57 protein-coding genes and 2 tRNA genes (2 of these 59 cut by a window edge) are annotated in these 57671 nt (G+C 46.6%); 41 read left to right on the top strand and 18 right to left on the bottom strand.

All coding sequences use genetic code 11. The annotated features are described in order from the left end of the window. Window positions 1-23, bottom strand: the beginning of a protein-coding gene (locus tag AC1RJL_RS06375; protein ID WP_492912066.1) for an RDD family protein. 454 nt of this gene lie to the left of the window's left edge; 23 of the gene's 477 nt are visible here — the first part of the coding sequence; the start codon lies at window positions 21-23; its stop codon lies beyond the left edge, outside the window. Window positions 24-34: 11 nt separating this feature from the next. Continuing rightward, window positions 35-931 (bottom strand): adenylate/guanylate cyclase domain-containing protein, encoded by an 897-nt coding sequence (locus AC1RJL_RS06370; protein ID WP_492912064.1) that lies wholly within the window; start codon window positions 929-931, stop codon window positions 35-37. Between the two features lie 254 nt (window positions 932-1185). Between AC1RJL_RS06370 and recA the strand changes: the two genes are divergently transcribed. The 14 genes from recA (at window position 1186) to rpoS (ending at window position 14333) form a co-directional block, all read left to right on the top strand. Further along, window positions 1186-2232, top strand: a complete 1047-nt coding sequence (gene recA, locus AC1RJL_RS06365) for a recombinase RecA (RefSeq protein ID WP_492912062.1) — start codon at window positions 1186-1188, stop codon at window positions 2230-2232. Between the two features lie 213 nt (window positions 2233-2445). After that, entirely contained in the window at window positions 2446-3021 is a 576-nt protein-coding gene (locus tag AC1RJL_RS06360) for a DUF4136 domain-containing protein (protein ID WP_492912060.1), read from the top strand. Between the two features lie 19 nt (window positions 3022-3040). Beyond that, a complete protein-coding gene (locus AC1RJL_RS06355) occupies window positions 3041-3550 on the top strand; it encodes a regulatory protein RecX (RefSeq protein ID WP_492912058.1) in 510 nt (169 codons plus the stop codon). A 224-nt stretch (window positions 3551-3774) separates the two neighbouring features. Further along, window positions 3775-5394, top strand: coding sequence for a CTP synthase (gene pyrG / locus AC1RJL_RS06350; RefSeq protein ID WP_492912056.1), 1620 nt, complete (start codon window positions 3775-3777; stop codon window positions 5392-5394). A gap of 76 nt (window positions 5395-5470) precedes the next feature. Further along, window positions 5471-6322 carry a 3-deoxy-8-phosphooctulonate synthase gene (gene kdsA, locus AC1RJL_RS06345; RefSeq protein WP_492912054.1) on the top strand — a complete coding sequence of 284 codons (852 nt, stop codon included), beginning with the start codon at window positions 5471-5473 and terminating at the stop codon, window positions 6320-6322. A 57-nt stretch (window positions 6323-6379) separates the two neighbouring features. After that, complete coding sequence (gene eno / locus AC1RJL_RS06340) at window positions 6380-7669, top strand: phosphopyruvate hydratase (RefSeq protein WP_492912052.1); 1290 nt, start codon at window positions 6380-6382, stop codon at window positions 7667-7669. 90 nt (window positions 7670-7759) lie between these two features. After that, window positions 7760-8038 (top strand): septum formation initiator family protein, encoded by a 279-nt coding sequence (locus AC1RJL_RS06335; RefSeq protein ID WP_435782472.1) that lies wholly within the window; start codon window positions 7760-7762, stop codon window positions 8036-8038. A gap of 47 nt (window positions 8039-8085) precedes the next feature. Further along, window positions 8086-8799, top strand: coding sequence for a 2-C-methyl-D-erythritol 4-phosphate cytidylyltransferase (ispD, locus tag AC1RJL_RS06330; RefSeq protein WP_492912049.1), 714 nt, complete (start codon window positions 8086-8088; stop codon window positions 8797-8799). A gap of 56 nt (window positions 8800-8855) precedes the next feature. Next, on the top strand, window positions 8856-9329 hold the full coding sequence (ispF, locus tag AC1RJL_RS06325) for a 2-C-methyl-D-erythritol 2,4-cyclodiphosphate synthase (RefSeq protein ID WP_492913440.1): 474 nt from the start codon (window positions 8856-8858) through the stop codon (window positions 9327-9329). Between the two features lie 64 nt (window positions 9330-9393). Further along, the gene (locus AC1RJL_RS06320; RefSeq protein ID WP_492912047.1) at window positions 9394-10335 is read left to right on the top strand and encodes a YheT family hydrolase; all 942 of its coding nucleotides are present in this window, start codon (window positions 9394-9396) and stop codon (window positions 10333-10335) included. A 13-nt stretch (window positions 10336-10348) separates the two neighbouring features. After that, a complete protein-coding gene (truD, locus tag AC1RJL_RS06315; RefSeq protein ID WP_492912045.1) occupies window positions 10349-11335 on the top strand; it encodes a tRNA pseudouridine(13) synthase TruD in 987 nt (328 codons plus the stop codon). 110 nt (window positions 11336-11445) lie between these two features. After that, on the top strand, window positions 11446-12120 hold the full coding sequence (locus AC1RJL_RS06310; RefSeq protein ID WP_492912043.1) for a protein-L-isoaspartate(D-aspartate) O-methyltransferase: 675 nt from the start codon (window positions 11446-11448) through the stop codon (window positions 12118-12120). A gap of 236 nt (window positions 12121-12356) precedes the next feature. Further along, window positions 12357-13178, top strand: a complete 822-nt coding sequence (locus tag AC1RJL_RS06305; RefSeq protein ID WP_492912041.1) for a peptidoglycan DD-metalloendopeptidase family protein — start codon at window positions 12357-12359, stop codon at window positions 13176-13178. A 150-nt stretch (window positions 13179-13328) separates the two neighbouring features. Beyond that, on the top strand, window positions 13329-14333 hold the full coding sequence (gene rpoS, locus AC1RJL_RS06300; protein WP_492912039.1) for an RNA polymerase sigma factor RpoS: 1005 nt from the start codon (window positions 13329-13331) through the stop codon (window positions 14331-14333). 102 nt (window positions 14334-14435) lie between these two features. Here the strand turns inward: rpoS and AC1RJL_RS06295 are convergent, their stop codons facing one another. Together AC1RJL_RS06295 and ygfZ are read right to left on the bottom strand one after the other, a co-directional pair. Further along, the gene (locus tag AC1RJL_RS06295) at window positions 14436-15272 is read right to left on the bottom strand and encodes an HDOD domain-containing protein (RefSeq protein WP_492912037.1); all 837 of its coding nucleotides are present in this window, start codon (window positions 15270-15272) and stop codon (window positions 14436-14438) included. A gap of 19 nt (window positions 15273-15291) precedes the next feature. Next, on the bottom strand, window positions 15292-16257 hold the full coding sequence (gene ygfZ, locus AC1RJL_RS06290; protein WP_492912035.1) for a CAF17-like 4Fe-4S cluster assembly/insertion protein YgfZ: 966 nt from the start codon (window positions 16255-16257) through the stop codon (window positions 15292-15294). Window positions 16258-16639: 382 nt separating this feature from the next. On the opposite strand from ygfZ, the gene AC1RJL_RS06285 reads away from it, so the two are divergent. The 3 genes from AC1RJL_RS06285 (at window position 16640) to AC1RJL_RS06275 (ending at window position 18682) form a co-directional block, all read left to right on the top strand. Continuing rightward, a complete protein-coding gene (locus AC1RJL_RS06285; RefSeq protein WP_492912033.1) occupies window positions 16640-17875 on the top strand; it encodes a GGDEF domain-containing protein in 1236 nt (411 codons plus the stop codon). A 65-nt stretch (window positions 17876-17940) separates the two neighbouring features. After that, entirely contained in the window at window positions 17941-18192 is a 252-nt protein-coding gene (locus AC1RJL_RS06280; protein WP_492912031.1) for an FAD assembly factor SdhE, read from the top strand. Then, window positions 18161-18682: a protein YgfX gene (locus AC1RJL_RS06275; protein ID WP_492912029.1), complete on the top strand. Its 522-nt coding sequence runs from the start codon at window positions 18161-18163 to the stop codon at window positions 18680-18682. The genes AC1RJL_RS06280 and AC1RJL_RS06275 overlap by 32 nt, the downstream gene beginning before the upstream one ends. A 12-nt stretch (window positions 18683-18694) precedes the next feature. On the opposite strand, the gene nadB is transcribed toward AC1RJL_RS06275, so the two are convergent. Further along, window positions 18695-20320 carry an L-aspartate oxidase gene (gene nadB, locus AC1RJL_RS06270; protein ID WP_492912027.1) on the bottom strand — a complete coding sequence of 542 codons (1626 nt, stop codon included), beginning with the start codon at window positions 20318-20320 and terminating at the stop codon, window positions 18695-18697. 334 nt (window positions 20321-20654) lie between these two features. Here nadB and rpoE point away from each other — a divergent pair, with 334 nt between their 5' ends. The 5 genes from rpoE (at window position 20655) to arfB (ending at window position 24194) form a co-directional block, all read left to right on the top strand. Beyond that, entirely contained in the window at window positions 20655-21245 is a 591-nt protein-coding gene (gene rpoE / locus AC1RJL_RS06265; protein ID WP_492912025.1) for an RNA polymerase sigma factor RpoE, read from the top strand. 194 nt (window positions 21246-21439) lie between these two features. After that, a complete protein-coding gene (locus AC1RJL_RS06260) occupies window positions 21440-22168 on the top strand; it encodes a sigma-E factor negative regulatory protein (protein ID WP_492912023.1) in 729 nt (242 codons plus the stop codon). Window positions 22169-22241: 73 nt separating this feature from the next. After that, window positions 22242-23252, top strand: coding sequence for a MucB/RseB C-terminal domain-containing protein (locus AC1RJL_RS06255; RefSeq protein WP_492912021.1), 1011 nt, complete (start codon window positions 22242-22244; stop codon window positions 23250-23252). 50 nt (window positions 23253-23302) lie between these two features. Continuing rightward, window positions 23303-23776, top strand: a complete 474-nt coding sequence (locus tag AC1RJL_RS06250) for a SoxR reducing system RseC family protein (protein WP_492912019.1) — start codon at window positions 23303-23305, stop codon at window positions 23774-23776. Window position 23777: 1 nt separating this feature from the next. Continuing rightward, window positions 23778-24194: an alternative ribosome rescue aminoacyl-tRNA hydrolase ArfB gene (arfB, locus tag AC1RJL_RS06245; RefSeq protein WP_492912017.1), complete on the top strand. Its 417-nt coding sequence runs from the start codon at window positions 23778-23780 to the stop codon at window positions 24192-24194. Between the two features lie 34 nt (window positions 24195-24228). On the opposite strand, the gene AC1RJL_RS06240 is transcribed toward arfB, so the two are convergent. After that, a complete protein-coding gene (locus AC1RJL_RS06240) occupies window positions 24229-25302 on the bottom strand; it encodes an MJ1255/VC2487 family glycosyltransferase (protein ID WP_492912015.1) in 1074 nt (357 codons plus the stop codon). 49 nt (window positions 25303-25351) lie between these two features. Further along, window positions 25352-25894 carry a phosphatase PAP2 family protein gene (locus tag AC1RJL_RS06235; protein WP_492912013.1) on the bottom strand — a complete coding sequence of 181 codons (543 nt, stop codon included), beginning with the start codon at window positions 25892-25894 and terminating at the stop codon, window positions 25352-25354. A gap of 144 nt (window positions 25895-26038) precedes the next feature. Between AC1RJL_RS06235 and AC1RJL_RS06230 the strand changes: the two genes are divergently transcribed. The 3 genes from AC1RJL_RS06230 to galK all read left to right on the top strand — a co-directional run bounded on the left by AC1RJL_RS06230 (window position 26039) and on the right by galK (window position 28800). Beyond that, window positions 26039-26410 (top strand): diacylglycerol kinase, encoded by a 372-nt coding sequence (locus AC1RJL_RS06230; RefSeq protein WP_492912011.1) that lies wholly within the window; start codon window positions 26039-26041, stop codon window positions 26408-26410. A 187-nt stretch (window positions 26411-26597) separates the two neighbouring features. Next, entirely contained in the window at window positions 26598-27641 is a 1044-nt protein-coding gene (locus tag AC1RJL_RS06225) for a UDP-glucose--hexose-1-phosphate uridylyltransferase (protein ID WP_492912009.1), read from the top strand. A gap of 7 nt (window positions 27642-27648) precedes the next feature. Next, window positions 27649-28800: a galactokinase gene (gene galK, locus AC1RJL_RS06220; protein ID WP_492912007.1), complete on the top strand. Its 1152-nt coding sequence runs from the start codon at window positions 27649-27651 to the stop codon at window positions 28798-28800. Between the two features lie 173 nt (window positions 28801-28973). Here the strand turns inward: galK and AC1RJL_RS06215 are convergent, their stop codons facing one another. Beyond that, window positions 28974-29177, bottom strand: a complete 204-nt coding sequence (locus tag AC1RJL_RS06215; RefSeq protein ID WP_492912005.1) for a hypothetical protein — start codon at window positions 29175-29177, stop codon at window positions 28974-28976. Window positions 29178-29375: 198 nt separating this feature from the next. Here AC1RJL_RS06215 and AC1RJL_RS06210 point away from each other — a divergent pair, with 198 nt between their 5' ends. The 3 genes from AC1RJL_RS06210 (at window position 29376) to AC1RJL_RS06200 (ending at window position 31293) form a co-directional block, all read left to right on the top strand. Beyond that, on the top strand, window positions 29376-29732 hold the full coding sequence (locus AC1RJL_RS06210; RefSeq protein WP_492912003.1) for a BolA family protein: 357 nt from the start codon (window positions 29376-29378) through the stop codon (window positions 29730-29732). Window positions 29733-29837: 105 nt separating this feature from the next. Then, entirely contained in the window at window positions 29838-30845 is a 1008-nt protein-coding gene (gene trhO / locus AC1RJL_RS06205) for an oxygen-dependent tRNA uridine(34) hydroxylase TrhO (protein ID WP_492912001.1), read from the top strand. A 109-nt stretch (window positions 30846-30954) separates the two neighbouring features. After that, on the top strand, window positions 30955-31293 hold the full coding sequence (locus AC1RJL_RS06200) for a hypothetical protein (RefSeq protein ID WP_492911999.1): 339 nt from the start codon (window positions 30955-30957) through the stop codon (window positions 31291-31293). Window positions 31294-31410: 117 nt separating this feature from the next. Here AC1RJL_RS06200 and AC1RJL_RS06195 read toward each other — a convergent pair whose 3' ends face one another. From AC1RJL_RS06195 to fnr, 3 genes are read right to left on the bottom strand one after another with little or no spacing between them, the layout of a single operon-like run. Further along, window positions 31411-31788, bottom strand: coding sequence for a SirB2 family protein (locus tag AC1RJL_RS06195; RefSeq protein ID WP_492911997.1), 378 nt, complete (start codon window positions 31786-31788; stop codon window positions 31411-31413). A gap of 53 nt (window positions 31789-31841) precedes the next feature. Continuing rightward, complete coding sequence (locus tag AC1RJL_RS06190) at window positions 31842-32435, bottom strand: DUF4202 domain-containing protein (protein WP_492911995.1); 594 nt, start codon at window positions 32433-32435, stop codon at window positions 31842-31844. A 19-nt stretch (window positions 32436-32454) separates the two neighbouring features. After that, window positions 32455-33213 carry a fumarate/nitrate reduction transcriptional regulator Fnr gene (gene fnr, locus AC1RJL_RS06185; protein ID WP_492911993.1) on the bottom strand — a complete coding sequence of 253 codons (759 nt, stop codon included), beginning with the start codon at window positions 33211-33213 and terminating at the stop codon, window positions 32455-32457. Between the two features lie 589 nt (window positions 33214-33802). Between fnr and AC1RJL_RS06180 the strand changes: the two genes are divergently transcribed. The 5 genes from AC1RJL_RS06180 (at window position 33803) to AC1RJL_RS06160 (ending at window position 37678) form a co-directional block, all read left to right on the top strand. After that, window positions 33803-34009 (top strand): cold-shock protein, encoded by a 207-nt coding sequence (locus AC1RJL_RS06180; RefSeq protein ID WP_039913407.1) that lies wholly within the window; start codon window positions 33803-33805, stop codon window positions 34007-34009. Between the two features lie 331 nt (window positions 34010-34340). Then, window positions 34341-35810, top strand: a complete 1470-nt coding sequence (locus tag AC1RJL_RS06175) for an inorganic phosphate transporter (protein ID WP_492911991.1) — start codon at window positions 34341-34343, stop codon at window positions 35808-35810. 247 nt (window positions 35811-36057) lie between these two features. Continuing rightward, window positions 36058-36534: a DJ-1/PfpI family protein gene (locus AC1RJL_RS06170; protein ID WP_492911989.1), complete on the top strand. Its 477-nt coding sequence runs from the start codon at window positions 36058-36060 to the stop codon at window positions 36532-36534. A gap of 201 nt (window positions 36535-36735) precedes the next feature. Next, complete coding sequence (locus tag AC1RJL_RS06165; protein WP_492911987.1) at window positions 36736-37182, top strand: DUF3592 domain-containing protein; 447 nt, start codon at window positions 36736-36738, stop codon at window positions 37180-37182. Between the two features lie 31 nt (window positions 37183-37213). Then, window positions 37214-37678, top strand: coding sequence for a hypothetical protein (locus AC1RJL_RS06160; protein WP_492911985.1), 465 nt, complete (start codon window positions 37214-37216; stop codon window positions 37676-37678). 81 nt (window positions 37679-37759) lie between these two features. On the opposite strand, the gene AC1RJL_RS06155 is transcribed toward AC1RJL_RS06160, so the two are convergent. Continuing rightward, on the bottom strand, window positions 37760-41314 hold the full coding sequence (locus AC1RJL_RS06155; protein ID WP_492911983.1) for a UvrD-helicase domain-containing protein: 3555 nt from the start codon (window positions 41312-41314) through the stop codon (window positions 37760-37762). A gap of 3 nt (window positions 41315-41317) precedes the next feature. Beyond that, on the bottom strand, window positions 41318-44050 hold the full coding sequence (locus AC1RJL_RS06150) for a PD-(D/E)XK nuclease family protein (RefSeq protein ID WP_492911981.1): 2733 nt from the start codon (window positions 44048-44050) through the stop codon (window positions 41318-41320). A 456-nt stretch (window positions 44051-44506) separates the two neighbouring features. Between AC1RJL_RS06150 and AC1RJL_RS06145 the strand changes: the two genes are divergently transcribed. Then, window positions 44507-45871, top strand: coding sequence for an MFS transporter (locus AC1RJL_RS06145; protein ID WP_492911979.1), 1365 nt, complete (start codon window positions 44507-44509; stop codon window positions 45869-45871). Window positions 45872-45934: 63 nt separating this feature from the next. Here AC1RJL_RS06145 and murI read toward each other — a convergent pair whose 3' ends face one another. Next, on the bottom strand, window positions 45935-46762 hold the full coding sequence (gene murI, locus AC1RJL_RS06140; protein WP_492911977.1) for a glutamate racemase: 828 nt from the start codon (window positions 46760-46762) through the stop codon (window positions 45935-45937). A 112-nt stretch (window positions 46763-46874) separates the two neighbouring features. Between murI and AC1RJL_RS06135 the strand changes: the two genes are divergently transcribed. Together AC1RJL_RS06135 and AC1RJL_RS06130 are read left to right on the top strand one after the other, a co-directional pair. Continuing rightward, on the top strand, window positions 46875-48389 hold the full coding sequence (locus AC1RJL_RS06135) for a DNA recombination protein RmuC (RefSeq protein ID WP_492911975.1): 1515 nt from the start codon (window positions 46875-46877) through the stop codon (window positions 48387-48389). Further along, a complete protein-coding gene (locus AC1RJL_RS06130) occupies window positions 48386-48913 on the top strand; it encodes a GNAT family N-acetyltransferase (protein ID WP_492911973.1) in 528 nt (175 codons plus the stop codon). The genes AC1RJL_RS06135 and AC1RJL_RS06130 overlap by 4 nt, the downstream gene beginning before the upstream one ends. 12 nt (window positions 48914-48925) lie before the next feature. On the opposite strand, the gene trmA is transcribed toward AC1RJL_RS06130, so the two are convergent. The 3 genes from trmA to AC1RJL_RS06115 are packed head-to-tail and all read right to left on the bottom strand — an operon-like array spanning window position 48926 to window position 52248. Then, entirely contained in the window at window positions 48926-50014 is a 1089-nt protein-coding gene (gene trmA, locus AC1RJL_RS06125; RefSeq protein WP_492913438.1) for a tRNA (uridine(54)-C5)-methyltransferase TrmA, read from the bottom strand. Between the two features lie 57 nt (window positions 50015-50071). Continuing rightward, window positions 50072-50803 carry a hypothetical protein gene (locus AC1RJL_RS06120; protein WP_492911971.1) on the bottom strand — a complete coding sequence of 244 codons (732 nt, stop codon included), beginning with the start codon at window positions 50801-50803 and terminating at the stop codon, window positions 50072-50074. A 41-nt stretch (window positions 50804-50844) separates the two neighbouring features. Further along, a complete protein-coding gene (locus AC1RJL_RS06115) occupies window positions 50845-52248 on the bottom strand; it encodes a two-component system sensor histidine kinase NtrB (RefSeq protein WP_492911969.1) in 1404 nt (467 codons plus the stop codon). Between the two features lie 228 nt (window positions 52249-52476). On the opposite strand from AC1RJL_RS06115, the gene AC1RJL_RS06110 reads away from it, so the two are divergent. From AC1RJL_RS06110 to AC1RJL_RS06090, 5 genes are all read left to right on the top strand, one after another. Then, a tRNA-Val gene (locus AC1RJL_RS06110) sits at window positions 52477-52552 on the top strand. Window positions 52553-52612: 60 nt separating this feature from the next. Then, window positions 52613-52689, top strand: a tRNA-Asp gene (locus AC1RJL_RS06105). 600 nt (window positions 52690-53289) lie between these two features. Then, on the top strand, window positions 53290-54660 hold the full coding sequence (locus AC1RJL_RS06100; protein ID WP_492911967.1) for a hypothetical protein: 1371 nt from the start codon (window positions 53290-53292) through the stop codon (window positions 54658-54660). Between the two features lie 54 nt (window positions 54661-54714). Beyond that, window positions 54715-55656 carry a 1-aminocyclopropane-1-carboxylate deaminase/D-cysteine desulfhydrase gene (locus AC1RJL_RS06095; RefSeq protein WP_492913436.1) on the top strand — a complete coding sequence of 314 codons (942 nt, stop codon included), beginning with the start codon at window positions 54715-54717 and terminating at the stop codon, window positions 55654-55656. Window positions 55657-55717: 61 nt separating this feature from the next. After that, window positions 55718-56872, top strand: a complete 1155-nt coding sequence (locus AC1RJL_RS06090) for a cyclic nucleotide-binding domain-containing protein (protein WP_492911965.1) — start codon at window positions 55718-55720, stop codon at window positions 56870-56872. Here the strand turns inward: AC1RJL_RS06090 and AC1RJL_RS06085 are convergent. After that, window positions 56823-57671, bottom strand: partial view of a DUF1853 family protein gene (locus tag AC1RJL_RS06085; protein WP_492911963.1) — the 3' portion only. It continues 153 nt past the right edge of the window; only the last 849 of its 1002 coding nucleotides appear in the window; its start codon lies off the right edge, out of view; it ends in the stop codon at window positions 56823-56825. The genes AC1RJL_RS06090 and AC1RJL_RS06085 overlap by 50 nt on opposite strands.

The raw sequence follows: 57671 nt of genomic DNA, 5'->3' as shown, positions 1-57671 counted from the left end.
TATTCGATTGTTGTTGTATCCATGACGGGTAATTTCACACTCTGAAATGCAGCGCCCAAGGCGTAGTGGCGGTAACGATTTGACCAAGGCCAATGAATCCCTGGCCTTGTAAAGGCAATTCTTCCCGGCGCAAATAAATCGGCGCCTGCTCATCAACATATACGTAGGTGCCATTGGTTGAATGATCGACCAATACATATTTGCCGCGACGAAATTCAATGTGGCAGTGTTCACGCGAGGCAAACTCAGTTTCGATCAGCAGTTGTGATTTGTGCGGGTCGCGCCCGATCTGAAAAGGGGTTTGTTCCGGTAACAAGCCGATGGTGCGGTCATTCAACACCAATTCTAATTGAAATTTATCAACGAAACGGGTGACATCGTGAATGGGCATTACCATCGTAGCGCGGTTGTCTTTCCCCGAGTGCTCCCACTCCAGGCGATAGATCAACGTCTTCTCGGTTTCGCCTTTAATGTTGATGCGATCAAACATTTGGCAATCGTGGCGCAAGGTGCTTCCAAGCACATCTACAACGGATTGTGTGAGTACAATCTGATTGGCGCGGGCAATGCGCGCAACACACGCGGCATCGTTAACCCTATCGCCAAAAACATCATTGGTGGTAATTAGTACCTCGCCATAAGCGATTCCGATGCGTATCCCTAAATCCTTGAGGCGAGGTTCTTTAATGCTGCGTTGTTGAATGGCAATGGCGGTTTCGCAGGCCTGATTGACCTCCGTAAAACGCGCCATAATTTCATCGCCGATTGTTTTAACCAGCGTTCCTTCGTGAACAATGGTCAGTGCTGTCATAAAATGCACAGCTTCATCAATAATCGCTTTGGCTTCTTCGTTGCCCACCCGCTTATACAGCGCCGAACTTCCGGAGACGTCGGCAAACATAATGGCTTGGTGTTGGCTGTGTTGGCTCATGTTATCCGATGACGTTCAGGCGGCTTAATGGGGGCACATGATAAGCGCTTTAGCTAAACGTTGAAACATTACTTTTCAGGCTATAGGCACGAGGAATAAGCAACTACTGTATAAATTGCTAGTACTGTTTGCGCATACAGTTTTTTCGTGTATGCTATCACCAACAAAGTGTGGAGTTAGCCTTACCGCATGGCAAAAATAGATAGTTAAAAGATTTCATAAACTGTTTTCATTATTTTATGTTGAGGTGTCAGATGGATGCGAATAAAGAGAAAGCGCTGCAGGCCGCATTAAGCCAAATCGAACGTCAATTTGGTAAGGGTACTGTGATGCGTATGGGCGACAAAGAACAAGTCGCCATTCCTGCAATTTCTACTGGTTCTCTTGGCCTTGATGTCGCTTTGGGAATTGGCGGTCTGCCTAAAGGCCGTATCATCGAAATTTATGGCCCTGAATCTTCCGGTAAAACAACCCTCACTTTGCAAGTGATCGCAGAAGCCCAGCGCGCTGGCGGCACTTGTGCATTTATTGATGCTGAACATGCGCTTGATCCTATTTACGCTTCTAAATTGGGTGTTAATGTTGAAGATTTGATTATTTCCCAGCCGGATACAGGCGAGCAAGCATTGGAGGTAACCGATATGTTGGTGCGCTCCGGTGCTGTTGATGTATTGGTTGTAGATTCGGTGGCGGCTTTGACTCCGCGCGCGGAAATCGAAGGTGAGATGGGGGATCACCACGTAGGTTTGCAGGCTCGTCTGATGTCGCAAGCGTTACGTAAAATTACCGGTAATATCAAAAATGCCAACTGTTTGGTGATCTTCATCAACCAAATTCGGATGAAGATTGGCGTGATGTTTGGTAACCCCGAAACAACAACTGGTGGTAATGCACTTAAATTCTATGCCTCGGTGCGCTTGGATATCCGTCGCATCGGCGCTGTAAAAGAAGGTGAAGAGGTTATCGGTTCTGAAACCCGTGTGAAAGTGGTAAAAAACAAGGTTGCACCTCCTTTCAAGCAAGCTGAGTTCCAAATTCTTTATGGTTCAGGTATTAACCGTATGGGGGAGATTGTCGATTACGGTGTGAAGCTGGGGCTTATTGATAAGGCGGGTGCCTGGTATAGCTACCAAGGGAACAAAATTGGTCAAGGTAAAAACAATGTAATGAAGTTTTTGCAAGAGAATCCGGTTATCTCCAAAGAGTTAGAGCACAAAGTAAGAACGGAACTCCTTGCAACTCCAGCACTCTCACTTAGTCCAGGCGGCAATAATGAAGTGACTGAAGATGCAGAAATCTAGTTACCTTTAAAAGATAAAAAAAGCCTTCGTTATCCTATTGGTAGCGGAGGCTTTTATGGTTAAGCGCAATTGCTTGCATCCGCTAACGCCGCTCACTATGCTGTATGTATTAATGTGAAATGCAGTTTGAATTTCACATAAAATCAAGGGGATGGTAATTAAGTTAAAGTAGTGTCCCTTTAATCAAATTAATGTGAATTGGTGGGGTGGATAATGAAACGGTTTGGTTGGTTTTTGGTTGTGATGAGTGCATTGATATTCTCTGGTTGCACCACCCAGCCGCAGGTAGAGACAGATCATCAGGCAAATTTTGATTTTTCATCGTTGAAGACATTTCAGGTTGCTGAAACAAAGCAGGATGCTAAGGAAAATATTCTGATATCGCCTTTCACATTAAGCCATATTCATTCTGCTTTGGAAGGTGAGCTAACTAAGCGTTATCAGAATGCAGCATCAGGTGCGAAACCAGACTTCATCGTGAACTACCATGTCGTAATTGAAGAAAAAATTGACCCTCGCAGTTATAACGATATCTATGGTTACGGATATTTTGGACGTGCTTATCGCTATCCCTATCCCTCGCCATTCTTTTACGGGCCTGGTGCTGGTTTGCGCGTATACAATCAAGGTAGCCTGATCATTGATATCGTTGATGCTAAAACCGAAAAACCAATTTGGCGTGGCGTTTCCGAAAAACGACTGAGTCGCGGTATGGCTCCCCAACAACAGCGTCAGGTGTTAAGCCAAGCGGTGAGCGAAGTTATCGCCCAATTTCCTCCGGTTAAGTAAGATTGAGATATGATTTTAAATGGCCGCTGATGCGGCCATTTTTATTGGAGTTCAGTTCATGCAGCAAGAGCAGCCCAAACTATCTGATATTCGCTTCAGCGCTATGAGTTTATTGGCCATGCGTGAGCATTCTGCAAAGGAGTTAAAAAATAAGCTGGAGCGCAAATTTGAGAATCCTGAACTCGTTGAAAGCGCAATCGTCGGGCTAATTGAGCAGAATCTACAATCAGATGAACGATTTACCCAAGCGTTTGTAACCATGAGACGGCGGCAGGGTAAAGGACCGCTAGTCATTAAGATGGAATTGCGCGAAAAAGGGGTGCCGGCGGAGTTGATTGCGCAATTTATCGACGATTCGGATGAGCGTTGGTGCGAGCTGGCATATGAGGTCAGGGATAAAAAGTTTCGTGGCTCGGCTCCCTCTGATCAGCGCGAACGAGCGAAACAGATACGCTTTTTACAATCTCGCGGTTTTTCCAGTCATCATATCCAAGCTGTATTTAAGCCCATAACCAATGAAGATTGGTAAAGATAAGCTCCATTTCGTCACCAACTTCCAATTTTTCCCGGTGAGGGTATTCCCGCTTGAGATCTTGCGCCCTAAGGTGGACGAGCTTTTCATTGAGCCGAAAAGGCCTTTCTGTTACTCTGGCGCCCCGTCCTGAACGATAAATCCCCCTGCCTCGCAACGAGTGCTGCTGTTGGCATTTATCTCCAATCCGCTCCGCATTTTTCACAGTAATCAGGTTTTACATGACGCGCTATATATTCGTAACTGGTGGTGTTGTTTCCTCATTGGGCAAAGGCATCGCCTCGGCTTCCCTGGCGGCTATCCTCGAGGCTCGCGGCCTCAAAGTCACCATTATGAAGCTCGACCCCTATATCAACGTAGATCCGGGTACTATGAGCCCCTTCCAGCATGGTGAGGTGTTTGTTACGGAAGATGGCGCCGAGACAGACCTGGATTTAGGGCACTACGAGCGTTTTATCCGTACCAAAATGACTCGGCGCAACAACTTCACTACCGGTCGTGTTTACGAGACTGTATTGCGCAAAGAGCGCCGCGGTGATTATTTGGGCGGTACCGTACAGGTTATTCCGCATATCACCGATGAAATCAAACGCCGCATTCTTGAAGGTGGTCGCGACGTAGATGTTGCGCTGGTAGAAATTGGCGGCACGGTAGGTGATATCGAATCCCAACCGTTCCTCGAAGCTGTGCGCCAATTGAAAGTAGAAATGGGTTCGCGTGCGTTGCTAATGCATTTGACATTGGTGCCTTACATCGCCACTGCTGGCGAAACCAAAACCAAACCTACCCAGCATTCGGTAAAAGAGTTGCGCTCAATTGGTTTGCAACCTGACATTTTACTGTGTCGCTCAGAGCGACTGGTTGACGAAGATTCCCGTCGCAAGATTTCATTATTTACCAACGTGGCAGAACGCGCCGTTGTGCCGCTTCCTGATGCGGACACTATTTATTCAATCCCACGCTTGTTACAAAGTTACGGCCTTGATCAAATCGTTGTCGAGTTGTTGGGGCTGCAATGTCCTGTCGCTGATTTGAGTGAATGGGATAAAGTTGTAGAAGGAAAACTGAATCCGGTTAACGCAATCACTATTTCCATGGTCGGTAAATACATGGAGTTGCTGGATGCTTACAAATCATTGATTGAAGCCTTGACCCACGCCGGAATCCATACACATACCAAAGTAAACATTAACTATATTGATGCCGAGCGTGTGGAAAACGAAGGTGTAGGAATTCTAAAAGATGCCGATGCGATTTTGGTTCCAGGCGGTTTTGGCGAGCGCGGTGTAGAAGGCAAGTTAATGGCAGTGCAATATGCACGTGAAAATAAAGTACCTTATCTCGGAATTTGTTTGGGCATGCAATCCGTTGTTATCGAGTTTGCCCGCAACGTCCTGGGATTGAAGGGTGCCAATTCTACTGAATTTGATCGCAACTCTCCGCATCCGGTAATTGGTTTGATTACTGAATGGATCACATCTGACGGTGAGGTGGAGAAGCGCGATGAATCTTCTGATCTCGGTGGCACTATGCGTTTGGGTGCACAAGAGTGCCGGTTGGTTTCAGGCTCAAATGTACGTAAAGTCTATGGTGCTGATGTCATTGTTGAACGTCATCGCCATCGCTATGAAGTTAACAACAATTATGTTGATCAATTGCAAAAAGCAGGTTTGAAAATCGGTGGTTGGTCTGCTGATGATACCTTAGTTGAAATGGTAGAAATTCCTGATCATCCGTGGTTTGTAGCCTGTCAATTCCACCCGGAATTTACGTCTACACCGCGTGATGGGCATCCTTTGTTCACCGCATTCGTGAAGGCTGCGCTGGCAAATAAAAAGTAGTGTAGGGGCGCAATTGATTGCGCCCTTTTCACGTAGGCTGGTTACTGATTCTAAAATTATTCTGAAAGGAATACATGTGTCTCAACAAATAGTAAAAATTGGCAATCTCACTGTGGGAAATTCATTGCCGTTTGTATTGTTCGGCGGTATGAATGTGCTTGAGTCGCGCGATATGGCAATGCAAGTTGCAGAGGCCTATGTGCAAGTAACCCAAAAATTAGGTATTCCCTACGTTTTTAAAGCCTCTTTTGATAAGGCTAATCGTTCTTCCATTCACTCCTATCGCGGTCCGGGCATGGAAGAAGGGTTAAAGATTTTTCAGGAAATCAAACAAACATTTAATATTCCTGTCATCACTGATGTACATGAAATTGACCAATGCCAGCCTGTAGCTGAAATTTGCGATGTTATCCAGTTGCCCGCATTTCTCGCTCGTCAAACAGATTTGGTGGTTGCCATGGCCAAAACTGGCGCAGTGATTAATATCAAAAAGCCCCAGTTTTTAAGCCCCGGCCAAATGAAAAACATCGTTGAAAAGTTTGGTGAATGTGGCAACGATAAAATTATCCTTTGCGATCGTGGTACCAATTTTGGTTACGATAATCTGGTAGTCGATATGCTTGGCTTCCGCACTATGCGTGAAGTGAGTGGTAATGCTCCGGTGATTTTTGATGTAACGCATTCATTGCAATTTCGTGAATCAAAAGATAGCGCTTCCGGCGGTCGCCGCCATCAGGTTGCTGAATTGGCGCGTGCCGGCATGGCGGTCGGTTTGGCAGGTCTGTTTTTAGAGGCACATCCAGATCCGAATAATGCCAAATGCGATGGTCCAAGTGCTTTACCGCTCGATAAATTGCAACCATTTTTGCAACAGATGAAAACGATTGATGATGTGGTGAAAAATTTTCCACCACTCGATATTCAGTAATTAAACGCATTTTTTGTAAAACATATTTTTTGTAGAAACACACTCTGGAGAAAACGAATGACCAAGATTGTTGATATCAAAGCGTTTGAAATTTTGGATAGCCGTGGCAACCCAACGGTAATGGCCGAGGTGATTTTGGATGATGGTTCCGTAGGTTCGGCAACTGCTCCGTCAGGCGCCTCTACTGGTTCACGCGAAGCGTTGGAATTGCGCGATGGCGATAAGTCCCGCTATTTAGGCAAAGGTGTCCTGAAGGCTGTTAACAATATCAACACAACTATTAAAAATTTGGTAGTAGGTTTTGATTCGCTTGATCAACGCGCTCTTGATAATGCAATGATCAAAGCGGATGGCACCGATTTCAAAACCGTATTGGGCGCGAACGCTATTTTGGCTGTGTCCTTGGCAAATGCTAAAGCTGCTGCGATCTCCAAAAAAGTTCCGCTTTATGCACACATTGCAGATTTGAACGGCACTCCAGGTAAATACTCTATGCCAGTTCCGATGATGAACATCATCAACGGTGGTGAGCACGCTGACAACAACGTAGATATTCAGGAGTTTATGGTTCAGCCTGTAGGCGCCAAAACTTTTGCTGAAGCTTTGCGCGTTGGTGCCGAGATTTTCCACACCCTGAAAAAAATCCTGCACGACAAGGGCTTGAGCACTTCAGTAGGTGACGAAGGTGGTTTCGCACCAAACCTTCCGTCTAACGAAGACGCGCTGAAAATTATCGCTGAAGCTGTCGAGAAGGCTGGTTATAAATTGGGTGACAACGTAACCCTCGCTTTGGACTGCGCTTCAACTGAATTCTATAAAGATGGCAAATATGATTTGGCTGGTGAAGGGCGTGTATTCACCACCAATGAATTCTCTGACTATCTGGCGGATTTGGCTGCCAAATACCCAATTATTTCTATCGAAGATGGTAAAGACGAAAGCGATTGGGCAGGTTGGGCAGATTTGACGCAAAAGATCGGCCATAAAATCCAATTGGTTGGTGATGACCTGTTCGTAACCAATACCAAGATTTTGAAAGAAGGTATCGAGAAGAAAATCGCTAACTCTATTCTGATCAAATTCAACCAAATCGGTTCTTTGTCAGAAACTCTGGATGCGATCAAAATGGCGCAAGATGCAGGTTATACTGCAGTAATCTCTCACCGTTCAGGTGAAACTGAAGATACCACTATCGCCGACTTGGCTGTAGCAACTGCTGCTGGTCAAATCAAAACGGGTTCTCTATGCCGTTCAGACCGCGTTTCCAAATATAACCGCCTGCTGCGTATTGAAGCAGAATTGGGCGCTGCTGCTCCTTACAAAGGTCGTGCAGAATTCAAGTCGTAAGATGATAGTGAAAACAAAGGTCGAATATTCGGCCTTTGTTTTTAATGATAATAAAATTGTTATTAATGTTAAAAAGACCGCACGAATGTTATGAAATGGTTGCTGGGTGTACTGATAATATTGCTTGCCGCACTGCAATACCGTTTGTGGGTCGGTGATGGCAGCTTGGCCCAAGCGCATCGTTTGGAAGCCGATATCAAACTACAGCAAGCAGAAAATGATCGTATGCGCGAACGCAATCGCATTCTGGATGTAGAAGTAGAAGAATTAAAATCTGGTCTCGATACAATCGAAGAGCGCGCGCGCAATGATATCGGCCTGATCAAAAAAGATGAAACTTTTTTCATGATTTTGGATGAAGAACAGTAGTTTCCAATGACTACATTTATTAACTGTCCAATTTCGAAAATATCCTCATGAGTCATTCAAGTCCCTCTCAAACTCCCGCTTATTGGATCGTTGTACCCGCCGCAGGTGTAGGTGCACGAATGGGCAGTACTTTTCCTAAACAGTATTTACCGCTTGCGGGAAAAACAGTTATTGAATATACATTGGAGCGATTGCTCGCCTTGCCCAATGTTGCAGGCGTATACCTGGTATTAAGTGCTGGGGATCGTTATTGGGATGATTTAACTCTGGCACAAGATAAGCGCATTCGTCGCATTGATGGTGGTAATGAGCGCTGTGAGTCTGTATTGAATGCACTTGCACACCTGCAAAAAACGGCATCACCTGATGATTGGGTTCTTGTACATGATGCGGCTCGTCCTTGTGTGCATGAACACAGTGTTTTGAAGTTGATCGATGAAGTAAAGAATCATCCGGTTGGCGGGATTCTAGGTGTGCCGGTAAGCGATACATTGAAACAGGTTAATAGCTCGATAATACAATCAACAGCAGATCGCCAATTTTTATGGCAGGCGCAGACGCCGCAAATGTTTCGAATGGGTTTGCTGCATAATTGTTTACGCAAAGCTCTGGCAGACGGAAAAGTAATTACTGATGAGTCGTCGGCCCTGGAGTGTTATGGTTATCAACCTCTAATGGTCCAGGGACGAAGCGATAATATTAAAATTACACGCCCGGAAGATTTGGCAATTGCTGCAATTCTCTTGCAACAACAAGCTTAATCCATTTATTTTTTCATTATTTATTATCTATATAGTTACGGAATTCAAATATGTCTATGCGTATCGGTCATGGTTATGATGTCCATGCTTTTGGTCCTGGTGACAAAATTGTCATTGGTGGCGTTGTTATTCCGCATCATCACGGTTTGATAGCGCATTCTGATGGCGATGTGCTTTTGCATGCACTGTGTGATGCTTTACTTGGAGCTGCAGCCTTGGGCGATATAGGCAAACACTTTCCCGATACCGACATGCAATATCGTAATGCAGATAGCCGCTCATTGTTGCGCATGGTTTATGCAAAAGTAGTGCAGCTTGGCTGGAAGCTCGCTAATGCCGATCTAACGATAGTGGCACAGGCACCACGCATGGCTAATTATATCTCATACATGGTCGAAGCGATTGCTGCTGACCTGCAAGTGAAAATAAATCAAATTAATGTTAAAGCAACCACAACAGAGCGTCTTGGATTTACTGGGCGTGAAGAAGGCATTTCCTGTTATGCCGTCGTTCTGCTGGAAAAAGCATAAATAAATTTATTGAATAGGGATTTTCATGCCGGTAATTTACTCCGATTTTCGCTCGCCCTGGTGGATGCTGAATGGTGATTTGCAAACGCAATTGCCAGTTCTATTGCGTCGAATCAATTTGGTGGCACAGCCATTAGTTATTCCAACTGCTGATGGGGATGAACTGAGTGCAAGTATATATTTTTCTGCCGATAAGCCTCAAAAAACGCTATTAATTCTTTCGCATGGATTGGAGGGAAGCAATAAGCAGCATTACATATTGGGTATGGCAAAAACAGCACTGGCGTCTGGTGTCGCTGGTGTGGATGTCGACGTGCTCGCATGGAATTTGCGCGGTTGCGGACAACCTGAAAACAAAACCGAGAAGTTATATTTTGCAGGATCGTCACAGGATTTTGATTCAGTAGTTAGTTGGGCTGAACGCAATGGTTACACGGATATTTATCTTGCTGCTTATTCATTAGGTGGGAATATCGTTCTTAAATGGTTAGGGGAGCAGGGCGCTCATGCGTGTGTGCGTGGAATTAAAGCTGTGTGTGCCGCATCTGTCCCTATAGATTTAAAAGCATGTGTAACCACTTTGGATCGTTGGCAAAACATCGCCTATCGCATTTATTTTGTGACCAGTATGAAATGGCGCTTGAAGCGTAAAGCATTGCGATTTTTTGGAAATGTTGATTTATCTCGTTATGGGCAGGTCAACAGTTTTTATTCATATGATGAAATATATTCTGCTCCGCTGAATGGTTATGCAAATGCGGCAGAGCTTCATACGGCAGCGAGTGCCAAGGCTTTTCTCGATAAGATCGAAGTACCTTGCTTGTTGGTAACGGCAAAAAATGATCCTTTCCTCAATGCAGATTGCATTCCGCAGGCCCTGGCAGAGCAGCATCCATTACTAACATTGGAGATTGCCAGTTCTGGTGGACATGTTGGTTTTTTAAGTAATCGCCTTGAGTGGTGGCTGGATACACGGTTTTTGAATTTTTTTAAATCACTTTCATAATGCAGGCACTGTTTTGACAGAGTTTTCTTTGGATTTTCCTCGGGCTTATGGTCCGTTAACCGCATCCGCTATTTTTCGTGCGCAACCTGAAGACTTTCAAGTTGATGAAAATTTAGGGTATGTCCCTTCCGGTTCCGGTGAGCATGTTTTTTTACATATCTGTAAACGAGGTGAAAACACCGCATGGGTCGCAAGCAAGATTGCCGAACTTGCCAATGTAAATGTAACTGATGTGGGGTATTGCGGACGCAAGGATCGACATGCGGTAACCGCACAATGGTTTAGTGTTTATCTTCCCAAAGCACCCGAACCAGAGTGGGGATTGTTAAATACAGAATCCATTCAACTTTTATCAGTATCACGACATCAGCACAAATTGCGTCGAGGCGAGCATCAACAGAATAGCTTTGTGATTCGTTTGCGCAATGTGCAAGTAGAAAATCGTGATTTATTACAGCAAAAAATCGAGTCAATTTTTGTACTGGGCGTACCTAATTATTTTGGTGAGCAGCGATTCGGGTTAGGTGGAAATAATCTCAATGAAGCGGATGCTATTCTTGTGGGTGGAAAGCGCTATCGCGATAAACAAAAGCGAGGGTTGATGTTATCTGCTGCCCGTTCCTATTTATTTAACCAAGTGCTGGCAGCGCGCATCCTGGCCAATAATTGGACCAGCTTACTTGCTGGCGAAATAAGCTCGCAGCCTTCCGGTCCTCTATGGGGACGCGGACGTCCATTGGTTTCGGCTGATTTACTCGAGTTGGAACACATTGCGTTGGCAGATTGGGCGAGTTGGTGTGATGGTTTGGAGCATGCGGGTTTATCGCAAGAGCGTCGCGCATTGCAGTTATTGCCTCGTAACTCTGCATATTCATGGGTTAATGATGATTTGATTTTGCAATTTTCATTGGATGCCGGTGAGTTTGCTACAGCGGTTCTACGCGAAATCGCAGTATTGCAGCAGTATCAGGCAGATGAGGTACCGCTTGATTTGGCGTAGCGGGAAACCTGGTGACGCTATGCTATAGTTGCTACTTTGGTTGTTTGAGTGCCATTCGGGCCGTTAGTTTTTTATTTTTAGCACAATGATAGAAACAGGAGAAAATCTGAATGACTAACTTATTGATGCAAGGTGTAGGTATGACCTCGCTACGCACCCGTGAGCGTCTCATTCAGCGTTTGCGTGACCAGGGAGTGACTAACATGCGTGTATTGGATGTGTTACTCAACACTCCACGGCATATTTTTCTTGATGAAGCTCTTGCTCACCGCGCTTATGAAGATACTGCTCTTCCTATCGGTCATGGCCAAACTATATCCCAGCCTTATATTGTTGCGCGAATGACCGAAATATTGCTTGGTGCAGCGGGTGGGAAGTTGAATAAGGTGCTGGAAGTAGGCACAGGCTCTGGTTACCAAACCAGTGTTTTGGCGCAATTGATTCCCCATGTCTATAGTGTGGAGCGTATAAAACCGCTGCAGGATAAGGCGCGTGATCGTCTACGCCAAATGGGATTGCGCAATGTCCAATTGCGCCATGCTGACGGTGGCTTTGGTTGGCCAGAAGCGGGGCCTTATGATGGTATTTTGAGCACTGCGGCACCCCAAGCCGTTCCCGATGAACTATTAAAGCAACTTGCTCCGGGTGGTGTATTAGTCATTCCAGTCGGTGGGCGAGAACAACAGTTGTATTTAATTATCCGTGACGGTGAGATGGATAATTTTGTTACCCGAATAATCGAGCCTGTTAAATTTGTTCCTTTCCTTTCAGGCACTTCGCGTTAATACTTAATCTTAAATCTAGAACTTGTTGATTTAAGATGTGTCTGTAATCAAGAAGTATCAATTTTGGTTTAGAAAAGTGCGCAATCATTGATTGGATCAATGTTTTTATCTTTTTAAAACCCCTTTTTGTGCATTTTTTTATAAAAATATTAGATAATTTTAAAATAAATTTCTAATATTTAGTTCTAAATCGTATAAGAGAGATCAAAAAACAACCATAGCTCTTGAGTGATTCCATGCCGGAAGCGTCATCTGATTACCAGCTTAAAGTGTTTTGGGTGTTCAAAATATTGATCGCTCTTGTGGTCCTTGCTTCCTGTGCTTCTCATTCACCAGCGCCTGTCTACGATAAGTCCCAGAGTTTTGCCAACCGGCCGAAAACCCACATTGTAGCGCCCGGAGATACTTTGTTTTCAATTGCATGGCGATACGGTTTAAAGTATGAAGCGCTCGCCAAATATAACGGAATTAGTGCTCCTTACATTATTCGCCCATCACAAGTTATTCGCCTGGATATGATAGGGAATACTTCAGCTACTTCCTATAGCCAGCCTGGTAACAGAACAAACGGTACTAATCCAACGCAGGGTGCGGCAGTGGCATCTATGCCTAAAAACAATGTTGATCGTAAAGAAAATAAAACAGCCATGCCCGCCCAAACTAATAAAAATTCTGCCAGTTGGAGTGCACCACAATGGCACTGGCCAGTGAAAGGAGTCGTACTGTCATCATTTCAGGGCAACAATGGTTTAAATAAGGGTATTGATCTTGGGGGCAAATTGGGAGAGCCTGTGCTTGCTGCAGCGGCTGGACAGGTTGTTTATTCTGGCACTGGCCTGCGTGGATACGGCAAGTTACTTATCGTTAAGCACAATGAAATTTTCCTTAGCGCCTACGCCCATAATGATAGGTTGTTAGTAAAAGAAGGTGATTTCGTTAAAGCTGGGCAAATAATTGCCGATATGGGTTCGAGTGGTACCGATAGAGTAAAGCTTCACTTTGAAATTCGCCGCGATGGTACTCCAGTAGATCCTCTGAAGTTTCTGCCGCGACGCTAACTAAAGTGTCACACTCATGAGTTACAAAAGGTGCTTGTGAGTAATATCTCCAAACATATGGCATCTATGTTAGAGGTACAGCTTGGGCGAGCTGGATGACTTATAAAAAAAGCCAACCGGTTAAATAAAAATTGATTAAGGGGCTGAAAAATGACTTTACAAAATAGGGATTCAACCACATTTGATCGCGATGATGCATTCATCGCACCGGATGGCGAATTGGATGATGCAGAGCTGCTGTTGGCTGAAGAAGATGATGAATTGCCCAAACCTTCTTCGTTAAATGTAAGCGAACGAATTATCGATGATAAGTATAATAAAACGCTTGATGCTACCCAAATTTATCTTAATGAAATCGGATTTTCCCCCCTGCTAAGTGCAGAAGAAGAAGTCTTTTTTGCACGTAAGGCTTTAAAAGGTGATGAGGCCGCGCGCAAGCGCATGATCGAAAGTAACCTTCGTCTCGTTGTAAAAATATCCCGCCGTTATGTGAATCGTGGTTTGGCTCTGCTCGATTTAATCGAAGAAGGCAACCTCGGGTTGATTCGTGCGGTTGAAAAATTCGATCCGGAACGCGGTTTCCGTTTCTCAACCTATGCGACTTGGTGGATCCGTCAGACCATTGAGCGCGCAATTATGAATCAAACGCGCACTATTCGTTTGCCGATTCACGTGGTCAAGGAATTGAATATTTATCTGCGCGCAGCTCGTGAGCTTTCGCAGAAGTTGGATCACGAACCGACTCCGGAAGAAATTGCCAACCTGTTGGAAAAACCTGTTGCTGATGTTGAGCATATGCTTAGCTTGAATGAGCGTGTTACTTCAATTGATGCGCCCATTGGTAATTCATCTGATCGTGCGATTGTTGATACTATTGCTGATACTCAGGTTTCTGATCCTGCTGCACTTTTACAAGATGCAGACCTGACCACCAGCCTTGATCATTGGTTGGATGAGCTAACCGAAAAACAGCGCGAAGTATTGGCGCGTCGTTTTGGTCTGCGTGGTTATGAGGTCAGCACATTGGAGGAAGTGGGGCTTGAGATTGGTTTGACGCGCGAGCGCGTACGTCAAATTCAAGTAGAGGCATTAAAGCGTTTGCGCGATATTATGGAAAAACAAGGTTTGGATAGTGCCGCTTTGTTTAGTGCGTAATATCTCCAAGCTAAAAAGTCTCGAATAAAAAGGCGACATAGTCGCCTTTTTATTGTGTTGAAATTATCTGTTGTGCCCATCAGTCTTTTAATCTGAATGCTTTTAAAGCAGGAGCGACATCGCTGCTTCCATTTCCTCGCTCAGGTCTTCTGATTCTGCGACGTGCATGTCGGGGTCGAGGCCCAATCGTTCAAATGCCTTCACTTTTGAGCAATCAATTTTCGCCATAGGTGAATCTGTACCCAGATAACTTTGCAGCATGGCGACGGTAACAATATCACCGTAATCTGCTTTCGGGCTTTGACGGGAAAAGTCGATGTGCTGGGTTGGAATGTGAGCCAGCTCATCGGGGAAGCCCCAGGTTTTCAGGATGATGTCGCCAATAGGGCCATGCAATTCATCGATCACAGCATCCAGTGTGAAACTGTCTTTGAGTAGTGCAGGGTGATCTTCAGCGTAGGTGAGAATAGGCAGCACGCCGATTTTGTGAACGAGACCCGCCAAAGTTGCCTGGTCTGGGCGCAAGCGCGTGTAGTGCTTGCACAGTACATGGCTGATACCTGCTACCTCGCTCGAACGGCTCCATACTTCCCGCATGCGCATATCGACCAAGTCCGACGTAGCCTGGAACATTTGCTCCATTGCGAGACCGGTTGCGATATTGCAAGTGTACTGAATTCCAAGGCGCATCAACGCCGTGCGCAGGTCTTCTATAGCGCGACTGGCGCGCAGCAGGGGGCTGTTGGCCACACGAATAATACGCGCGCTCAAGGCGGCATCATTGCCAATTACAGCGGTTAATTTATCGATGTCAGCCTCGGGATCATCAGCAACTTCGCGTACTTTCAATGCCACTTCAGGCAAGGTAGGCAGAACAAGTTGGTCTTTATTGATCGCGGTAATAATTTCCTGGCGAACTTTTTCAGCAATGGGGTTCATTCGAGATCCTGCTACGGCACTATTCGGTTTTGTCATCTGCTGTAGGTATAGCATAGGGGAGTGGTAGATGTTTTAAATTTTCCGGACTTGTTTCCAGTTTTACCTGATCTAATTGTTCGTCCAGAAGCGATGCCAGAATTTCAATTTGATTATCAGATGCAAATGCAGCGGCAACCAAATGCCCGCAGACTTGTTGTGTTGCTGCATTTACCAGTGCGGCTCCGAATGGAGGCAACTGGTTGCCGTTTAAACTAAAGCGGTACATATGGCGTTTTAGTTTCCCGCGATAATGCAGGCGCGCCACAATTTCCTGGCCGGTGTAGCAACCTTTTCGGAAGTTGATACCGTTAACCAATTGGTAATTAATTTCTTGCGGAGTAAATAGTTCAAAAGTATCAGGATATATGTCAGTAATACCTGAGCGAATATCGAGTAAATTCCACTCGTTTTCATCTTCGATTTTTATATTACTTGCCAGTGTATGTTGGAATACCTCGGCATCCGCTAATTTTATCCAGCATTCAAAACGATTTTGCTCCAATCGAATCAGGATATTCCCGTCTTTTTGTGTCCAGCCATCGTTAGCTACCGGCAGTTCATCAAAAAAGTTAAGCGCAGCTTGGTTGGCGTGTTCACCAAACAAGCCAAACGGTTGGTAGGTGTTGCTGCCGTCATGCAATTTTGCTTTGGAGAAAACGATATATTTGCCGAATGAGGTTTTTGCTTTTTCCAACATTGCCGCCGGAATTCGTAAGGCAATTGTTTCCAGATCTATTTGTAAGGCGCGAAAGGTGAGCAGGATACGCCCCTTGGGATTGCATTGTGCTCCAATACGGGTAACCGGCGCACTTAATTCACGCAGGTCGCAGGTAACCTGGCCTTGCAAAAACTTACCGGCATCGGGACCTTTTACCAGCAGCAGCGCGCGCTGCTGGAGTTTTACCAGTTGTGTTGATTGGCTTTCCAGAGAGTTGTTAAGGGTCATAACGACTTATACCGCTTATCCAGGTTGAGTTTTTGATGCCGTGAGTGGCTGAGCCAACATGCATGGGCAAGGTGATAGTGTTCTCATCATACCGTTTTTTGTGGATGAGCTCATTGGCAGTTATTACATTTTGGACTATATATAGCCAATACAGCCTAATCCTTACACCGAATAGCTATAAATCCGGAATTGGCTGGTTGTAAAATCCCGTGTACGTTAGTAGAAAAATAACGCTTGATAAAGTACTACATGTTAATCATCGGGCCTGACACCCGGAATATATGCTCATGGTAAAACCTTCGTGACTTACCGGCATTACCCTGCCATCCGCCGTAGCGGCTTCTATAAGCTTTTCCTCTGCTGTTCGCTGACAGTAGTGGTTATGTATGCCTATGAATTTATGCCCGCGAAAAAAATGCTGGCAGTGCCATCCCCAAGTATTCCTCATTACATTTATTCCGATACCAACTCAATTGGTGAATCCATGGTTTATTGGACCGACTTTGATGGGCTCGGGTGGGAGTGCAATATTGAGGACGACGGAAAAGCCCACGGCTGTGGATTTAATATTTATCTTGGCAGTGGTGTGGGCTCCAATGGAATAGATTTGTCCAGTTATAAAACCATCAACGTTGATTTGGATTATATGGGCAATGAACAGCGCGTGCGATTTTACCTGCGCAATTACGAGCCCGGTTTTTCCGATATTAACGATATACAAACGGCGAAATTCAATAATGTGTATGTGCCGATTAATTTTCTCGATGATCATTTAGTGCTGAGTTTGTCGGAGTTTTCCGTTGCAGAATGGTGGGTGGCGCAATATAAAGTGCCACGTGAAAATTCATTGCCCAGGTTTGGCAACGTCGTCGCATTCGGTATTGATATCAATTATCCCGGCATACCGGGGAAGCAAAGCTTCAAGCTCAAGAAAGTAGAATTTGTCGGTGAGTGGATTTCACGTGAAGACTGGTATCTTGGCATCCTTGTTTTTTGGCTGAGCATTATTATGGTGGTCGGTGCGATTAGCTTGGCGCGCCTGACTAAGGAGATCCGTCTGGAGCATCAACGTATCGAGCGTCTGGCTGACCAGAATTCACTGCTAGCCCAAGAGACGGATAAATATAAAAAACTGTCGATGGTGGATACCTTGACCGGTGTGCTTAACCGGCAGGGGCTCGCTGAATACATCGATCAGTATTTTCCCGAACATACCAATCAAATTGTTTCCATGGTGATTATTGATATTGATCACTTTAAGAAAATAAACGATTCACTCGGGCACGACGGCGGTGACCTGGTGCTCAAACAGGTCACCGGGCTAATAAAGTCCCATACTCGACAAAGCGATCAAATTGCGCGCTGGGGTGGTGAGGAATTCATATTGGTATTGCCGGATACACAACTGGATGATGCTTATCGTATTGCTGAAGAGATGCGGGCATTGGTCGCAACAGCCAATTTTGACCAATTCCCGGAGCTGCATGTCACCATCAGTTTGGGTGTAGGTACTACCGATGGACAAACTCCATTTCACCAATTGTTCCGTCGGGTCGATATTGCGCTGTATCAAGCCAAAGCCCAAGGGCGGGACCGAGTGGTGAAGGTGGATATCTAGTGCGAGCCTTTCGTTGATCGCTCGTTTATAATGCGTCCCTCATAAAGTGTTCAGCAGGTAGTAGTGTGGAGATTAATCGTTTGTTCTGGGGTAGTCGACGCGGGATGTTGGAATTGGATTTAGTGTTGATGCCATTTATGGAAAATATCTACCCGGCATTGGAGCAGGCTGACAAAGAGCGTTATTGGTTATTATTGGAAGAGCAGGATCAGGATTTATTTGCCTGGTTTTTGCGCAGGGAGAATCCTGCTAACCCCGAACTACAACGGATTGTGGATATTATTCGTGCAAATACCGGTCTTCAAAAAGGCAGTTGATCGCGTCGCCGACAAAGCAGTTGACGAGCCTGATTTTCCATCCTCCTTAAAGCCGCTACCATCATTGAAGGCGGTTCAGATCAATACTTCGCGTCAGCGTTCAATTCTGTATTGCTGTAGTTATTTTGCGTTTGCGATAAGCCTGTTGTTTGTCTTTTATCCATACGTGGGCGAGCAATATGCATGGATACTTGGGGCGATTGTTTCCCTTTACGGTTTGTGGATGCTGCTGCGCAGGGAAATGGCGAATGAATTAACCGGCTCACTCGGATTTGCGGATAACCAATGGTTTTTCGAGCAAGCGGGCACCCGATATCAACGTGAGCTGGTGGGTGAGGTTTTATGTTGGCCCTGGATAATTATTCTGCCGTTCCGCGAAACGACTGATAGAAAAGTGCATAGTTTATTGCTATTCAACGATGCGCTCAGCAAGGAAGATAATGCTCGCTTGCGTGCCTGGCTGCGCGCGTGCCTTGCTCCTGGGGGGTAGCGGGCGATTGGATTACACCTCTTTACTAACGATCACATCTTGCCCGGCAAAATTGGTGGGCACTACGATCGTATCGCGCGCAATGGATGATTTTTCCGGATAATCCAGCGAGAAATGCAGGCCGCGGCTTTCTTTGCGCTCATGCGCGGAACGGATAATCAATTCGGCAACAATGGCAAGGTTGCGCAGCTCAATAAGATCGCTGCTGATTTTGTAATTGCTGTAATACTCGGCGATTTCTTTTTGCAGCAGCTTGATACGATGGGTCGCGCGTTCAAGGCGTTTGTGGGTGCGCACAATCCCAACGTAATCCCACATAAAACGGCGCAACTCATCCCAGTTGTGTGAGATTACTACGTCCTCATCTGAATCGCGAACGCGTGAAGCATCCCATTGTGGAGATAATTCAGGTGGCTGGATTTTTTCCAGTTTCGCCAAAATATGTTGCGCAGCCGACTGGGCGTAGACAATACATTCCAACAAGGAATTACTTGCCATACGGTTGGCGCCATGCAAACCGGTGAAGGAGGTTTCACCAATCGCGTAGAGATGCTGTAGATCCGTTTGTCCATTGCTATCGACAACCACACCGCCGCAAGTGTAATGCGCAGCAGGAACAACGGGGATGGCTTCTTTGGTAATATCAATCCCAAATTCCAGGCAGCGTGCTTTCACAGTAGGGAAGTGCTCGCTAATGAATTCTTCCGACTTGTGGCTGATATCCAGATAAACACAGTCGCAACCCAGTCGTTTGATTTCATGGTCAATTGCGCGCGCTACTATATCACGCGGCGCCAATTCTTCCCGTTCGTCAAACCGTGGCATAAAGCGTTCGCCGCTTGGCAGGCGCAAATAAGCACCTTCGCCACGCAGGGCTTCAGTAATCAGAAAGTTTTTTGCACGCGGATGATATAAACAGGTTGGATGGAATTGGTTGAACTCCATATTGGCCACGCGACAGCCAGCACGCCATGCCATGGCAATCCCGTCGCCACTCGCGCTATCCGGGTTGCTGCTATAGAGGTAAACCTTGCTCGCTCCGCCAGTCGCCAATACCACGACCTTGGCCTGGAATACATGTACTGCATCGTTATTGCTATCCAATACGTAAGCGCCGGTGCAGCGCAATTTGCGCGAATCAGCGTCCGCTTGGGAGATAAGGTTTACCGCAACATGATGCTCGAATATATCAATATTGGGTTGTTGCTGGACTTGATCAATCAGGGTTGAGTGCACGGCTTGGCCGGTCGCATCGGCGCTATGAATAATTCGTCTGTGGCTATGACCGCCTTCCTTCGTTAGATGGTAATCGCCATTGCTATTTTCTTTGGTGAAATTGACCCCTTGGTCAATAAGCCATTGGATTGAGTCTTTGCTGCGCTCAACAGTAAAGCGCACGGCATCTTCATGGCATAACCCGGCACCGGCAATAAGTGTGTCAGCCACATGGGCATCAATTGAATCCTGATCATCAAGTACCGCAGCAATTCCGCCCTGTGCGAACCAGGTAGAGCCTTGGTTGATTTCATTTTTGCTCAGCACGGCAACCCGCGCTTGTTGGGCTAAACTTAGCGCCAGAGTGAGGCCGGCAGCGCCAGAGCCAATGACCAGAACATCATATTGATAGTGTTTCTTCATGCAAATAAAACCCGGTTCACAATAGGATCGCCTGAAAAGCGGGCGAGAGTTGACGCAGTATAACAAGCCCGCACGGGTTTTTACGAAGTAAACAGCCATAGGGGCAAATACCCCGTATAATCGCCCATGAACTTTTTTGGCATGATTTTGTCTATGAGCCGGCCATCTTTAATAGGCAAGGGTTTATAAAACACCGGCTCTCACAGCTAAAATGTGGCAGCAAACTTAAAGTTGGTTTAGTAAAGTCAGCTTTCAGCAAGAGTTGATCATTGTTGAAATGCTGACGCAGATTTGCCCTGTAACCAAAAGGTTGGGGCGCTTGGGGGTTTAAAGAATGACAGCGCAACTAGCGCCTGATGTTGATCAGCAACTGGTCGAGCGAGTTCAAAAAGGCGATAAACGCGCGTTTGATTTGCTAGTGATTAAATACCAGCACAAAGTATTGGCGGTGATTAGCCGGTTTATCCGCGATCATGCCGAGGCTCAAGATGTAGCCCAGGAAGCTTTTATCAAGGCTTATCGCGCGCTACCCAATTTTCGCGGGGATAGTGCGTTTTACACCTGGATTTATCGTATTGCTATTAATACTGCCAAGAACCACATAGTTGCGCGTAACCGTCGTCCGCCGACCAGCGATGTAGAAATCGAAGATGCAGAGTTTTTTGACGGCAACGACGGTATGCATGAATTGAACACACCCGAGCACAATGTATTATGCGAAGAACTTGAAGATACGATTGCCCAGGCGTTTCGCGATTTACCGGATGATCTGCGCACAGCGGTGACCCTGCGGGAAATTGATGGCCTGAGTTACGAGGAAATAGCTGAAGTGATGGAATGCCCGGTGGGCACTGTGCGCTCGCGTATTTTCCGCGCCCGTGAGGCCATTGATAAGCGTATCAAGCCTTTGATCGAAGATATTTAAGCCGGCGTGGTTCAGAAAATTGCAAGCAAAAAAAGGGTTTTTGAAAAACTTGCACAATTTTTTGTAATTCCTTGAACCAATTGTCTATCGTTTAGTCATAGAAAGCAGCTGGAACAGATAGTTAATTATCTGAAGCCAAGCCAAACATTAACGTATTTATTAATAATAGTTTTTGCACAGAGGCATCAGCGAGAATGACAGAGCAAATCCAATCACCAGTGCTTGCCGAATCCTTGTCAGCACTCATGGATAACCAGGCATCTGAGTTAGAACTGCAACGATTGCTAAAAGCACTTGATGCAGATCCGCAACTCAAGTCCACTTGGTCCCGTTACCAGATTGCGAGTGCTGGTATTAAAGGTGATGTGCCGCTACTGGCTTCCAGCGATTTCGCCTCTCGTGTCAGCGCAGCGATTGATGCTGAAGAAACTTATTCACAACAGCCGCAAGTTGCTGCCCAACAAAATACCGGTTCCGCAGTTGCTGGTAATGTAATCGCCATGCCGTTGCGCTGGTGGCAACAAGCCGGCCGTGTTGCTGTTGCTGCTTCAGTTGCCGGTGCGTTGATTGTTGGTGTGCAGCAATATCAGTCGGTTGCGCCACAATCTGTAGCGGTGGCTGCTAATACAACAGCAGGTATTCCGGTTGCTGTAACTGAAACCAAAGCAGCTAATTTGCCATCAGGTATCAATGCTCCGGCACTGTCAGCACGTACTGTTGCAGTGCAGAGTGGTTATGAATCCCGTCCGCAAGAAAGTCGCCGGGTAATGTATGTTCCGCGTCAAGAAGCTACACCGGTATACAACGAAGATATCAGTACTTACCTGAATCAGCTTATCCAGGAGCACACCGATAATGCGTCGCTCAATAGCGGTCAGGGTATGTTGCCTTACACGCGCGTGATTCTTGTTGAAGAGGAATAGTTTGCCGGATTTATTGCATTAACAGGTGGAGCAGTTATGCTGCTCCCTTGATCCACTCGCCCACGAGTTCAGAATGTTAATTCTCCCCTCTATTCGTACTTTCCTGCTGTTCTCCCCGCTATTATTTTCGTTTCATTTGCAGGCACAGGAAACAGTTGCTTCCGTATCAGGCCAAGCTGTATCGAGCCAGGTTTTACCCGGTACAGCCACGCAATCACCTGAAGTTGCAAAGCTACTGCAGAAAATGGCGAATATTCCCCACACGTTAAATTATCAGGGGTCATTTACTTACCAACATAAAGATAATCCAACCCTTCAAAGTTTCCGGATTATCCATTGGGTGGAGAATGGGGTAGAGCACGAGCGTCTGCAGCATTTGAATGGCCCCGAACGCGAATTCTTGCGTACCGGCAAGGCGATAGGTTGTGAATCTTTGGGTGACCAATTATTGCAAGGAAAAATCAGCCAACTCGGTGCCAATCTTGCGCGTATGGATCAGCTTTATAAGTTTGAGATTCGTGGTCCTGAGCGAGTTGCCGGGCGCGATGCAACGGCGCTGTTAGCATTGCCATTGGATAATTTCCGTCACAGCTCATTGCTGACTATCGATAACGAAACCGGTTTGGTACTTAAATCCTGGTTGGTTGATGAATCTGCGCGTCCACTGGAGCGCTACCAGTTTATCGATCTCGACCTCAGCCCCGATGTTGCAAGCCTGCAGCGCTTACCGGCTGCCAAATTGCAGCGGTCGGCGGCAGCGCAGGTAACCGAATGTAATCCTTCCGGACTTAAGCAGCCAGAACATTGGCGCCTGGCGTGGGTACCTTCCGGGTTCGCATTTGTCGGTCAGCGCAAGGTGCGCGAAAAGATTGATATGCTGATGTACACCGATGGTCTTACTACCTTCTCTGTTTTTATTGAGCAAGAGGCGGGTGCGATACCCGAGGGTGTTGCCCAACGCGGTGCGACTCTGGTGGTTATGGATTCGTTGGCTTACCAGGGTAAAAATTACCGGATCACTGTGGTGGGAGAAATACCGATCGTCAGCGCTCAAAAAATTGCGCAGAATATAGGGGGGATTTAATCCCCCTTTTCTTTTCCGCGTCTTTACATTTTATCGTTTCAGGTTGCCACATGATTCTCGAAACTGGCCGCATAGCCGCAATAGAAACCGAAGGTGTCTGGGTTGAAACCATCCGGAAGTCCGCCTGTGGTTCCTGCAAGGCGGAAAAAGGATGCGGACAGAGTTTGATGAACAAGTGGGATGGTCATAGCGCCTATATATGGGTGCTATTGGAAGGGCGTGATCCTGCAGATTACCAGTTGGGCGATGAAGTCCGGATTGGTATTCCCGAGGAGGTTATCGCGAAAGGTGCGATGCTGGTTTATATGGTGCCGCTGCTTACGCTCGTAATCGCTACTGCCTTGTCGCATCATCAATTTGCCCACGAGGGCATTACCACACTCAGTGGTTTTGCGGGTTTATTGTTGGGTGGATTGATTGTCCGCTGGCATTCATGGCGGACGCGTTTGGATAGTAACCTGCAACCAGTATTGGTCGACGATAGAGTGCCTTTGCATTTTTATCAGCCGGCAGGGCAGCATTAATATGTTGCGCATCAATTCGGCGATCACTATTCCCCTGAGCGAAATTGAGTGCAACGCTATGCGTGCGCAAGGCGCCGGCGGGCAAAATGTCAACAAGGTGTCGAGTGCGATACATTTGCGTTTTGATATCCCTAATTCGTCGTTGAATGAATTTTGCAAGGAGCGCCTTTTGGCGCTGGGCGATAGCCGCATCACCAATGATGGTGTGCTGGTGATCAAAGCCCAACGTTTTCGTACACAAGAGCAAAATCGTGAAGACGCTCTGGCACGGCTGCAAGAAGTTATTCTCGGCGCGATTAAAATTGAAAAAGCACGCCGTGCAACCAAACCTACCTACTCATCCAAACAGCGTCGTATGGATTCAAAAACACAGCGCGGTTCGATTAAGTCAGCGCGGCAAAAAGTATCCTTTGATTAATCGCTTTTTAATCTTCCCTGATAATTTTTTACTGCTAGGTCACCAGACCGCGTAACGGAGAACTTTTGGTGGCGATCTCTTGTTCAATCGTTTCTTGCCAAAGCTGCTGTTGCAGTTCGCCAATATTTTCGCCACCACCTTGCATAAGCCAGTTAACTAACGCTTTGGCGACATCGGGAAAGTGGCGTGGATGCGTGGGTGGTTTTAACGGTAACCATTGTTTCAAGGTTTCAACGTCGAATTTTTTTGCGGTAAAACCGTAGCCTAACTTCTCCAGCGCCAGGGCATTGGATTTTTGTTCCATTTGTCCTGCAACTGGCTGCACCAATATTTTTTTACCAAGGTGAATTGCCTCACTCGGCAATTCAAAACCTGCACTGCAAATAACCCCTTCACAGCGATGTAAATCCACTTGAAAACCTTCGCGTGAAAAAGGACGGATATGTATATGGCCTTCGTCGTAAGCTTCCGGTACAGGTTGGTAAACAAAAAAGTCGTAATCCGGAAATGCGCGCAATTGCGGCACTATATCGTCCAATCCTGCAAATGGCAGATAAACCAAATAATGCTTGGGTGTGGAGATGTTGGTGTAGTGCGAGGTTTCTACCAGGGGCGGTAAAATTGGCTGGTTAAAGTGATGCCAATGCAATCCGATGGGTTGGGTAACGGGAGCAAAATTGCGCATAAACCAATCTACAGCAATATTGCTGTCCTCTTTCGGGATATCGTAGTAAAAAGCATTTTGGTGCGATATGCCGATTACTTTTTTCCCGGCGCGTTTTGCTGCCCAGGCAGAGACGGGTTCAAAGTCGTTAATAATAAAATCGTAACCTTCGACATTGACTTTTTTGATGTCTTTATACAGTTGGACCACATTGGAGGTTAGCGCCGTTTTTACGTATAACACTTTTCCACTTTGTGTGGCAAAGGTGAGACCGCGATAGGTTTGGAAATCACCAAACGCTTCCATATCAAAAAATTTTTCGCGTTCACGTCCGGAAAAAACCCAATCGACTTGTGCACCAACATCGGCAAATGCTTTTGCCATAATGCGCGCGCGCGTTGTGTGGCCATTGCCCGTACCTTGAACTCCGTACAATATTTTCATGCAGTTTTGCCCAGTTGATGAAGAAAATAATTCAGAAAAAATTCACGCGTTAATGCAGCGAAATAATCAAAGAATGTAAGTAGATTCCCCAGAATGCGCAGGCGCTTCCGAGCAGTGCCCCTGCTACCAGATCAGTCGGGTAGTGCACACCGAGCAATACGCGGCTCATGCCAATCGCGCTGGCCCAGATAAAACAGGGAATCGCAAATAATGGATAAAAATTAAAAATCAAACAGGCAAACAAAAATGCCGCTGCAGTATGACCGGAAGGAAAACTGAATTGGTCAGATGGTGTAATCCAGGCTTGATAGGTAGTTATTTTTGCTGCAGGACGATCCCGCTTGATGAGGTTTTTCAATAATAGATACAAACTCACATCAAATACGTACGCAATAATTCCCGCCCAAAAAAAGTGTGGGCCGACAATCGGTTCAAAGGCGAGTAAGCAGAGGGCGACAAGTAAATAAAGCGGGCCGTCTCCGGTTTGTGAAATAAATCTTACCGAACGACGATATTGAAAACGTTTTGTCACATGCACCCACAAGAATGCAAGGGTGTCCAAATGGTGGACGCGCTGTAGAAATGTGTTCATGATTCACCGCCGTTGTATGTAAGTTGCAGATGAAATCGAACTGGCGATAACAGGCCTGCCAGCGTCCGCTTATTATTAGCATCGCTCTGTGACTATTCTGTGAACGCTCAATGAAGGTGGAATGACAAAACGTGGAGATGATGAATGGGTAAGCCAGGCAAAACCGGGTTAGGGCGCGTGATTGATGCGTTTGGATATTCCATGAAAGGGTTGGCCGCGAGCTGGAAGTATGAAGCGGCTTTCAGGCAGGAAGTTGCCCTGGCGGTAGTGTTAATACCGACTGCATTTTGGTTGGCGCAAACTCATATAGAGCTGATCTTATTGATTAGCAGTGTGTTTTGGGTATTGATGGCGGAATTGGCTAATTCGTCAGTGGAGGCAGTTGTAGATCGCACCGGCTCCGAGCACCACGATTTGTCCGGTCGTGCCAAAGACATTGGCTCTGCTTTGGTATTTGTCAGTCTGGTGTTGCTTGCGATGGTGTGGGGAATAGTGGCTTTTAACCGGTTTTGGTAATAACAACAAGTTTAGTTAAACATGTTTTGACAAAGCCCTGATCTATCAGGGCTTTTTTTCTGGCTGTTACAAGAGCGATAAAACACGATTTGTAGATTGCTAAGCCTATATATTTACGGTAAATTAGCTTCGATGTATAATTATCATATTTATATGTCCACATAAAAAGAGCTACCTAGTAAAAGCTATGAAAGAATCATTTTCGGTCAATGAGCATCCGCATCGCCGCTATAACCCGCTGTTGGGAGAATGGCTACTAATTTCCCCGCATCGTACCAGGCGTCCATGGCAGGGGCAGCAAGAACAAAATCAATGGCCGGAAAGCCCTGCCCATGATTCGACCTGCTACTTATGTGCAGGCAATGTGCGTGCAGGGGGTCAGATTAATCCTCCCTACAAAACGACATTCGTCTTTACCAACGACTTTGCCGCATTGATGCCGGAAGTCCCGGAAGCGCCAGCAGGTGGTGATTTATTATTCCAAATTCAGGCGGAACATGGCACCAGTCGTGTTATCTGCTTTTCTGCCGATCACAGTAAAAGCCTGCCGTTGTTAAGTGATGAAGAAATGAAGGCTGTTATCGACACCTGGATGGCAGAAGCAGCTAATCTGGGCAAGGAATACGCGAGTGTCCAGATCTTCGAGAACAAGGGCGCCGTAATGGGCTGTTCCAATCTGCATCCTCATGGGCAAATCTGGGCGCAATCGCAATTGCCCACATTGGTTAGTAAAGAGGATGAGCAGCAGCGTCTGTATCACAACCGGCATGCCATTCCACTGTTGCTCGACTATGCGCAGAAAGAGTCTGCCGCTGGTGAGCGGGTCGTAGTGGAGAACGATCATTGGTTGGTGGTCGTACCATTTTGGGCTGCCTGGCCCTACGAGACTTTGTTGTTACCCAAGCAGCAAGTCGCGCGAATTACAGAACTCACTGATGCGCAGCAGCAGAGTCTTGCGACTATTTTGCGCGATATAACCGCGCGATACGACAACCTGTTCGAGTGCTCATTCCCGTACTCCATGGGTTGGCACGGCGCACCTTTTATGTCCGATGACACCGCGTATTGGCAATTGCATGCCCACTTTTATCCGCCGCTGTTGCGCAGCGCCAGTGTGCGTAAATTTATGGTTGGTTATGAGATGTTGGCCGAGCCGCAACGCGATTTGTCGCCTGAACAGGCCGCCGAGCGTTTACGCCAACAAAGTCCTGTCCATTTTCGATTGAGGTAATACGAGCGTGAAGACTCTCTCTGATGCTCGTGTGAGCGAATTATTTGAAGCCTATTTTGGCACTGTTCCGACAGCCGTAGTAAGGGCGCCCGGCCGGGTAAACCTGATTGGTGAGCACACGGATTACAACGGCGGTTTTGTATTGCCAGCGGCAATTAACTATCACACTTATATCGCTTTTGCGCCGCGCGCTGATCGCAGCCTGCACCTGGTCGCTTATAACTTCGATAATGAAGTTGCCAGCGTTGATATAGATATGCCCCAAGAGCAGGATTCTGCTGCAACCTGGAGCAACTACGTACGTGGTGTCGTGCAGGAAATGCGCAAGCAAGGTTTTAAACTGGTTGGCGGCGATTTATACATTGCGGGCGATCTGCACTCAGGCGCGGGCTTGAGTAGTTCGGCATCATTGGAAATGGCATTGATTCGCGCGCTCACTTCATTGAGCGGTGAAGTGGTTGAGCCTACGCAAGCAGCCTTGATGGGACAGGCGGCAGAAAATCATTTTGTCGGCTGCAACTGCGGCATTATGGATCAGCTTATTTCCGCGCGCGGCCAGGAACATGCTGCATTGCTGATCGATTGCCAGGATTTAACTACCCGTGCCGTACCGGTGCCAGCAGATTGGGAAATTCTGATTGTGCACAGCGGCGTTAAGCGCGGCCTTGTGGACAGTGAATACAACCAGCGTCGTCAACAATGTGAGCAAGTGGCAGCTTTCTTTGGGCAGCAATCGCTGCGTGGTGTCGGGTTAGAGCAGTTACTCGCTGCAAAAAGCCGGCTTGACGATTTGAGTTTCCGTCGTGCTCGCCATGTGTTGACTGAAAACCAGCGCACGCTGGACGCAGCTGAAGCGCTGTCAAATAGTGATCTGGCGGCCTTGGCCAAGGTAATGAAAGAGTCGCATATCTCTATGGGCGATGACTTTAGTATCACCGTTCCTGCAATTGATACCCTGGTAGAAATTCTTACTGCGGCGGGCGAGGGCAAGGCGGGAGTGCGTATGACCGGTGGTGGATTCGGTGGCTGTGTTGTAGCAGTTGCGCCTGCGGAGGTTATCCCGCAATTATCTGCTGCAGTTGACGCTCATTATTACGCTAAAACCGGTTGCACACCAACCTTGATTCGCGCCAAAGCCAGCGCCGGCGCATTTTCCTGATTTCCCTTTCTTTTCCACGTAGGGGCGCTGCTTGCTACGCCCTGATTGTTTGATTTGCGTGGTGGGACAAATATTGTCTCTATCTTGTTATTTCTTGGGCGCGGCAAGAGGCGCCCCTCTATTTCGTTATTGGGCGCAGCAAGCGGCGCCCCTACAAGCCGCATCGACGTTTATCAATGCTGTGTTTTGCCTGTGCTATCCGCGTCACTTAAAAAGGCCAGATAATCGTCGGCAATGCTGCGTTCCTCTGTGCGGCGCTCAGTGGATTTGCGGCGTTTGCGGTGGTAAATGTCCAATGGCATGTTTTTGCAGGGGTCACGATCAAGCCTGCGATCATTACCTTTGCGGCGATCAAAGAAAAACTTGTGGTCACTCATAGTTGCTACATCTTCTTTCAGTCTGTTTATCGCTTATCCTTGGGTTTAAATGATAACTGGTTGCTCCAAGTCAACACAGTGTAGATCTTTGCCGTTAAAATGCGGTAAGTTTTTTTGCATAAACGGGTGTGTATAAATAGTCATCGTCTATCTATATGATCCTGATGTCATGCGTTGTTGAGATCCATTGGTGAACATATGAATCCTGTTGACAGTCGTCATCCCATTGAAAACCGCCCTATCGAAAATCGAATTGTAACCAAGCTTGGTGCCGAATTCGCACCTGCCCATTTGGACGTGATTAACGAAAGCCATATGCATTCGGTCGCCCCGGGATCTGAAACCCACTTCAAGGTGGTGTTAGTGTCTGCGCAGTTTGCAGGTAAGCGACAAGTTCAGCGGCATCAAGCCATATATGCCTGCCTGGCTGCCGAGCTGCAGTCGGGTGTCCATGCCTTGGCCTTACATACGTTTAGCCCGGAAGAGTGGCAAGCAAGTGGGCAATTCCCCGCGTCCCCCCAATGTCTCGGCGGTAGCAAACACGACCATCAATAAGTGCTGGTTGTGCAAAAACTAAACGCCTATAATGCGCGCCCTGCGCGATTCGCTTACCTTTTGACTACGTAAATCTGATTACTGATAAACCCTTAAGTGATGCTTATGAACCAAATTGTTGTTGCTGCCCTGTACAAATTTGTCAAATTACCTGATTACGAAATCCTGGTTCCACGCTTGAAAGAGCTATGTGACCATTTGGGAATCAAGGGAACCTTGTTGTTGGCAGAGGAGGGCATCAATGGAACTGTCTCGGGATCGCGCGAAGGGATCGATAGCCTGGTGGCATTTTTGCGTGATGATGGCCGCTTCGCTAATTTGAGTTACAAAGAATCCTTTTATGATGAGCAGCCTTTCTATCGGATGAAGGTCAAGCTTAAAAAAGAAATCGTTACCATGGGCGTCAATGGCATAGATCCGCAACAAATTGTGGGTACTTATGTTAAGCCCCGGGATTGGAATGCGCTGATCAGTGATCCGGATGTGGTGGTGGTTGATACGCGCAATTCTTATGAATACGAGATAGGTACATTCGAGCGCGCTATAGATCCCAAAACGGAAACCTTCCGCGAGTTCCCCGCATACGTCAAAGAAAATCTTGATCCTGCCAAGCATAAAAAAGTCGCCATGTTTTGCACCGGCGGTATTCGCTGCGAAAAATCCACTGCTTATTTAAAAGAGCAAGGCTTTGACGAGGTTTACCATTTGGAAGGCGGCATCCTCAAATATCTGGAAGAAGTACCGGAACAAGAAAGTTTGTGGCGCGGTGAATGTTTTGTATTCGATAACCGTGTAGCGGTAAATCATAAACTGGAAAAAGGTGTTTACGATCAATGCCACGGTTGCCGTTATCCGATTACCGAGGCCGATAAACAATCCGGGCAATATATGCTGGGCGTGTGTTGTCCGCGCTGCTTTGACAAGCTGACTCCTGAACAAACCACACGTTTTGCAGAGCGGCAGAAACAAATTGAATTGGCCAGGCAGCGCAATCAGGCACACATAGGGGTCTTGCCACCGGAGCGCCAATTGCGCCGTACACAAAAGCTTGAACATCGTGAAGAACAGCGTCGACTTTCGCTGAATGCCAGCGCGGGAACCAAGCGCGCATAATTATTAACAGATACTTATTTAAATGTAACTACATAGCATTTAGCTATTTTGTCACACAATTACTTTATGTTTTAATGCCAGCTTCCATTAATAAATATCAGTGATATCTATGAATTTTGATGATTGGACAGCCGATTTGGCTACAGGCACGGCGACTCACGCTAGTGGGTTCAACATTCGTATTGAAGGGAATCCCAAAGATCCTTCTGAAGTGTTTCCCGGCAAGTTTCCGGATGGATTGAGTTTTGGTGACCAGGCTCGCCTGTTGCGTTCCGGGTTGGAGTTCCTGGCAAAATCCGGTGGTAGTGCACCTAAATCCTGGCAGTCCAGTCCAGTACAAGATGCAAAAACAGAAGCGATTAAAGCGCGTGAAGAGTTAGCCAAGCGTTTTGCTGATCGCCCCGATAAACCGCAGCGTTCGGTGCTTTCGTTGAAAAAGAATTCCTGACAGCGATAAAAATAGCGGGTGTGATTTAACCTCCAGTTAAAAAGCCTCATAAAAAAACCGGCATTTAATATGCCGGTTTTTTTTATGGGAATTTAGTGTTGCGATGGCCTGTGAATATCAGCCAAAAAATCCTGCCGGATTCTTTGTCATCGCCACACTCACAATATAAACAAAAATGATTAATGCGCTCACCCACAATAATTTACGTGCGGTCGGGTTAGGCACTTTGAATGCTGCAACACCCAAGCCGATATAAACAATTAGTCCGATGATTTTCGCCACCAGCCATGGTTGACTGCCAGGCGACATACTTAAATGGACTGCCAGCACAATGCCGCTGAGTAACAAAATAGTACTAATGACATGCGGAAGTATTTTAACCCACTTTTTGGTGAGCATACTGGAATTCATAAACAGCCAGAGTCCACGCACAAAAAAGGCGAGTAACGATAAAAAAACAAAAGTGAGATGAATATGTTTAAGGGCTAGGTACACGGTATTTTCCTTCTTGTAGAAGTGAGTTGTTATGGTCTTGCAATGAACTCTTTTTACGCAGCATCCAGTGCTTTTCCAACAAGCCCGAGCATGGCTTCAGAGAGCGGCAACTTTAGCGCTGCTTCATGGCCTTTGGGCGACATCTTGTTCCAGGTTTTTTGAATAATATCGATCAGCTTTGCTTCCTCGTGTTTGGTGGCAAAATCTTCGAGATAAAACTCGATAAAGACCAGGCACACGACATCTTCCAGTGTTTGAACTTCTTCATCGCGTTTCAAGCTGCGTTTGAGCAGTAAATCTTTTACGCGCGCAATAATGGTTTCGTCATAACCTTGTTCAGCCATAATTTCACCAGCGATATCGCCATGTAGCTGTGCCAGATCTAACCGCCATTTTTTGTAACCATTCCTATCCATCGGATAATCACTGCGCGGGCTTTTCCAGCGGCAAATATGTTGGCTGCGGGTTGCCAATTGCAAGGCTTCAGAAGGGGCATCACAAAACTTGTGCAGTTGCGCGCTCATGCGCTGCGCATAAATCCATTCTTTGGCAACAGGTTTGCCATCAACGATTTCAGTGTTGGGATCTTGCAAGTTTGCTGCATCGAATGCAGCGAGGGTTTTTTCCAATCGGACAGGGTTGGTCATTCATCATTACTCATTTGGTCTAGTTACCTGTTTCGCCATTGGCGATATTGCGTAACTGATCCATATTTTTAATCAGGATTTCTTTTTTATCTACCACAATCACATCTTGTTTTTGCAGACGGGTAAAAATACGGCTCACAGTTTCAATCGTCAGCCCCAAATAATTGCCGATATCCGTACGCGACATAGGTAAGCGGAAGGCATTGGCTGATAATTGGCGGCGGCTATTGCGGCTGGAGATACTGAGTAGCAGCGCAGCGATTCGCTCCTCCGCACTGCTTTTGCTGAGCAGGGTGATAATTTGTTGGTCCTGCGTAATTTCCCGGCTCATCAGTTGGAAAAAATGACGTTGCAGATTGGGGATTTGCAAGCTCAATTCTTCCATGCGATTAAATGGAATTTCACACACAGAGGCAGTTTCCAGCGCGATTACCGAATTGGTATAGCAGCTATCGGCGATACCATCCATACCCACAACCTCACCGGGCAAATAAAATCCGGTGACTTGCTCCTCACCACTATCGCTCAACGTTATGGCCTTTACCGCGCCGGAGCGAATGGCATAAACCGAATCAAAGGGATCATTGGCGCGATACAGGTAGTCGCCTTTTTGCAGGGGTTTGCCGCGTTGGATGATGTGATTGAGCCGATCAATATCATCAATATGCAAGCTGATAGGCAGGCAAATGGTGTTTAATCTGCAATTGCCGCAGCTCACTTTTTTATCATGGGCGCAATTGGCATCCTGCGTTTTGACGATAGTTTGATTGAGAGTCATGGGCAGACACCTTAAGGAAACAGCTATCCCTGATGGGGATGGTGGGGTGAAGCTTTATATAAATAGTTTAATGAAGCGATTGTTGCAGCTTTGATAGGGACGGTAAATAGTTGATTTGGGCTCAAGTAAGTAGGTGGCAAAATATCTCTCACTTACTAGATAGATGACTGTTATTGAGTGATTTCCGGTTGCTTGAGATGTGGAATATAAAAAAGGGCTGACGAACCAGCCCGAAGGAGATTAACCGGTGACCCGGTTAAGTGAAAGAGGGTGAATAAGTAGCCAGATTGTATGGCTGTATCTTATCCAGCTGTACCGGTTTACGGGAGTGACAAATTGCCGCATGCTGCATCCGTTATAACTAAAGTCGCTTATTCGTTAGCCAATAGGCTCTTTACATGGCAGTGGCGGCGGAATATATTTGGTCTGCTGGTCTGTTCGCAGCATTATTTATGGTAAGTCACCTCGTTGTTCTAGCAGTCATCTATTAGCACCTCGGTTTGTTCTACATAAGTAACACCTGAATCCGCCAGCGAAGCTCCACTTGGGGTATTCATTTAATTATTTATAAAAAGACAACGAGGTTTATATGGCTAGAAGTACTGGTACTGTTAAATGGTTTAACGAATCTAAAGGTTTTGGCTTTATTGCTAGCGAAGCTGGTCAAGATGTGTTCGTTCACTACAGCGCTATCACTGGTTCAGGTTTTAAAACCCTGGCTGAAGGCCAAAAAGTAGAATTTGACGTTAAGCCTGGCCAGAAAGGTCCGCAAGCTGAAAACGTCATTGGTCTCTAATTCTGGTTGATATAACCGGTAGTGACAGAAAACCGCCTAAAGGCGGTTTTTTATTGCCATCGTTTTTGAAAAACCGCCCCAAAACCTGATTAACGAAAAAATAGTTGAATAATTGTTCTACATGCAGATTTACCCCAAGGTTGTCTAGCTGTTACTGGTTGCTGCGTTTGAAATATAATTGTCATGTGGATTAATCCATAGGGCACTCCTTTCGATTTGGCCCACAGCGGCTTTGAGCTGGTTCTTTAGCCAGTTCTCGCAGGTTTGCTCAATGCAATGGCAGGGACGGGTTTGTTGCATTCACTTTTCTCGTTAATCAAGTGGATTACTTATGTTAGATATGTTCACTGGGCTCAGTTTTGTCATGGGCCTCAGCCTGTTTTTTGCCTTGTTATTTGTGTTGGCCTACGAGTTTATTAACGGCTTCCACGATACTGCCAATGCAGTGGCAACCGTGATCTACACCAAGGCAATGTCTCCTTACACGGCGGTTATCGCATCGGGCATTTTTAACTTTCTCGGTGTGATTCTTGGCGGTCTGGGTGTGGCATATGCGATTGTGCATTTGTTGCCGGTCGATATGCTGCTCAACATCACGTCCGTCCATGGGATGGTATTGGTGTTTTCCCTTTTGGCAGCTGCGATTATTTGGAATCTCGGCACCTGGTATTTCGGTATTCCTGCATCCAGTTCGCACACCTTGATTGGCTCTCTGTTAGGTGTATGCCTTGCCAATGCGCTGCTTACCGGAATTCCAATCAGTGAAGGCGTCAACGTTAAAAAAGCCATCGATATCATGCTTTCGCTTTTAATTTCACCGCTAGTGGGCTTCGGTGTTGCAGCATTGGTTCTGCTGCTGCTGAAGCGCATCTTCACCGGTCCCAAAATTCATAAAACCCCGCAAGAACGCGAAAAGATCGATGGTAAAAAACATCCACCATTCTGGACTCGCGTAACCCTGGTTGCTTCAGCAATGGGAGTTAGTTTTGTGCACGGTTCCAACGATGGCCAAAAAGGTATCGGCCTGATTATGTTGGTGTTAATTGGTCTTACACCGGCGCAGTTCGTACTTAATCTTGATAGCAGTACTTATGAAATTGAGCGCACCCGCGATGCAGCGGTGCATTTGCAAACGCTTTATCGCGAAAATAAAGCGAGTCTTTCTGATCTGATGGAGATAGACAAAGCGCAAACAGAAATTTCACCCGGCGAGTTCAAATGCAATGCTAAAGATGCAATGCCGGTTATCAGTGCATTGAACAGTAAATTAAAAGGGATTAATCATTACGGTAATTTGAGTCTTGATGACCGCCGCGATGTACGCCGTTTGCTGTTGTGTATTGATGACACCGCGAAAAAGGCATCCAAAGTGAATGGCCTCTCAAACAAAGATAAACAAGATCTCGGCAATCTGCGTAAAGACCTCACCGCGACTACTGAATATGCACCTTTCTGGGTAATTATCGCTGTGGCTCTGGCGTTAGGTTTGGGCACTATGATGGGGTGGAAACGTATCGTTTATACCGTGGGTGAAAAAATTGGTAAAACCGGCATGACTTACTCGCAAGGTATGTCGGCGCAAATTACCGCTGCTACCGCGATTGGTGTTGCCAGTGTGACGGGTATGCCGGTATCTACCACTCACGTACTATCGTCTGCTGTTGCAGGCACCATGGTTGCCAACCGTTCCGGTTTGCAGTTTGGCACTGTTAGAACCATCCTGCTTGCCTGGGTATTTACTTTGCCCGCTACCATTCTGCTTTCGGGTGGTTTGTTCTACATAGGTACTTTGTTTATTTAAGCGAGTTTGCTCAACGTATTTGTATTGCCGCTACAATGATCTTCTCCAGTGCTGTAATTTTTAAAGCTCGTTCCCGGTATATCGGGTATGAGCTTTAAAATTCTTCCAGTATTTCCCTTCAGTTTGTTGTCCCAGCCTTTACATGGTCATTGCTTAATTCCGTGTGATACATTCACATCATTCATGCGTTTCGTTTATTGGCATATTCCTGGATGTCGCTTGCCTTGGATGTTGTGAAATTTAAGTATTGAGCATCGATCCCGTAACTGCGAGGGCCGGGCTTAAATTTGTTCCCGGTTTCCAATTGAATACGCACCCTGCATTGGATCTACTGATTATTCCTGGCGGTGTTGTCACCGCTGAGATGGAAAAGCCTTATGTTCATGATTGGATCAGTCGTACTGCAAATTCCACTCAAATTACTGCTTCCGTCTGCACTGGCGCTTTTCTGCTTGCCAAAGCAGGCTTGCTTACCACACACAAGGTGACTACGCATTGGGAGGATCAGGTTGATTTGAAAAATGCATTTCCCGCGTTGGATGTTATCAGTGGTGTGCGTTGGGTTGATGAGGGCGCGATTGTAACGTCGGCAGGAATATCAGCAGGTATCGACATGAGCCTGCATCTTGTTGCGCGCCTTGCTGGTATTACTGTGGCCGAGCGGACAGCAAAGCAAATGGAGTTTGAGTGGACTCGTAACGGTTTAACGACAGAGGAGAATTAGTTGTCGTTATTGCCTCAATCCCAATCGTTTGATTCTTGACGCTGAGGTTCTGGGCTTCAGTTTTAATAGCGACTGCGACATCATCACAATCATATTTTCTACCGCTGTGAACATAGTGAATTAATGATGTAATATTTCGCTTCACGCATGTTGCCGCAGGAAAGATTGCTGTACTTGCTGCATCCGGAATCAGGAGAACAAATGAAACATCCAATGGAACAACAATATAAGCGCTTCCGCAATTTCGTTTTTGGCTTGTGCATACTGGCGGCGGCTTTGCTATTGCTGACTACCATGAAAAACATCATCAACAGCCTCGCCGCTGAAACCTGGGAGGTACATCAAGGTACAGTGATTAATGGCAGTGAAGGTATGGGCGGCTTCATCACTCCATATGGCTCGATGAGTCGCTGGATGGAGTACACATACGAAATCGACGGTCGTGAATACCGCAATACAACGATAGGCTATGGCATAAATAAACCTGCTTCGGTTTTGAAGGCCGGAGATACGGTTAAGGTATATGTAGATCCCGATAACAAAGCCACATCAGTAATAGCTGTTGGCCTTGCGAAAGGACATATCATTGGTTTGCTATTTTCAGTGGGGTTTATTGCACTGGGGTTTTATTTATGGCGAAGAATTTAACGTGCCGCTTGGCATGGCGATAAGATAAAAAATGGATATTACTTATGTAGGTCGATATAAGCTCATTTTTGATGCCGAGAAATTTTCTGTCCAGTGTTCTCTTGGAACTAATAAGTTCTCTGGTCTAGCCACCTCCAATTTACCGAAACTTTATGTTGCTAGTGTCGATAACAATCCAATTTATGTTGGCATTACGAAGCAATCAGTTCGTAATAGGCTTCGCTTTGGTTGGAGTGCGAAGGGAGATGGTGGATACTACGGCTATGCTTGGCGTCATAAATTCACTGCAGTAAATCTCGATGTCTGGTGCCACACAAATCCTGCTATTGAACGAAGCTGTAGAGATATAGAAACGGTAGAGGCCGAACTGGTTTACCTTATTCGTCAAGCTGGTCAATGGCCATTGTTCCAAACAGAAATCCATTTTCATCCATCAAACGATGTGCATCGCATAGTTGCGGCTCAAATTGGTAAAATGTATGGCCTGGTGCCCTGACAATTAATTTAAGCTCAGATTAAAAAATAAATTATATTGCTTGCTGAACCGTATAAAAATTTACAGCTTTTTAAGCTTTTTTTACATTATTTCAATAAACATCCCAAAAGTGACCAAATAAAGCGCTGTCTTTATCGGGAAGCTTTCCATTGAGCTTAATAAGTTTTTATATCTCTGCAATTGATCTTTGTAAGTCTCAGTTTCGCGCGCAATAAATTTATCCATGGTTTGTCCGGCCTCCAGTTCGCTGCTTTTATAATCCACAATCCAACGGATACCATCGGCAATGAAGGTACGATCGATGATGGATTCTTGCACATCTTGTTTGTCTTTTTGCATCAGCGATAGTTCGCAGGCGCTTTGTTCGTGGTCACTGTTGAGCAGCCAGCGGCCTTGTTCGCTGCTGAGTGTGGCGGAGATAGTAGTTGCGACTTTTTGTTGTGCGCGGGTCAGGTTTTCACCGCTCCAGCCGAGTTGTTGTAGCTGAATTTTCCAAAAATGTTGTTGCCGGTTAATAAATTCTGCTGGTGTGATGCAAGTAGAATTGGTGACCAGTTTGTTTTCTACTATTGCTTGTAATGCGCGGTGAATCACCGTGCCAGTATGGCGGGCGAGGCGGGCATTGGTAGTTTCTACTTCGGGAATATTGAGTGGGTTGTCGTCCTTACTCATGCTGAATTCGTGGCCGCGATAGTCTTTCAGTAAAGTTACATCGGTAAGTGTTGGTGCTTGCCACTGTGCTGGCAGGCGTAAGATATGTTGTAAACCGGGTTTTGTATTTTCGATATTGGATAGTTCATTGCGGCTTGAATAATTCCCGCTATTAACAAGTATTACGTTTTCTTTTACAAAAGGCCAAATGCTGTGCAGCAACGATACTTTCGCGGGTGCTTCAAGTTCATCCTCTTTGGTTCTGATACAGGCAAGTAAATGCAAACGTTTAATGGCGCGGGTGCAGCCAACATACAAAAGCCGTGTTGCTTCAAAAGCCTGTTGTTTGTCCGCTTCGCGACGCATAAAAGTATAGAGGCCGTCTTCCTCTTTGCCAGTGGCCGCAAGTGAGCCGAGTAACAATTGTTTTTCACCTTGGTGACTAATGCGTTCTTGCCATAGCAATAATTGTTTGTCGTCTTTGCGGGCACTGCGGTCAAGCCCCGGAATTATAACGGTATCAAATTCCAACCCTTTGGATTTGTGGATGGTCATTACTTGCAGTTTTGGATCGGCATCAGCGTGCGGTGCAGCAAATAATCGCTCAATGGCATTATTAAATATTTGCCAGTCGCGAATGCTGCCACCTTGTTGATGTTTGTCGAGCAGTGCGAAAAAGCTATTGATATTGTTTTGATCATTAGTATCAAGCAAGGTTGCAGGGCCGCCCAATGCAAACCAGATTCCTTCAACCCATTGACGTAGTGGTTTGCGATAGCGTTCTTGTAAGGCTTGTTCAAGAATGGGTACAACACGTGCGAGAATCGTTTTTCCATTTTCACTCAATTTACTTATCTGATCGTGCAAACGCAACTGTGGCCAGATAACGGCAAATGCTGTGTCATTAATACGCGGATTTTGTTCGGCAAGATCGAAGGTCGAAATTTTATGTAAGTCATTATTATCCAGGCCGCACCAAGGCGCACGCAGTAATGACAGCCATGCAATGCGATCAGATGGATTTAATAGTGCGCGAGTGAGTGAAAGTAAATCCATAATCGCCATACGGCTGGCGAGGCGATCAATTTCAGTGGCTTGGTAATGTAATCCTGCGGAAGTTAATGCCGGTAAAATGTGTGCAAGGTGATTGCGCGTACGCACCAGAATGGCAATGCTGCCATTGGGATTGTCGCGGCGCGCTTGTTGTACCAGTTCGACGACTTTTTCCGCTTCTTGTTGCTGGGCGTTTAGGCGGGATGGAATTTCTTCTTCTATATCATCGTTATTTCTGTTGTCCGTATGCTTAATTTCGGATGGATAAATACATGCGTAAAAACTGACTGCATCACCGTCAACGGCTGGTTTAAACGCGACCGAAGGTGAATAACATACCGCTCCACGGCTGATATCGTCTTGTAGTGGAAATGCGTTTTGGAAAATATCGTTTACCCAATTGACTACACCGGCCTGTGAACGAAAATTTACCCGCAAATCCAGCGCCGTTAAATCAACGGAGCCTATACCTTGTTGACGCGCATCCAAAAATAAACCCACATTGGCGTTGCGGAAGCCATAGCAGGATTGCATTCCGTCGCCCACGATAAATAATGTGCGACCATCGCCAGCTTGCCAACCGCTGGTGAGTTTACGCAAAAGTTCAAGCTGTGGGCTGGCAGTGTCCTGGAATTCGTCTACCAGAATGTGGCGAATGCGATAATCCAGTTGCAATGCCAAATCTGTTGGCGAATCTTCATCACCTAATGCTAGTAGTGCAGCTTGGCTAATGGCAGTGTAGTCAGTTGCGCTTTGTTGCTTGAAGACGATAGTCAATTGGGCAACAAGGATCGGCAAAATACTGGTGAGGCTGTCGAGCAATTGCCATTGGCTGTCAGCATAATATGCCGATGGTAATGAGCGAACTTCTTGTAATAATTGTTCTGCTTCGGGTGCTGTATCAGTAATCGCCGCGATGAGTTCGCTAAAACGATTTTTTAATTCAGCATTTTCTTTGCCCGCTGGAAAGCCTTCCGCTTTGGTGAGGCGCGCGCGCCAGGTGCCGCTATTGGTTAATAATAAATCGACAAGTGCGAGCCAATGATTAAGCGATTCAGGTTCAGCTTGGGGTAGGACACTAATGCCACGCAATTCGTGAATGCGATTTTTGTGCTCACCTTTTTCTTGCAAGTCCGCTGCAACCCTTTCTTGTAAATTCGTTGCGGCACGATCAGCAATATTGCATAGCTCACTGCTGTGGATGAGCAATGCTGTTTCGACCTGATCAAGATGTTCGCAAACCACATCGCGTAATACATGTTCAAGATATGCTCGCGCATCTTCATGGCGTGCTTGTAATAGTACGCCGAGCCATTGTTCGCGCTTGGCGAGCAAGCTGATTAATAAATTCTCCACTGCTTGCAGGTTATTATCCAAATGGCGCAACAAGCGGGTTAATTCATCGCGCAGTGGCGACTCCTGTTCGAGCAATTTAAATAGTTCACGCACCGCCAAGCGATAGGTTTGGTCGGCATCTTCCAAGGTGTCTGGCTGCGCGCCTATACCGCTAGCGAGCGGTAGTTGTTTGGTGATAGAGCGACACAAACTATCGATGGTTTGCACGCGTAAACGTTGCGGGCTTTGCAATAAATTCCATTGCAGTTCACGATCTCGCTGCAATACACGCTGTGCAAGTTGCCAGGTGCGTTGTGCATGGGGATCTTGCGGTTCCGGTTGATCTGCGGCTTGCCACAGCGCATGCATAATCCTATCTTGCATTTCGCCAGCAGCTTTGCGTGTAAAGGTAATCGCCAGTACTTCTTCCGGTTCGTCGCAATAAGCGAGCAGAGTTAATACACGTTGGGTGAGCAATCCGGTTTTTCCTGAACCGGCGGGTGCGGAAACGGCAAAAGAAGTTTGCGGATCGAGTGCATCAATACGGACCTGTTGATCGATTGGTTGTGTTGTTGGTTGTATTTGATTAATTGTCATGGATTACACCGCTCCCTGCATGCGACGAATGAAGGCATCAAGCGCATCTTTTTCCAGCAAGCGATTCAATGGAAGTAAGTCTTCAGCGTATTGCGCAGCGGCAGGACTTTTTATGTCGACACGCACATCGCCCTGGATAAAATCAGCTGCCAGTTGGTGTAAGTGCATTTGCCAATCTTGTAATTGTTGTTCCCACGATTGCTTGCCGGAAAAAATACCGTCATGTTGAATGCTTAATTCACCAGTGCCGATCCATTTCATTGCCTTCGCATTAATTTGCGCAAAGGTGATTGCGGCAACGTGATTGGTGGCAGTTACCGCATAGAGCGGTAATTGTGGCTCATCCATACGTTCACCCAACCAGCTTTGTAATTTCGGTTGGCCAGTTTTGTAATCAATCAAAATCAGTTCGCCATTTTCCAGCTGATCAATACGGTCTATTCGAAGGCGCAAAGGCAATCCTGCAAATTCGAGTATGACCTCCTGTTCTATCGCAACTACAGAAAAAGCAGGACGCGTTTTCTCTTGTGCAAGCCACTCCGCAATCAAGTGTGTGAGCCGCTCTTGTTCAAGTTGTGCGTAAAACACACCGATACTGGTGCCGCGCTTTTGTTTAAGCGAATCCACCGCAATTTGTACTGTTTGGCTGATCAATGCGGTTAATGCGGCTTCATCCAACGCGAGCAAATTATGCTGGTCTTTGAGTTCGCGCCAAATCATGGCAAGTGCGTCGTGTAATAAGTTACCTCGTTCGATGGCAGAAAAACCGGCGACGGGTTCGTCAATACCGGTTGCGCCTAAGCGCAAACGAGCGAAAGCATTAAACGGGCAGGCGGCTTGTTCTTTAAAGATATTAGCTCCGCCGCGAACCGGTTCCTCTCCGATAATTAATTGCGGTGCCTGCGCGGTGTTAACTATTTCCAGAGTATTAGTTGCCGCCATTGAGCGGTAATTTTCTGCGCTGATACTTTCTGTTGTTCCAATCAAACTATCGATTAATGTCAACGGTAAATGGCGAATTAATGCGCTTGGGTTAAGTTCGCTATCCTCATCACTGTGTGCAGAACTAAAGACAACGATTGGAGCGCATTGGCGATAGTGATCGGTGAGTGCGCGCGCAAATTGCAATTCACGCTCAGCGCTGGCATGCGGCATTTTTTGCGTACGTTGTAAATTACCGGGAAGTAATGGGTTGGGCGCAGGTACGGGTGGCCATTGGCGATGATGTAAGCCCATCACCCAGCAATGGCTGAATTGCAAGCCGGCACCTTCCAATGCGCCGAGAATTTGAATCGGCGAGTTCGGTGTTTGTGCCTGGAACGGTGTTTTTCCCGCAATGTTGCGCAATTGCTGGATCGCGCCTGTGTAGCCAAATTGAATGCCTGTGCCATCGAGCTGGAGAAAGTTTTCCAGTACCTGATTCCAGAGCGTTAATTGCTGGTACTCCTGGCTATCCAATCGCCTTGTACCCGGCCAGCCAAGCAGCTGCAAATGTTGTTGGAAAAAGTCACACCAGTATTGTGCAGAGTGATTGCCGAAACTCTGGCGACGATAATTTTCCAGCTGCACTAAACGTGTTGCAAGATTGGCATCGCTTTCATGCTCGTTTTGAATGGGGCTTAATTTGCGCGACAGCTTTTGACAGTGATAACGCAGATCGCTCAGGCTGATGGTAAATTTTCCCAGTTTGCGTAATGTCTGGATCAGGTGTGTGCGCAAAACCAATTCTTTATCGGCATCACCAAAAAACGGGGAGAGGAGTAAATTACAAATCGCTTCCAAATCCCAGGATGATTTTTGCAGCTCTAATAAATCCAGCGTAGCCATAATAATTGGTGTGGTGCCGAGTGGTATACCGGCAGAAAAGTTAAATGGCAGTGTGTAGCGCGGGTGATCGGGTAACGCCGCCAGTGGTTCAAATACTTCTACAAAAATGCGCTCGACCTGATCGCGGCATTGGCCGAGATTAGGCACGATAATGCCAATCATCGCCGTTGGATGCTGCTCCAGTTGTTGTTTACTCCAGAGGGCAGATACGCGGATTTCCGCTTCGCTATTTTGTGTTTCAGTGCGGATTAATTGTGTTTGCGGATTATCCGGTTTGATATTGGTTAATTCATGGCAGGCGCGGTTAATTACATCCTGGTGTTGCGGAGGGATGTCATCAAAACCGGTGAGATGAATGATCGCCTCTTGTGCAATCTGCCCATTTTTAAATGCATCGATCAGAATTTGATTGGCCATTTCCTGGGTAATAAATCCTGACTGCGCTAAACGCGCACGGAATTCACCCAGCCAGGTGAGCCAGCAATAGGTATTGCTTTGATTGCTCAGCAAAGGCTCCGCAGCACGCACTTGTTCTTCGGTCAATTGCCAGAGTTCAAGGTTACGCAGGGCGCTATCGGCCGCTTGTGCCAGTGGTTCCGGTTGCAGCAGCGCGGCTGCGAGTGATGATTCGCCAATGATTTTTTCCCATAAGGTTTGGCGCTGCAGGTTGTTGATAATCCGCTGCGCAGCAGGCGCGTAAGCGCGGCGTTGCAACAGTTCCCAATTCAATCCGATCCATTGGCTGAGCGAATAAATGCGCGGGCTTGGCCAGACACTGTTTTTACCTTGTTGCTGTTGGCCATAGGCGCGCAGCATGTGATTGCGCAAGCGATTGTTGGCGGTGATGATCAGCTCGCCGGATGTTATGGCAGGGAGATAGGAATCAATATTGAAATAGGTATCAATCATGATGATTTTTCAGTAGCCGGGAATAGTGCGGCATTATGGCATCGTGACTGCATCGACAACAGGAGTTTAGGGTTGAGGAAACTTGCCGCTGTTGCCTTCTGTGCAGGGAGTGAGCATCTGCATAAATTTTGGTTATAAGCCATTGTCACATAAGGATTTAGCCCCGGCTTTGGCTTGTTTGGCCTTATGAAACATGTTACTTTTCCGACCCACAATAAAGAACAGCTTGGACGCAGCGCGTTATTCCCATCCACCTCCATCAGTGGCTGGCCCAAAGGGACTGGATCAATAAGCCGAACAGGCAAACTTATCTGGCAGGTAAGTATCAGGCAAATAAGGTCAATACAATTCAGGTGAGAGTGTCATCTGTGCATTATTTTTACGCTTCCAAAAGTGGTGCGAAGAAAGTGCGACTATGATTCCCTTTGTATTCCATAACTATAAACAAGTGACCCTATGAACCAGCAAATTATTGGTAACTACCGGTGGACGATTTGTGCCCTCCTGTTTTTTGCTACCACAGTTAACTACCTCGACCGTCAAGTTCTCAGCCTTTTAGCGCCGGCACTCTCCCAGGAGTTTGGCTGGTCTAACAGCGACTACGCCAATATCACAGCGGTATTCCAATTCGTTTACGCCATCTCCATGCTTTTTGCTGGTCGTGTTATCGACAAGCTCGGTACTAAATTGGGTTACATAGTCGCGATTGTTATCTGGTCCATCGGCGCTATCATGCATGCCTATGCAGTGCCTATCGGCCACCTCACGAATAATGTATTGGCGATTGCCGGTATAGCGGCAATTCCGGTGTCGATTATCGGTTTTATGATTTCCCGCGCAGTGTTGGCGATAGGTGAGGCGGGTAACTTTCCTGCCGCTATCAAAGCGACTGCTGAATACTTCCCTAAAAAAGAGCGCTCGTTTGCGACCGGCATTTTTAACTCGGGCGCTAACGTCGGTGCGATCCTCGCTCCGTTAACCGTGCCCTGGATTGCAGTCAACTGGGGCTGGCAAACCGCGTTTATCGTGATTGGTGCCATCGGCTTTGTGTGGATGGTGCTGTGGCAAATTTATTACGAAATCCCGACTAAACAAAAACGTTTGCGTCAATCAGAGCTGGATTACATCAACACCAATCCAGGCGAGGCGTCAGCAGCTCCTGTTGAGGGCGAACTTAAAACTTCCTGGTTTAAATTGTTGGGATATCGCCAAACCTGGGCATTTGCCTTCGGTAAATTTATGACCGACGGCGTGTGGTGGTTCTTCCTGTTTTGGTTGCCGAAATATTTGGGCGAACAATACGGATTGACCGGCACTCAATTGATGTTACCGTTAACTGTGCTCTACAGCTTGACCATGATTGGCAGTATTGGCGGCGGTTGGTTCCCGACTTACTTTATGAACAAAGGTTACAACGCTTACGACGGTCGTATGCGTGCGATGTTTGTTATCGCCTTGTTCCCACTGGTAGTGTTGTTGGCCCAGCCATTAGGCCACTACGGCTTCTGGGTGCCGGTAATTTTAATCGGCATAGGCGCGTCGGCGCACCAGGCGTGGTCAGCGAATATTTTCACTACCGTATCGGATATGTTCCCGAAAAAAGCAGTGGGTTCTGTAGTGGGAATTGGTGGTATGGCTGGCGGTATGGGCGGTGTATTCCTGTCCAAAACCGGTGGCTGGTTATTTGACTACTACGGTGCGCAAGGAAATATTTATACCGGCTACGCGATTATGTTTGCGGTCTGTGCGGTTGCTTATTTACTTGCCTGGGGCGTGATGAAAACCCTGGTGCCCAAGTACAAACCGATTACTGATCTGTAATGATCTGCAATTAGATACGATGTAGAAAGCCCCACTGTTTTGCAGTGGGGCTTTTTTTATTGTTTAAATATTTAAATAGGCCTGCTGATAAATCCCGAACCCGGTTAGTGCCGGCGCAAGTTGTTCTGCCGCCGTTGTTGCTTTGGTAAATACAGCAATATGGTCAGGCATATAACCTTCTGCTGACCCTACACTATCGGCGAGTAAATACTCCACCCGCCGCGCGATAGCGGTTCCCGAATCGATCAACCTAATTTGTTCCGGCAGGTGTTTTGCCAGCTCATCTTTCAGTAATGGAAAATGGGTGCAGGCCAAGACCAGTACATCCATTTTTTCTGCTTGATCGGCTTGCATTAATTTCCGCGCGATTCTGCCTATTGCATCCAAATCGATCGCTTCTCCGCGCAATTTTTGCTCGGCGGTTTGCACCAGTTCGCTGCTGCCCAATGCAATAACCTGGCAGTTAGTCGCGTATTCGCGGATTAATTCGTGCGTATAAGGGCGCGCAACTGTAGCGGGTGTGGCCAGCAGGCCGATAACACCGGACTTGCTCATCACTGCGGCCGGTTTGATGGCTGGTACTACGCCAACTATCGGCAAGCTCAACTTGCTGCGCAAATGGGGCAGGGTAAGGGTGCTGGCAGTATTGCAGGCAATAACGAGGATATCGGCTGGATAGCGCAGCAAAAGCTCGCTGATTACTTGATCAACCCGCGCAATCAATTCCGCCTCACCTTTGGTGCCGTAAGGAAAAAAGGCATTATCCGACGCATATACCAGCGGATTCAGCGGCAAACGCTGTTGGATTTCGCGGGCGACGCTCAGCCCGCCGACGCCGGAATCGAATACCAGAATGCGCGGGACAGGAGATGATAGGGTGGAATTTGTCATTGTATGGGTCAAATCAATGGCCTGGGTGGGGCGATATATTGCTAAAATGGCCGCGATTTTAACGGTCGTGGCCGATAAAGCCTAGCCGCGTTTTACATTCTGGAGTTTTCTTGTGAATCCATCGGTATTGACCCTTATCGCCGCCTTGATTGGCTTGGTTGTCGGCGCTTTTATAGTCTATTGGATTATTGGCCGCCGCCTTGACCAAGCTGTTATTGCTAAAACCCACGAGTTTGAATCGCTCCAGCAGCAATTGCAGCACGGTCATGCGTTGCGCGAGTCAGCGCTCCAAAGTGAGGTTGGGCAGCTCAAGTTGCAGTTGATCGAGGTAAAGGCATTACTCCAATCAACTCAGCAGCAGTCACAGGACTTGCAGCAAGCGTTGGGTGATTCCCGGCAAGACGCCGCCGGTCTGCGTGAGAAAACCCGTCACTTTGACGACCTGCAACAACAATCCCTGCGCAAAGATGAACAGCTGGGCTTACTCGCAAAAGAAACTACCGAACTCAAAACCCGGCTGGAGCAAGAGCGTAAAAACTTCGCCGAGCAGTTAGCGCTGCTGCAAAATGCAAAAGTGGAACTGGCGAAAGAATTTGAAAACATCGCCAACAAAATTTTCGACAACAAACAGCAGCAATTTAATTTGAATAGCAAAAGTTTGCTTGATAACACCCTTGACCCGCTGAAGTTGCAGCTCACCGAATTCCGTAAAAAAGTGGAAGATGTATACGAAAAGGAAAATGCCGATCGTAACCGTTTGTCAGGGCAGGTCGTTGAGTTGCAAAAGCAGGCGCAAAAAATTGGCGAGGACGCCGTTAATCTGGCGCAAGCGCTCAAAGGAAATAGCAAGGCCCAAGGTAATTGGGGTGAAGTGGTGCTTGAGCGTTTGCTTGAAGAGTCAGGTTTACAGAAAGGCCGTGAATACGATATCCAAGTAAATTTTACCAGCAGTGATGGTTCGCGTTTAATGCCGGACGTGATTATCCATTTGCCCGAAAATAAAGACATTGTGATCGATGCAAAATGCTCACTGGTTGATTACGAAAAATTCTGTAGTTCTGATGATGAAACCGAGCGAAAATTTTATCTCAATGCCCATGTCAATTCGCTGCGCAGCCACATTAAAAGTTTGAGTATTAAAGATTACGAAAAGTTGGATGGCATCAAAGCGTTGGATTTTGTTTTTATCTTTATTCCGATAGAAGCTGCTTTTATGTTTGCATTGCAGCATGAACCGGGGTTGTACCGCGAAGCTTATGATCGCCATATTATTCTGGTAAGCCCAACTACCTTGTTGGCAACCTTGCGCACGGTAGAAAATATATGGCGTTATGAAAAGCAAAATAAAAACGCTGAGCGAATTGCGAAAGAGGCGGGTGCGCTTCATGATCAATTTGTTCTGTTACTTGAATCGCTGGATGCCGTGGGTAACTCACTTAACAAGGCGCAGGAATCTTATAGTAAGGCGCGTGATCGTTTGCAGCATGGCCGTGGTAATTTGGTGAAACGTGTAGATGATATCCGCCGACTAGGCGCAAAAACAAAAAAAACTATCGCAGGTCATTTGTTGGAGGATGCAGGCGCAGAGCCTGAACCGGAAGAACTTTTTTTGGATTCGGATCAATGAGTATAGGGGTAAACGCGAGTGATTTTAGTTGCCGTGCGATGCAATTGAGTGATTTGGCAGAAGTAATTCGTATCCAGGCTGAAGCCTATGTTGATGAGATTTTGGAAACGGCCGAGGTAATCCAGGCGCGCTTCCAACAAGTACCCGATACATCCTGGGTTGTTGAACGCGCAGGAAAAGTTTGCGGCTATTTAGTGGGATATCAGTCGGCATTAGGTGAGGTGACACCTTGGGGCAGTGAGTTTGCCCACAAACAGGAATCAACTGCACTTTATTTGCATGATCTCGCGATCAGTAAATCTGCGCTTGGTTGCGGCTTGGGTCCGATGTTGGTGAGTCATGCGTTAGCAGAGGCTCGGCAACGTGCGCTACGTAATGCTGCATTGGTTTCCGTGCAGAATTCCAAATCCTTTTGGCAGAAATTGGGTTTTAACGAATGTGTTCAGCTGGACGAGCTGCAGCAGAATAATCTTGCGTCATATTCCGGCCCTGCGATTTATATGACGCGCGAGCTTGCTCGTTAATGTTTTATCTTTTTATTTCTTCTGCAGTACTACACCGCATTCAACGTGATGGGTGTAAGGGAACTGATCGAAAATGGCAAATGCCTTAATGCTGTGGGTCTGGGTGATAGTGGTTAAATTGTCACGCAGGGTATCGGGGTTGCAGGAAATATAAAGGATATTGTCAAAGCGCTGGGCAATACTGGTGGTGTGCGGATCAAGTCCGGCACGCGGCGGATCTACAAAAATTGTGGAGAAATTGTAATCGGCCAAATTGACATGGCGTAAACGATTAAACTCCCGCACACCTTCCATCGCTTGCGAAAACTCTTCACTCGACATGCGTGCAATTTGGATGTTATCAATTTTGTTTGCTGCAATATTAAATTGGGCAGATTCCACCGACGTTTTTGAAACTTCTGTTGCCAATACTTTGGCAAAATTTTGTGCGAGCGGCAGAGTGAAATTGCCATTGCCACAGTAAAGCTCCAGTAAATCTCCACTAAACCCCTTACTGTTTTCTACCGCCCAGCTAAGCATAGCTTCGCAAATGGTCGCATTTGGTTGGGTAAAGCTGGCTTCTACTTGTTGATAGGAATAATCGCGCCCGGCTACTTGCAAGCGCTCAATCACATGGTCGCGCTCGACTAATAAACGTTGTTTGCGGCTGCGTCCTACAATATCAATTCCCAATTGTTGTTTCAGTATTTGTGCACGGGCGATCCATTCATCATTCAATGCTTTATGGTAAATCAGGGTTACCAAAGCTTCACCACTTTGAGTGGTTAAAAAATCAACTTGATAAAGTTTGTGTCGCAATAATTCGTCGCTGTTAATTTCTACCAATAAGCGCGGCATTAACTCGTTCATCAATACCGAACCGATAGGAAATTCATGAATGGGGTAGGGACGTTTGAATTCATCCTGGGTGAACATCACATATTCGGTGCGTTCTTGCTGATGCCATACGCGAAACTCGGCACGCATACGGTAGTGCTTTTCGGGTGAAGGAAAAACAGTAATGTCTGGCAGGGAGAATTCAGCAAAATCTTGTTGGATTTTTGTGAGCTTTGCTGATAGCTGGGCTTGATAACTGGCAGTAGAAAAATCGTTGGGTATCATACTGGTGCTCATGGATAAAGAATCGAGCCTCGTTTAAGCGAGGCTCGTAATTACCCATTATAACTTTTTCGAAGTGCATTTGCCCCATTCGCAGGTGAGGACTTCAGTTACTTTTTCAGCGCAGAAGTTTGCGTAGGCCTCATTTGGCCATTGATTGGTGATGCTTAGAGTATAAGCAGCGGGACAGCTGTTTTCATGGGCTTTGGCAATGGTGTAATAGGTCGCACCCGGTGTTGTGCCGATAAGTCCGGCCGCAAGCTGGGGAACATCAACGACGTTGATATCCAGGGGTAGGTGTTTAAGCAACTCGCTCGTATAAGGGGCAATGGTGGGTATGTTTGCCAGTGGTAAATTGCTGCCGCTGATTTGCGCAATTCTAAACTTGCAGGTTTTTTGTTTATTCACCGGGCTGCGCTGGGTCAATGCGAGTTCGTTAATTGCGCGCGTGCGTGCTTCCCGGGCAAGACGAATTGCCGCAGGCGCTAATGTTTTGCCATCATAATTAAAGGTATTATTGGCGTGTCGCTGGCTGTAATAGCTATCGGCGGCAGCGATTAGTTTTGAGTTTTCATTGAGCCAATCTTGTTGTATATCGATCACATCAAGCTCAATGTCTCCGCCTAATTCCGAGCAGGTTGAAAATAATGTGGAGTGGTAAACCGCTTCACTTAACACCTGTGTCGCAGCAGTTTCCATATTGTTATCCTGCGGAGTAACAGGTTGGGTTCCACAACCACTGATAAACAGCGCACTGCATGCAGCAACGTGCAAATATTTTTGGTTGATCATTATTATTCCTCGGCAACGATGATTTTATTTATAGGTAATGATTACTGCAACGGCAACTGGATAATAAAATTACTGCCTTTGCCCGGCGCAGTTTTAACATCAATCGTTCCCTGGTGACGCTCGGTGATAATGAAATAAGAAACAGATAATCCCAAGCCGGTTCCCGAGCCTAATTCCTTGGTAGTAAAAAAAGGCTCAAAGATGTGTTGGCGGATAGTATCGGTCATCCCGGGGCCATTGTCCTGAACCTCGATCACAAGATGATGCTCTTGTGCATAGGTTTTAATCCAAATTGCAGGTTGTTCAATCCCGCTGTTTGCGAGCGCCTGTTTTGCATTGCGCAACAGGTTGAGTAGCACTTGTTGAAGTTCTGGTGCTGATGCATGCAGTGGCGGTAATGCATCTGCAAATTCAGTGATTATCTGTAGCGAGTGATCATTGTGCACCTTGGGATAGCTGCTGCGATTGAGCGCAATCGTTTGTTCAATCAAATGTTTGATATCGACCAAACTGGTTTTGCGTTGGGAGTTGTGTGAAAACTCCAGCATATTGCGCACGATGGTCGCTGAGCGCTCGCCCGCTTCACGAATAGAGTCGAGCATTTGGGGAATTTCACGGGCCTTCAAGTAATTATTAACTTGTTGGAAGTCGATGTCGAGTTCCTGCGCACGGGTCTGGTTAACCGGAAAATTGGTATCAGTGCGTCGGGTAATATTCTGCACATTTTGGAGGATCACGCTCAGGGGATTATTAATTTCATGGGCAATTCCTGCAGCGACCTCGCCTAATGAATACATCTTTTCATTTTGAATCATCAGGTTTTCGATAGTCACTTTTAACGTGACATCATCAACACGGATAACGGCTCCTTGTTGCGTGCTGGAAATTAACGGGTAAATGGTAATTTCAAAATAACGTTTTTGTTCTTCTTCACTGTGAGTATGTTGTATTGCATGCGGTTCACCATTGCGGATGGAATTTTTGATCGCGCTAAGCGTGACAGGGAAGAGCGGCAACAAATCAATAATTTTTCGGCCGAGCGCATCATTGGAAAAAATTTCAAAGGTGTTTTCAGCGGCGGCATTCCAATGGGTTACTTCGCCTGAGGCAGTGACTCCAATAATAATCGACGGCATTGAGTTGATCATGCTTTGTAAATAAAGCTTGGTCTCGCGTAGCTGCCGTCCGGTCTGCTCGTGTCGCGCGACTTCATCGATTAATAAGTTATTGGTCGTGTATAAACTTTCGGTGCGCTCGCGGATTTTTTCTTCCAATGCTTTTTGCGATTCCTTTAATGCTTTGCGCGCGCGCTTATTGCTCAGGCGACTGCGCTGCAGGCCGATGATTAACAGGGTCTGCAGTACCAGTAACAGTATGACGATCATGCCCATCCAGGGAGCTGGGTCGCTGTGCGGTAAACTGGTGATGATGGGTTGTGCAATCATAAGTTTGAATTGGTCTTGAATGGCTTACCGGTAATCTACTCTTTGCTCTTAAATATATCGACTCGAATTCAGCATAGGATATTCGATCAGGTTGTTTCCTGTTCGCCAATGCTGTCTTTTTATGCAGTGTTGCCGACCTTTTAGGCAATTTGGAAAAAGTTTAAATGTTTAGACAAAAAATGTTTGACAGCCATCCCAGATTAGATAGAATGCGCACCTCTCAACGAGGGGCGGTTAGCTCAGTTGGTAGAGCAATGCCCTTACAAGGCATGGGTCACAAGTTCGAGTCTTGTACCGCCCACCATATTTTGAGCTCTCATGAACAAGGGCAAACAAACAAAATGATGGTGTTGAGAAAGCATGCGGACCGGTAGTTCAGTCGGTTAGAATGCCGGCCTGTCACGCCGGAGGTCGCGGGTTCGAGTCCCGTCCGGTCCGCCACTATTTAAGAAGCCCGCACTTGTGCGGGTTTTTTTATTGCCTGCAATATTTTCCCTATGCCTACTGCCGCGGCTTACCTATATCTTCATCTTCGGGTATGAGCTAATAAAAAATAGTTATACATAATATTGTCATCTTCTGTTGGTAATTTGGGTTTCGAGGAGTAAAGTCCCTGAACGGTCAAATTATTTGGCTGTTTCTGATAGGGCTGTATGCCTCATCTTAAATTTCCATAAAGGAGTGACAAACTGATGCAAGACTATATTGAAGACCTGTTGGATGTTCTGTACGACGATGCCGACGATGAAGTTACTGAGGATTACTCAGATATTTGACCCGGGCTGCCGCAGCATTTTGCTGCAAGGCTCGTGGTAATCCACCTCTTCCCCCCTGTTTTCCTTCCTTTTTCATAACCCTTTTTGTACTTTCTCTTCTGTCTATAACTGGTTGTTTTTGACGACTGGATGAATACGGCTCGTTTTCGTCGAATAGGCCGCAAATCTGCGCAAAAGTCACTGTTCACGGTAGTTGTTCACGTTTTCACGGTAGTTGCTTTCTTATACTGCAAGTAATCTTCCGCTTGGTTTGAGACGACTGCCTATGCCAAATTCCCCCGCAGAGCAACTTGAGGCGGTCTTCTTGTTTCAGGAAGAACAGATTTCCCGCGAGTTACTCTACCCCGAATTTGAAGCCATCCTTGATGGTTTTATCCCTGTCCCCGATTTTGCCAATAGATCGGCTAAAGCCGCCTATGTGCAAGTAAACCATTCCCTATGTATCACCGGTATAGTCTTTTTTCTATTGGGATTCGATTCAAAAGGTATGGTTGACCGCCGTTGGAATGTGCCTCTTCGCCAATTGCTTGAATCTGCTGGTTCCGGGCCCGATATGGGCGCGGGAGCCATTCGTCTGGCCTGCTATTCCCAATGTCCTGTTGCATGGCACCAGAAAAATTTGTGGGACCCGCTAATGCAGCGTGGTAAGAATAGTTTTGTCGCCATGCGCAAGGCGGTTAAGGCTAATCGCTTGGGTTTGATTGTTAAGCTGCCAGTGCTACAAGAGCAGAAACCAACTGCTCCTGCTCAGGTCGCCAGGTCGGTGCAGGATGCAGAGCGCGAGCAGGCTGCAATAGAGCAAAAGCTCCATGAGCATTACACCCAGGAACTGCGCGACAAAATGGCGTTGCTGATAAAAGAGCAGCGCTTGCGCATTGCGACATTAATGAATCAACATCAGGCAAAGTTTCATGGTGTGCAACATGAGCATCAGCAGCGATTATTGACCTATCAACAAAAACACCAGCAATACGAGCAACAAAATAAAGAGTTGGCTGAGCGCAACCGCAATCTTAAAGATACGCTTGATGTACAAGCGACCAAAATTGAGGGGATGAGAGAGTATTTTGCGCATAAGCTCAAGGCTGCACAGCAAGATGAGTCTTCTCAGGTGCAAGTGCTACAGGAAAATTTTGCACTGGAATTGGATGCAAAAATCCGCGCGGCGACCGCTGAGTTACGCGAGATGCTGGATATGCGCGAAGTGGAATTGTTTTATCGCCATCAAAATGAAAGTGCGTTGAAAGAGGAAATTGTTAATCTCAAGCGCGAAAATCAGCAGCTCCTGAAAAATAGCGGCGATCAGTTGCTTGGGCGTTTAACCAAGGCTGGCGTTAACCTGGTGGTGTTTTTGCCGGGCCTGGGCGAGATCGCTATAGCGCTGGATGATATAGGTCGTTATCTCGAAGATCCCCAAGCTTACGCCGCGGATAAAGCGAGCGTAAGTGAAGCAATTTATATCGCTTGGCTAGAGCACCATAAAAGTCCTTGTTGCAACGCTGTCGACCCGCGCGGCCATATTTGTGGCAGAAGCATCGCCGCCATTGAAACTCCGTTAGAATTCCACCCGGGTGAAAGTGATCGCTGTTCACAGCATCAAGCGGTGGCTTACCAATTGGTGGCAGAGCGACGTTAAAGCCCGGCCTTGGAGAATGTTAAAGATAAATGTTGGTAAAGGCTGTCGGGTGTGGTGTTGATTGATTCTGCAGATAGTTTATTGGATGTTGCAAGCAGGGTTCCTTTGCAAAGGATAGAACTCAAGGCACTAGCCGGTGTAGGAATAGAATTGTTGGTACGCCGCGATGATTTGATTGATCAGCAATTATCGGGCAATAAGTTTTACAAATTGTTTTTTAATCTACGTGCCGCGCGCGAGCAGGGATTCTCCCGATTGTTGAGTTTTGGTGGCGCTTATTCCAATCATTTGCATGCGCTGGCGGCGGCCGGTAATCGCTACGGATTTAATACGCTGGGCGTAGTGCGGGGCGAACGACCAGTACAACTGAGTCCAACACTGAGTGATGCAGAAGCTTGGGGAATGCAGCTTGTATTTGTGAGTCGTGCGGATTATCGCGCTAAAACCAGCATGGAATTGATTGCTGATTTGCAGGCGCGTTACGGTGATTTTTATCTGATTCCTGAAGGTGGCGCAAATGTGGCCGGCGCACAGGGGATGCAAGTGGCAGGACAGGCGCTAGAGCGGCAGTTGAAAGGTGACTATACTGCGGTGTGTATGGCCTGTGGTACCGGAACCAGTCTGGCGGGATTGGCGGCTGGAATTGATAGCACTAAACCGGCGATGGGGTTTTCGGTGTTGAAAGGTGAGGGTAATTTGGGTGTTACGATTGCCGCTACCTATCGCGGGCTTCGCACTTCTGAATTTGCTGAAAACTGGCGTTTGCTATCGGGATTTGATGCCGGCGGTTACGGTAAAAAGCATCCTGATTATTTGTCGCGCTTTTGGAAAGATTTTGAGGCCGAATCAGGTATAGCACTTGATCCGGTTTACACCGTAAAACTGTTTTGGGGAATTGTTTCCCTTGCCCGGCAAGGTTATTGGTCGCGCGGCGCGCGGATTATTGCAATTCACTCCGGCGGGCTACAAGGGCGACGTGGTTTTAGTTGCTCATAAATAATTACCGCAACGTAAGTGGGTGTCTTAAGTTGTCGCTTTCACTTTGAAGGATGTTGTTATGCAAGCTCAAAAAACTGCTACATCGCCAACTACTGCACAAGTGTCGCCAGTTGAATTCGACTTGAATTTAACGCGCACCCTTGTGCCGTTAAAAGACATGAGTGAAAGTCATTTGCTGGCCTTGTTGGATGATGCAGTGGTGGAAGCGGTTTGTGCAGGACAGACTCTTTTTACTGCTGGCAGTTACGACGCACAACATGTTTATCTTCTTCATGGTGATGTATCCCTCGTAGTTGAGGACGGTAGCCACACTCGCATCAAGGGCCGCTCCTCATTATTTCCCATTGCACATCAACAGCCACGCCAGTACACGGCTATCGCTGAAACGGATTGCAGTGTATTGCGAATTGACAGCGAGCGGCTGGATAAAATGTTGACCTGGAGTCAGGTGGCTGATTATCTCCAATTGATTATTTCGCGTGAGCGTGACCTTGATGAAGATGTTGATTGGATGATGGTTGTGTTGAAATCCAATTTATTTTTTAAGGTCCCGCCATTAAACGTTGAGCAGATTTTTTCGCGTCTCACTCCACAAGTTGTTTACGCTGGCGATGTGATTATTCGCCAGGGGGAAATGGGCGATCAGTGTTATTTCATCAAAGAGGGCGAGGCTGATGTCACTCGTCACAATGACAACAAGCGGCAGCACCTCGCGACTATCGGCGTCGGTCGCTGTTTTGGTGAAGATGCATTGGTGAATGAAACCGTGCGTAATGCAACGGTCATGATGCGCACTGATGGTGTGCTGATGCGTTTGGAAAAGCAGGATTTTTATCGTCTGCTTAAAGAGCCCACTGTGGCAACTCTTGCACTGGGTGAGTTAGAAGATAATATTGCCAAGGGTGTTGTTGCCGTTGATGTGCGCAGTGAAGAAGAATATAGCGAGGTGCACCTGCCGAAGGCAGTCAATATTCCTTTGAATATTCTCTCAATCAAATCGCGCTTGCTTGCCAAAGATAAACTCTATATTTTTTATTGCGATACAGGACGTCGTAGCCGGGCTGCCGCGCATTTATTGGCGCAACATGGTTATCGCACACTTGCGTTAGAAAATTGCCCACAATTATTTACCCAAGCCGGGGCGCAGCAGTTTTTAAAAGACACTAATAATTATGTATTGCGTGATGGTTTAGCGGTGCTGGGGCAAGGCTAGTTTTTGGCCAATCATCAGGCACCACAAAATCGCGCGATGATTCTCGCCAGATAATAGTGTTGTCCGCTAATTTTTGTTCCGTCATGGCCGCTAATAATAGCGGCCTTTTCATTTCACCAATTTGCTTTTGCAATTGTCTCGCTAAATCTGTTCCTTTAATTAATTCGTTAGTATCAATGCTGTGTGCCGGTGATAACCAACGCTGCCGTTCCAGAATAATCCAGTGAATCTCCATGTGCTCATTGAGATAGGGCAAAAAATCCTGCAGGTGCCACCAATATCCATTGCCATGATTTTCCTGGCTATATTCCGGATGAAAATTATTTGCTGCGGGTGAAAATAAATAGCCCTGTAGGCACAAGCCGGTTTTCCAATTGAATGCGTCGGGATACAAACTATCTAACTGCACTATTGCTCCCGATGTCTGATGTAAAGGCAATTGGTGTTGGGCCAAATGCGCAAGTTTTAAATCCAAACGATCATGACTGCTCGGGCCAATCCAATTATTCCAATTGAGTGCCTCTTGCGCATTATTTGTGTTGCACAAATAAAATTTCACCGCAGTTTCTATATGCCAATAGTCGTTGTTGTTACGGCATAAAAAATCAAACGCACCAAGTGTGATGCCATTACGGTCTACTTGCAGATTGTGGTGTAGCAGTTCCCACTCCGGTTGTTGCGAAAAATAAAAGTGCCAGAGTGTTTCGTAGTAGATGCCAAGCCGGGTACTTTTTACTTGTGCAATTTGGGCGAGTAATCCATCGGGTTTTTGGTCAAGTGTGCTGAGCCACGCCCAATG

This window comes from Cellvibrio sp. GW822-FHT04B05 (genome assembly GCF_058800985.1).
This window is presented reverse-complemented; position numbering and strand designations above follow the sequence as displayed.

Bases quoted from the DNA above. Each gene is read 5' to 3' on its own strand.
- AC1RJL_RS06210 (WP_492912003.1), top strand. From the start codon at position 29,376: ATGAATCCTGTTGACAGTCGTCATCCCATTGAAAACCGCCCTATCGAA.
- pyrG (WP_492912056.1), top strand. From the start codon at position 3,775: ATGACGCGCTATATATTCGTAACTGGTGGTGTTGTTTCCTCATTGGGC.
- AC1RJL_RS06240 (WP_492912015.1), bottom strand. From the start codon at position 25,302: ATGAAAATATTGTACGGAGTTCAAGGTACGGGCAATGGCCACACAACG.
- AC1RJL_RS06235 (WP_492912013.1), bottom strand. From the start codon at position 25,894: ATGAACACATTTCTACAGCGCGTCCACCATTTGGACACCCTTGCATTC.
- AC1RJL_RS06200 (WP_492911999.1), top strand. From the start codon at position 30,955: ATGAATTTTGATGATTGGACAGCCGATTTGGCTACAGGCACGGCGACT.
- AC1RJL_RS06285 (WP_492912033.1), top strand. From the start codon at position 16,640: ATGTATGCCTATGAATTTATGCCCGCGAAAAAAATGCTGGCAGTGCCA.
- trmA (WP_492913438.1), bottom strand. From the start codon at position 50,014: ATGATACCCAACGATTTTTCTACTGCCAGTTATCAAGCCCAGCTATCA.
- AC1RJL_RS06120 (WP_492911971.1), bottom strand. From the start codon at position 50,803: ATGATCAACCAAAAATATTTGCACGTTGCTGCATGCAGTGCGCTGTTT.
- AC1RJL_RS06260 (WP_492912023.1), top strand. From the start codon at position 21,440: ATGACAGAGCAAATCCAATCACCAGTGCTTGCCGAATCCTTGTCAGCA.
- AC1RJL_RS06155 (WP_492911983.1), bottom strand. From the start codon at position 41,314: ATGACAATTAATCAAATACAACCAACAACACAACCAATCGATCAACAG.
- AC1RJL_RS06165 (WP_492911987.1), top strand. From the start codon at position 36,736: ATGAAACATCCAATGGAACAACAATATAAGCGCTTCCGCAATTTCGTT.
- ygfZ (WP_492912035.1), bottom strand. From the start codon at position 16,257: ATGACCCTTAACAACTCTCTGGAAAGCCAATCAACACAACTGGTAAAA.
- AC1RJL_RS06215 (WP_492912005.1), bottom strand. From the start codon at position 29,177: ATGAGTGACCACAAGTTTTTCTTTGATCGCCGCAAAGGTAATGATCGC.
- AC1RJL_RS06150 (WP_492911981.1), bottom strand. From the start codon at position 44,050: ATGATTGATACCTATTTCAATATTGATTCCTATCTCCCTGCCATAACA.
- AC1RJL_RS06335 (WP_435782472.1), top strand. From the start codon at position 7,760: ATGAAATGGTTGCTGGGTGTACTGATAATATTGCTTGCCGCACTGCAA.
- murI (WP_492911977.1), bottom strand. From the start codon at position 46,762: ATGACAAATTCCACCCTATCATCTCCTGTCCCGCGCATTCTGGTATTC.
- AC1RJL_RS06145 (WP_492911979.1), top strand. From the start codon at position 44,507: ATGAACCAGCAAATTATTGGTAACTACCGGTGGACGATTTGTGCCCTC.
- AC1RJL_RS06250 (WP_492912019.1), top strand. From the start codon at position 23,303: ATGATTCTCGAAACTGGCCGCATAGCCGCAATAGAAACCGAAGGTGTC.
- AC1RJL_RS06295 (WP_492912037.1), bottom strand. From the start codon at position 15,272: ATGAACCCCATTGCTGAAAAAGTTCGCCAGGAAATTATTACCGCGATC.
- nadB (WP_492912027.1), bottom strand. From the start codon at position 20,320: ATGAAGAAACACTATCAATATGATGTTCTGGTCATTGGCTCTGGCGCT.
- AC1RJL_RS06180 (WP_039913407.1), top strand. From the start codon at position 33,803: ATGGCTAGAAGTACTGGTACTGTTAAATGGTTTAACGAATCTAAAGGT.
- AC1RJL_RS06190 (WP_492911995.1), bottom strand. From the start codon at position 32,435: ATGACCAACCCTGTCCGATTGGAAAAAACCCTCGCTGCATTCGATGCA.
- rpoS (WP_492912039.1), top strand. From the start codon at position 13,329: ATGACTTTACAAAATAGGGATTCAACCACATTTGATCGCGATGATGCA.
- AC1RJL_RS06115 (WP_492911969.1), bottom strand. From the start codon at position 52,248: ATGATTGCACAACCCATCATCACCAGTTTACCGCACAGCGACCCAGCT.
- AC1RJL_RS06160 (WP_492911985.1), top strand. From the start codon at position 37,214: ATGGATATTACTTATGTAGGTCGATATAAGCTCATTTTTGATGCCGAG.
- AC1RJL_RS06175 (WP_492911991.1), top strand. From the start codon at position 34,341: ATGTTAGATATGTTCACTGGGCTCAGTTTTGTCATGGGCCTCAGCCTG.
- arfB (WP_492912017.1), top strand. From the start codon at position 23,778: ATGTTGCGCATCAATTCGGCGATCACTATTCCCCTGAGCGAAATTGAG.
- AC1RJL_RS06360 (WP_492912060.1), top strand. From the start codon at position 2,446: ATGAAACGGTTTGGTTGGTTTTTGGTTGTGATGAGTGCATTGATATTC.
- recA (WP_492912062.1), top strand. From the start codon at position 1,186: ATGGATGCGAATAAAGAGAAAGCGCTGCAGGCCGCATTAAGCCAAATC.
- AC1RJL_RS06100 (WP_492911967.1), top strand. From the start codon at position 53,290: ATGCCAAATTCCCCCGCAGAGCAACTTGAGGCGGTCTTCTTGTTTCAG.
- ispD (WP_492912049.1), top strand. From the start codon at position 8,086: ATGAGTCATTCAAGTCCCTCTCAAACTCCCGCTTATTGGATCGTTGTA.
- AC1RJL_RS06255 (WP_492912021.1), top strand. From the start codon at position 22,242: ATGTTAATTCTCCCCTCTATTCGTACTTTCCTGCTGTTCTCCCCGCTA.
- AC1RJL_RS06355 (WP_492912058.1), top strand. From the start codon at position 3,041: ATGGCCGCTGATGCGGCCATTTTTATTGGAGTTCAGTTCATGCAGCAA.
- ispF (WP_492913440.1), top strand. From the start codon at position 8,856: ATGCGTATCGGTCATGGTTATGATGTCCATGCTTTTGGTCCTGGTGAC.
- fnr (WP_492911993.1), bottom strand. From the start codon at position 33,213: ATGACTCTCAATCAAACTATCGTCAAAACGCAGGATGCCAATTGCGCC.
- trhO (WP_492912001.1), top strand. From the start codon at position 29,838: ATGAACCAAATTGTTGTTGCTGCCCTGTACAAATTTGTCAAATTACCT.
- AC1RJL_RS06090 (WP_492911965.1), top strand. From the start codon at position 55,718: ATGCAAGCTCAAAAAACTGCTACATCGCCAACTACTGCACAAGTGTCG.
- AC1RJL_RS06320 (WP_492912047.1), top strand. From the start codon at position 9,394: ATGCTGAATGGTGATTTGCAAACGCAATTGCCAGTTCTATTGCGTCGA.
- AC1RJL_RS06230 (WP_492912011.1), top strand. From the start codon at position 26,039: ATGGGTAAGCCAGGCAAAACCGGGTTAGGGCGCGTGATTGATGCGTTT.
- eno (WP_492912052.1), top strand. From the start codon at position 6,380: ATGACCAAGATTGTTGATATCAAAGCGTTTGAAATTTTGGATAGCCGT.
- AC1RJL_RS06130 (WP_492911973.1), top strand. From the start codon at position 48,386: ATGAGTATAGGGGTAAACGCGAGTGATTTTAGTTGCCGTGCGATGCAA.
- AC1RJL_RS06370 (WP_492912064.1), bottom strand. From the start codon at position 931: ATGAGCCAACACAGCCAACACCAAGCCATTATGTTTGCCGACGTCTCC.
- AC1RJL_RS06225 (WP_492912009.1), top strand. From the start codon at position 26,598: ATGAAAGAATCATTTTCGGTCAATGAGCATCCGCATCGCCGCTATAAC.
- rpoE (WP_492912025.1), top strand. From the start codon at position 20,655: ATGACAGCGCAACTAGCGCCTGATGTTGATCAGCAACTGGTCGAGCGA.
- AC1RJL_RS06310 (WP_492912043.1), top strand. From the start codon at position 11,446: ATGACTAACTTATTGATGCAAGGTGTAGGTATGACCTCGCTACGCACC.
- AC1RJL_RS06305 (WP_492912041.1), top strand. From the start codon at position 12,357: ATGCCGGAAGCGTCATCTGATTACCAGCTTAAAGTGTTTTGGGTGTTC.